This is a genomic window from Hydrogenophaga sp. T2, from assembly GCF_049843535.1.
Lineage (GTDB): Bacteria > Pseudomonadota > Gammaproteobacteria > Burkholderiales > Burkholderiaceae_C > Hydrogenophaga > Hydrogenophaga crocea.
The window spans coordinates 54,127-110,297 of record NZ_JBBHZJ010000010.1 but is presented as its reverse complement, the minus strand read 5'-3'; the positions used below and the strand labels follow the sequence as shown (position 1 = coordinate 110,297).

Genomic DNA, 56,171 nt, shown 5'->3' with positions numbered 1-56,171 from the left:
CCGAGGCCTTTCTCGCCTGCCGCTCGCAGAGCATCGACTACGCCGTGATGGAGCCGCACGACGACGTCGCCGTGGTGCCCTTCCAGGGCCAGTGGAGCGACGTGGGCAGCTGGAACGCGGTGGCCGACCTCGCGCCCGCCGACAACAGCGGCAACCGCGTGCAGGGCCACGGCCATGCGCTGCAGGCGCGCAACACCTTCATTCACGCGCCGCACCGCCCGGTGGTGGCGCTGGGCACGCAAGACCTGCTGATCATCGACACGCCCGACGCGCTGCTGGTGGCGCAGCGCGACCACGCCGAGCAGGTCAAGGACGTGGTGGCCCACCTCGCGAAACAGGACGTGCCGCAGGCCGCCACGCACCGCCGCGTCGCGCGGCCCTGGGGCTGGTACGACAGCATCGACATGGGCGAGCGATTCCAGGTCAAGCGCATTGGCGTGAAGCCCGGCGCCTCGCTGAGCCTGCAGAAGCACCACCACCGCGCCGAGCACTGGATCGTGGTGCGCGGCACGGCCGAGGTCACGCGTGGCCAGGACGTGTTCCTGATGTCCGAGAACCAGTCCACCTACATCCCCATCGGCGAGGTGCACCGCCTGCACAACCCCGGCAAGATGGAACTCGAAATGATCGAGGTGCAATCGGGCGCCTACCTGGGCGAGGACGACATCGTCCGGCTCGAAGACCGCTACGGCCGCGAACCGAAATCCGCATGAACCACAAGACCATCCTGCTCACGGGCGGCGCGGGCTACATCGGCAGCCACACCGCGGTCGCCCTGATCGAGGCCGGCTTCGAGCCCGTGATCCTCGACAACTTCGCCAACAGCCACCCCGTGGTGCTCGAACGCCTGAAGCAGATCACGGGCCGCACCATGGCCCTGGAGCGCGGCGACGTGCTCGACCAGGCCTGGGTGCTCGAGGTGCTGCAACGCCACCGCCCGGTCGGCGTGGTGCACTTCGCGGGCGACAAGGCCGTGGGCGAAAGCGTGGCCGACCCGCTCAAGTACTACCGCAACAACCTCGGCGGCGCCACCAGCCTGCTGCAGGCCATGGGCGACGCGGCCCAGGCCGGCGGGCCCGCGCCCACGCTGGTGTTCTCCAGCAGCGCCACGGTCTACGGCGATCCCGCGCGCGTGCCCATCACCGAAGACTTCCCGCGCAGCCACACCAACCCCTATGGCCACACCAAGCTGGTCATCGAGGACATGCTCACCGCGCTGCGCCACGCGCAGCCGCAGTGGCGCATCGGCACGCTGCGCTACTTCAACCCCGTGGGCGCACACCCCAGCGGCCTGATCGGCGAAGACCCCGCGGGCATTCCGAACAACCTCATGCCCTACGTGGCCCAGGTGGCCGTGGGCGTGCGCGAGCAGCTCGGCGTGTTCGGCGGCGACTACCCCACGCCCGACGGCACCGGCGTGCGCGACTTCATCCACGTGATGGACCTCGCGCGCGGCCACGTGGCCGCGCTGCAGGCGCTGCTGGGCCAGGGCGAGAGCTTCACCGTCAACCTGGGCACGGGCCGCGGCCACAGCGTGCTCGAAGTGGTGGCCGCGTTCGAACGCGCGAGCGGCCGGCCGGTGCCTTACCGCATCGGACCGCGCCGCGCAGGCGACGTGGCCCAGTGCTGGGCCGACGCCTCGCTGGCGCAGCGCCTGCTGGGCTGGCAGGCGCGCCACACGCTCGACGAAATGTGCGCCGACGCCTGGCGCTGGCAGCACCAGAACCCGCGCGGTTACCGCAGCTGAAGGCCGGCGCTCTGCGCCGCGCGGAACGCGCCTTCGCCGATGCTCGCACCGAAGCGGCGCGCCAGGCGCAGGCCCAGGTTTTCGCGCTGCGTGTAGTCGACGATCTCTTCGGCCTTGACCACCTCGCGCGCCACGTGGTCGAGGTTGCCCAGGCCGTCGGCGAGGCCGATGTTCACGGCCTGCTGGCCGCTCCAGACCAGGCCGCTGAAGGTGTCGGGGCTTTCCTTGAGGCGGTCGCCGCGGCCCTTCTTCACCACCGCGATGAACTGCTGGTGGATCTCCTCGAGCATGCTTTGCAGGTAGGCCTTCTGCGCCGGGTCCTGCGGGCTGAAGGGGTCGAGCATGGCCTTGTTCTGGCCCGCGGTCATGAGCCGGCGCTCGATGCCGAGCTTGTCCATCAGGCCGGTGAATCCGAAGCCGTCCATGAGCACGCCGATGCTGCCCACGAGGCTGGCCTTGTCGACGTAGATGTCGTCGGCCGCGGCCGCGATGTAGTACGCCGCCGACGCGCAGGTTTCCTCAACCACCGCGTACACCTTCTTGTTGTGCAGCGCCTTCAGGCGGTGGATCTCGTCGTTGATGATGCCGGCCTGCACCGGACTGCCCCCGGGCGAGTTGATGAGCAGCACCACGGCCTGCGCGCCCTGGTCCTCGAACGCCGACTTCAGCGCGGGCAGCACGTTCTCGGCGCTGGCCTCGGCGCCGGCGGCGATGGTGCCCGAGACGGCGATCACCGCGGTGTGCGGCGTGGACACCTGGTTCGTGGCCATGCCCTCGGCCTTGATCGCCAGCCACACGAAAGCGCCGATCACCAGCAGCCAGGCGAAGCGGAAGAACAGCCGCCAGCGGCGCGCGGCGCGCTGCTCCTTCAATTGCGCGAACAGCAGTTTCTCGATCGCTTCGCGCTCCCAGGGAACGCCCGCGGGACGCGGGGTGCCGGTGGCGTTGAAATCCTCGTTCATGGCGCTCTCGTTTCTCAGAATTCGACGGGTTTGAGGTGGTATTGTGACCGCCAGTGCACCACGCCATCGCGCTCCTCGGTCTCGATCTTGAAGAGCCCGCCGCGGCACGGCCCGCCGCGGCATTCGCCGGTGTCGGGCGCGTATGCGGCGCCGTGCGTGGCGCACAGCAGCCACTGGCCGCTGTCGTCGAAGAAGCGGTCGGGTTGCCAGTCCATCTCCATGGCCACGTGGGTGCAGCGGTTCAGGTAGGCGTGGGTGCGGCCGCGGTAGCGCACCACGAAGGCGCGGCAGGTCTGGCCCGCGTAGTTCACATCGAAAGACACCGCCTGGCCGCCATCGACCAGATCGCGGCTGTTGCACAGCGGAATGAGGTCGTCGGTGGGCATGCGGCAGCCTTCAGGTGTTGGCGATCAGCCAGTCGTGCAGCTCGCGCACCGAGTGCGCCACATGGCGCGGTGCGAGCGCGTGGAAGGCGTCGGGCTCGTGCGCGCCGTAGCTCACGCCCACGCTCGCGCAGCCGGCGTTGAGCGCCATCTGCAGGTCGTGCGTGGTGTCGCCGATCATCAGCGTGCGCTCGGGCGGCACGCCGAACTCGGACATCAACTCGCGCAGCATCAGCGGGTCGGGCTTGCCCGCGGTCTCGTCGGCGGTGCGTGAGCCGTCGAACACACCCACGAGTTCCACGCTGCGCAGCACCTCGTCGAGCCCGCGCCGGCTCTTGCCGGTCGCCACGGTGAGCAGCTGCTGGCGCGCCTTGAGGGCATCCAGCATGGGCAGCACGCCCTCGAACAGGCTCAGGTCGTTCTGGTGCGCGATGTAGTGGTGGCGGTAGCGCTCGCCCAGGCGCGGGTACAGCTCGGGGGGCACGTCGGGCGCGGCGTGGGCCAGGGCCTGCATCAGGCCCATGCCGATCACGTAGCTGGCCTGTTCGCGCGTGGGCACGGTGCCGCCCACGTCGGCCACCGCGCGCTGGATGCAGCGCGCGATGATGGCCGTGGAGTCGTAGAGCGTGCCGTCCCAGTCGAAGGCAATGAGGTCGAATTGGCGTGGCATGCGGCGATGGTGCCACGCCCGGCGCTCAATCGACCTTGGCCCCCGCCAGAAACCACTGGCCGATGAGCGCGCGCTCGGCGTCGGTGATGCCGGTGGCGTTGTTCATGGGCATCTGCTTCGTGACCACGGCCTGCTGGTACACGGCCTGCGCGTGGCGCTGCAGTTCGGCCGGCGAATCGAGCCGCACGCCCTTGGACTGCAAGGCCTCGCCGTGGCACATCACACAGCGCTGCGCCAGCACCGCCTGCACCGCGGCCGCGCTCACCGGCGCCGCGGCCGTCGCGCTGGGCGCGGGCGCCACCGGCGCCGGGCGCAGCCACACGATCAGCGCGAGCAGCAGCACCACGCCCGCGGCCGCGTAGGGCCAGGGGTGCGGGTTGCGGCCGAGCTTGAAGCCGTGGCGCAGCACGAAGAACTGCCGGATCGCCGCGCCCGCGGCCATCATGCCGATCAGCACCCAGCCGTTGTGCGGGTGCGCGTAGGTGAAGCTGTAGTGGTTGCTCAGCATCGCAAACAGCACGGGCAGCGTGAAGTAGGTGTTGTGCACGCTGCGCTGCTTGCCGCGCTGGCCGTGGATCGGGTCGACCGGCTGGCCCGCCTTGAGCGCGGCCACCACCTTGCGCTGGCCCGGGATGATCCAGAAGAACACATTGGCGCTCATGGCCGTCGCGATCATGGCGCCCACCAGCAGGAAGGCCGCGCGGCCCGCGAACAGCGAGGTGGCGAGCAGCGCCGCCGCGGCCACCAGCAGGGCCACCGCCGCGCCCACCTTGGCGTCGCCGTTCTTCGTGCGGCCCAGGGTCCGGCAGATGGCGTCGTAGGCGAGCCAGAACACCACCAGGAAGGCCAGCGCCGTGGCGATCGCCGCGGGCGGCGACCACGCGTGCACCTGCGGGTCGATCAGATAGACCTTGGGGCTCCAGAGATAAGAGACCAGGAACAGCGCAAAACCCGACAACCAGGTGGAATAACTTTCCCAGTAGAACCAGTGCAGGTGCCCGGGCAGCTTCGGCGGCGACACCGCGTACTTCACCGGGTGGTAGAAACCGCCGCCGTGCACCGCCCAGAGTTCGCCGGTCGCCCCATCGCGCCGCAGGCCTTCGTCTTCGGGCGGCGTGAGGCTGCTGTCGAGGAAGACGAAATAAAAGGACGAGCCGATCCAGGCGATGGCAACGATCACGTGCAGCCAGCGCAACAGCAGGTTGGCCCAATCGAGCAGGTAGGTTTCCATGGCACCCCGTTGTGGACGGACCGACGCCGTCGCGTTGTTCGACTCACCACCGCGGGCGCTCTGAGCCGACCGAGGGCCGCGATACACGGTGCGCGCCCCTTGCGGGTGGGCACCGGCTCCGCTGCGACCACAGACGGCCCGGAGTGTATCGGCTCAACGCGCCAGCGACGACCCCGGTGTCGCTGCGTTCTGCACGAGCAACAGTTGTGCCGCCACCGCGGCCGCGATCACCGCGGGCTCCTTGCCCGCGATGCCGGGCAGGCCGATCGGGCAGGTGATGCGCTCGAGCAGCGCGTCATCGAACCCGCGTTCGCCCAGGCGGCGGCGGAAGCTGGCCCATTTGGTGCGGCTGCCGATCAGGCCGACGAAGCCCAGGTCGTCGGTGCGGCGCAGCCGTTCGAGGCAGGCCGCGACGATGTCCAGGTCTTCGGCGTGCGAGAAGCTCATGATCAGCACGTGCGAGCCCGCGGCCAGGCCTGGCACCGCGCCCTGCACCGGCGCCGAATGCTCGGCCCGCACGCCAAAGGGCAGCGGCTCGGGAAACACCTCGTCGCGGCTGTCGATCCAGGTCAGCTCGAAGGGCAGCGGCGCGAGCGCCTGCACGATGGCCCGCCCGACGTGGCCGCCGCCGAACAGCGCCACCGGCTGGCCGCCCGCGCCCAGGCGCTGCGCAAGCGCATCGGCCTGCGTGGCGTCGACCGGCTCGTAGGCCAGGCTCAGCGCGCCGCCGCAGCACTGGCCCAGCGAGGGCCCGAGCGTGACCGATTGCACAACCGTACCCACCGCACGTCGCGCGAGCGCTTCGCGCGCCTGGCGGATCGCGTTCCATTCGAGCTGTCCGCCGCCGATGGTGCCCACGACCGTGTGGTCGAACACCGCCATCCAGGCGCCGACGCCCCGGGGCACGGAGCCCCGGGTCTCGCGCACCGACACCAGCACCGCCGGCGCACCGCTCAGCTGGCATAAAAAAGTATGCAGGTCGGCCGTGGGGTGTGGCGTCAAAGACATGGAAGCTGTATGGATCTGTAAGAGGGCTTCAGCGCCGACAAGTATGGGCCGAGGTTTCAGGGGCTTTGTGCGGTATCGCACATACACTCCATCGGCCCGGCGGTATGCGCAGAGCCATCACGGGGCAACGCTCGAGACATGAACATGAACATCCGAGACATTTCGCCCGCACCGCGTCCCGACGGCGCGCGGACCGCGGCATCGGCCTGGCGATGGGCCGGCCTCACCGTCGCGGCCCTGCTCGCGGCCTGCGCCGCACCGCTGCCGCCGCCACCCCCGCCGCCGCCCCCACCGCCGCCCCGTCCCGCGCCGCCGCCGCCCGCTCCCGTGAGCCGGGCCCCGCTGCCCACGCTGGTGTCGCAGGCCGCCACACCGCAGGACTACCGCAAGGACGGTGCGCGCCACCTGTACCAGCACAACAGCCACCGCATCTACAAGGGCCAGATGCCGCCGCTGCTGCACGCCGTGGGCGTGCTGCAGGTCGAGGTCGATCACATGGGCGCGGTGCAGCAGGTGAGCTGGATGCGCGCCCCCAGCCACGCACCCGACGTGATGCGCGAGATCGAGCGCACCGTGCGCGCCGCTGCGCCGTTTCCCGCGCCGGTCCGCATGGGCCGCGTCACCTACACCGAAGTCTGGCTCTGGGACAAGAGCGGCCAGTTCCAGCTCGACACGCTGACCGAAGGCCAGCGCAACCGATGATCTCCATGGGGTTGTGAAAGCTTGGGCCCGCTTCGGCGGGCCTTTTTCTTTTCAGCTACCGCGGTAGGTCGAATGGCTCCACGGGCTGACCAGCAGCGGCACGTGGTAGTGCTGGTCGGTGTGCGCGATGCCGAAGTCCAGCGTCACGCGGTCGAGGAAACGCGGCTCGGGCAGCGCCACGCCACGCGCGTCGAAGTACGCCTTCACGTCGAACACCAGGCGGTAGGTGCCCACGCGGATGCTGTCGTTGTCCAGCAGCGGGCCCTCGGGGTTGCGGCCGTCGGCGTTGAGCGTGAAGCGCTTGATCAGCGTGGCCTGTTCGCCTTCGGTGCGGTACAGCGCCACCGCCATGCCCGCCGCGGGGCAACCGTGCATCGTGTCCAGAACGTGGGTGCTCAATCCCATGGCGGGCTCCTTGTGCGTTTTTGGTCGACCGAAAGTGTATACAGTTTGGCGCGATTCTGGCTATCATGCCGCGCATGGACACCTCCAGCACGGCCCAGATCGTCGAAGCGCTCACCCGGGCCATCGTCGAACACCGCTTGCGCCCGGGCACCAAGCTCGCCGAACAGAAGCTCGCCGACCACTTCGGCGTCTCGCGCACGCTGGTGCGCCAGGCGCTGTTCCAGCTCTCGCAGAACCGGCTGATCCGCCTCGAACCCGCGCGCGGTGCCTTCGTGGCCACGCCCTCGGCCGACGAGGCGCGCCAGGTGTTCGCGGTGCGCCGCATGCTCGAGGTGGAGATGACGCGCGCCTTCGTGCGCCAGGTCACGCCCGCCATGCTGCGCGCGCTGCGCGAGCACGTGGCGCAGGAGCGCGCCGCGGTCGATCAGCAGGACGTGCCCGGCCGCACCGAACTGCTGGGCGATTTCCACGTGCGCATGGCCCAGCTCATGGGCAACCAGGTGCTCGCCGAACTGCTGCGCGACCTGATCTCGCGCTGTGCGCTCATCACGCTCATGTACCAGAGCAGCGAGGCCGCCGCCGATTCGAGCGACGAGCACGCCGCCATCGTCAAGGCCCTGGCCGCGCGCGACGAAGCGCTGGCCGTGCGCCTCATGGAACAGCACTTGCAGCACGTCGAGGCCGGCCTGGCCTTCGACCGCAAGACCCCCACCAACGACCTCGCCCTCGCGCTCGCCTCATGACCTACGACGCCACCGCCCCCTATCCGCGCGACCTGCGCGGCCATGGCCGCAACCCGCCCCATGCGCGCTGGCCCGGCGGCGCGCGCATCGCCGTGCAGTTCGTGCTCAACCACGAAGAAGGCGGCGAGAACAGCGTGCTGCACGGCGACGAGGCCTCCGAGCAGTTCCTCTCCGAGATGTTCAACCCCGCGGCCTACCCGGCGCGGCACATGAGCATGGAAGGCGTGTACGAATACGGCTCGCGCGCGGGGGTGTGGCGCATCCTGCGCGAGTTCGAGCGCCGCGGCCTGCCGCTCACGGTGTTCGGCGTGGCCACCGCGCTGCAGCGCTGCCCCGAGATCACCGCGGCCTTCGTCGAGCTCGGCCACGAGATCGCCTGCCACGGCTGGAAATGGATCCACTACCAGAACGTGGACGAAGCCACCGAGCGCGCCCACATGGAGCGCGCCATGGGGCTCATCACCGAACTCACGGGCCAGCGCCCGCTGGGCTGGTACACCGGCCGCGACAGCCCCAACACCCACCGACTGGTGGCCGACTTCGGCGGCTTCGAGTACGACAGCGACTACTACGGCGACGACCTGCCCTTCTGGATGAAGCTGCACAAGAGCGACGGCAGCACCGCGCACCAGCTCATCGTGCCCTACACGCTCGACTGCAACGACATGCGCTTCGCCCTGCCGCAGGGCTACTCGCACGCCGACCCCTTCTTCCAGTACATGAAGGACAGCTTCGACGCGCTCTACGCCGAGGGCGATCCGGCCGGCCTCGACCGGCCCAAGATGATGAGCATCGGCATGCACAGCCGCCTGCTCGGCCGCCCGGGCCGCATCACCGCGCTGCAGCGCTTCCTCGACCACATCCAGTCGCACGAAGGGGTGTGGGTCGCGCGCCGGCTCGACATCGCGCGCCACTGGAAGACCCTGTTCCCCCAGCCCGCCTGACCGCCATGGCCCTCACGCTCGACCAACTCAACGCCGCCGCGCCCGACGAAGCCCTGCGCCTGCTCGACGGCCTCTATGAACACTCGCCCTGGGTGGTGCAGCGCGCGCTCGCGCAGCGGCCCTTTGCCACGCTGGCCGCGCTGCAATGGGCGCTGGTGCAGTCGCTGGCCGCGGCCACACGCGACGAACAGCTCGGCCTGATCCGCGCCCACCCCGAGCTCGCGGGCAAGGCCATGGTGGCCAACACGCTCACCGCCGAAAGCACCGGCGAACAAAGCCGCGCCGGCCTCACGCACTGCACGCCCGACGAGTTCGCGCAGTTGCAGCGCCTCAACGCCGACTACAACGCGCGCTTCGGCTTCCCCTTCATCCTCGCGGTGCGCGGCCCGCGCGGCAGCGGCCTCACGCGCCAGCAGATCATCGCGGCCTTCGAGCGCCGGCTCGGCAACCCGGTGGACTTCGAGCGCGAGGAAGCGCTGCGCAACATCCACCGCATCGCCGAGATCCGCCTGGGCGACAAGTTCGGCGTCGAGCCCGAGCTCGGCCACCGCGTGTGGGACTGGCACGAAGCGCTGGCGCAACACAGCGACCCGGGCTTCAAGGAACAGGGCCAGCTTACCGTCACCTACCTCACCGACGCCCACCAGGCCTGCCAGCGCGAACTCATGGCGCGCATGCGCGAGAGCGGCTTCGACGAGGTCGGCATCGACGCGGTGGGCAACGTGGTCGGCGTGTACCACGGCCAATCGCCCGACGCGAAACGGCTGCTCACCGGCAGCCACTTCGACACCGTGCGCAACGGCGGCAAGTACGACGGCCGCCTGGGCATCTTCGTGCCCATCGCCTGCGTCGAGCGCCTGCACCGCGCGGGTCGCCGCCTGCCCTTCGGCATCGAGGTGGTGGGCTTCGCCGAAGAAGAAGGCCAGCGCTACAAGGCCACCTTCCTGGGCTCGGGCGCGCTCACCGGCCACTTCAACCCGGCCTGGCTCGATCAGACCGACGCCGACGGCATCCGCATGCAGGACGCCATGCGCGCCGCCGGCCTGCCCGGCACGCTCGACGCCATCGCCGCGCTGCGCCGCGACCCCGCGCGTTACCTCGGCTTCGTCGAGGTGCACATCGAACAAGGCCCTGTGCTCAACGAGATGGGCCTGCCCCTGGGCGTGGTCACGTCCATCAACGCCAGCGTGCGCCACGTGGGCGAGGTGATCGGCATGGCCAGCCACGCGGGCACCACGCCCATGGACCGCCGCCGCGACGCCGCCTGCGCCGTGGCCGAGCTGGCGCTCTACCTCGAACAGCGAGCCGCGCAGGACGGCGACTCGGTCGCCACCATGGGCCTGCTGCAGGTGCCGGGCGGCTCGATCAACGTGGTCCCCGGCCGCTGCGCCTTCTCGCTCGACCTGCGCGCGCCCACCGACGCGCAGCGCGACGCCCTCGAACGCGACGTGCTCGCGCAACTCAGCGCCATCTGCGAGCGCCGCGGCCTGGGCCACCGCCTCGAACGCACCATGATCGCCGCGGCCGCGCCCAGCGCGCCCGACTGGCAGGCGCGCTGGGAGCGCGCCGTGGCCGCGCTCGGCCTGCCGGTGCACCGCATGCCCAGCGGCGCCGGCCACGACGCCATGAAGCTGCACGAGGTGATGCCCCAGGCCATGCTCTTCGTGCGCGGCGAAAACAGCGGCATCAGCCACAACCCGCTCGAAAGCACCACCAGCCACGACATCGAGCTGTGCGTGCTGGCCTTCGAACACCTGCTCAACGGACTCTGACCGCCCCATGAACCCCCACCAGCAACTCGACGCCTGGATCGACGCCCACTTCGACGAACAGGTCGGCTTCCTGCAGCAGCTCGTGCGCGTGCCCACCGACACGCCGCCCGGCAACAACGCGCCGCACGCCGAGCGCACCGCCGAACTGCTCCAGGCCTTCGGCTACGAAGCCGAGCGCCACCCCGTGCCCGAGGCCGAGGTGAAGGCCGCGGGCCTGCAGAGCATCACCAACCTCATCGTGCGCCGCCGCTTCGCCGACGGCGGCCCGGTGATCGCGCTCAACGCCCACGGCGACGTGGTGCCCCCGGGCGAAGGCTGGACGCACGACCCCTACGGCGGCGAGGTGGCCGACGGCGCGATCTACGGCCGCGCCACCGCCGTGAGCAAGAGCGATTTCGCGAGCTTCACCTTCGCGCTGCGCGCACTCGAAGCGCTGGGTGCGCCGCTCAAGGGCGCCGTGGAACTGCACTTCACCTACGACGAGGAGTTCGGCGGCGAGCTCGGCCCCGGCTGGCTGCTCGAACGCGGTCTCACGAAGCCCGACCTGATGGTGGCCGCGGGCTTCAGCTACCAGGTGGTGGTGGCGCACAACGGCTGCCTGCAGCTCGAGGTGACGGTGCAGGGCGAGATGGCGCACGCCGCCATTCCCGACAGCGGCACCGACGCGCTGCAGGGCGCCACGCACATCCTCAACGCGCTCTACGCGCTCAACCGCAACTACCTGCAGGTGCGCTCGAACGTCGAAGGCATCACCCACCCCTACCTCAACGTGGGCCTGATCCAGGGCGGCACCAACACCAACGTGATCCCGGGCAAGGTGGTGCTCAAGCTCGACCGCCGCATGATCCCCGAGGAAGACCCGGCGCAGGTCGAGGCCGCGCTGCGCGAGACCATCGCCCAGGCCGCCGCCAGCTTCGACCCGCCGCGCGGCGGCAAGGCCCTGCAGGTGGGCGTGCGCCGCATGCTGCTCGCGCGCGCCATGCAGCCGCTGCCTGGCAACGCCGCGCTCGTGAAGGCGCTGCAGACCCATGGCGAGCAGGTCTTCGGCGAGCCCATTCCCGCGGTCGGCACGCCGCTCTACACCGATGTGCGCCTGTACGTGGAGCGCGGCATTCCGGGCGTGATCTACGGCGCCGGCCCGCGCACCGTGCGCGAATCGAACGCCAAGCGCGCCGACGAGCACGTGCGGCTCGACGACCTGCGCCGCGCCACGAAGGTGGTGGCGCGCACCCTGCTGGACCTGCTCTCGCGCTGACCCGCGGCTCCCCGGGCGCAGGGCACAATGCGGCCCCGACCCGTGCGACCCGAGGAGACCGCCATGACCCCCGCCGAACAGGCGCTGCGCGACGCCGCGCTCGACTACCACCGCCACCCCCGCCAGGGCAAGATCGCCGTCACGCCGACCAAGCCGCTGTCGAACCAGCGCGACCTCTCGCTCGCCTACTCGCCGGGTGTGGCCTACCCCTGCCTCGAAATCCAGGCCGACCCGAACAAGGCGGCCGACTACACCAGCCGCGGCAACCTCGTGGGCGTGGTCACCAACGGCACCGCGGTGCTGGGCCTGGGCGACATCGGCCCGCTCGCGGGCAAGCCCGTGATGGAAGGCAAGGGCTGCCTGTTCAAGAAGTTCGCGGGCATCGACGTGTTCGACATCGAGCTCGCCGAGAAGGACCCGGACAAACTCGTCGAGATCATCGCCGCGCTCGAACCCACGCTGGGCGGCATCAACCTCGAAGACATCAAGGCCCCCGAGTGCTTCTATATCGAGAAGCAGCTGCGCGAGCGCCTGAACATCCCGGTGTTCCACGACGACCAGCACGGCACCGCCATCATCAGCGCGGCCGCGCTGCTCAACGGCCTGGAGCTGGTGGGCAAGGCCATCGGCGAGGTCACGGTGGCGGTGTCGGGCGCGGGCGCGGCGGCCATCGCCTGCCTCGACGTGATGGTGGGCCTGGGCGTGGCGCGCGAGCGCATCTTCGTCTGCGACTCCAAGGGCGTGATCTACCAGGGCCGCCCCGGCGGCATGGACGAATCCAAGCAGCGCTACGCGCAGGCCACCGACAAACGCACGCTGGCCGACGCGGTGAACGGCGCCGACGTGTTCCTGGGCTGCTCGGCCCCGGGCGTGCTCACGGCCGAGATGGTCAAGACCATGGCGCGCCAGCCCATCATCCTCGCGCTCGCCAACCCCGAGCCCGAGATCCGGCCCGAGCTCGCCAAGGCCGTGCGGCCCGACTGCATCATCGCCACCGGCCGCAGCGACTACCCGAACCAGGTCAACAACGTCCTGTGCTTCCCCTACATCTTCCGCGGCGCGCTCGACTGCGGCGCCACGCGCATCACCGAGGCCATGAAGCTCGCGTGCGTGCGCCAGATCGCCGACCTCGTGAAGAGCGAAACCAGCGAAGAGGTGGCCAACGCCTACGCGGGCCAGGACCTGAGCTTCGGGCCCGATTACCTGATTCCCAAGCCCTTCGACTCGCGCCTGATCCTGCGCATCGCGCCCGCGGTCGCACAGGCCGCGGCCGAATCGGGCGTGGCCACGCGGCCCATCAGCGACATGGACGCGTACCGCCAGCAGCTCGGCCGCTTCGTGTACCAGACCGGCATCCTCATGCAGCCGGTGTTCAACGCCGCCCGCGCGCTCGCCAGGAAAAGCCGGGTGGCCTATGCCGACGGTGAAGACGAGCGCGCGCTGCGCGCCGCGCAGATGGCGATCGACGACGGCATCGCCCACCCCATCCTGATCGGCCGCCCCGCGGTGATCGAGGCGCGCATTGCCAAGGCCGGCCTGCGCATGCGGCTCGGCGTGGACGTGGAGAACGTCAACCCCGAAGACGACCCGCGCTTTCGCCAGTACTGGGAGCATTACCACAAGCGCCTGGGCCGCCAGGGCGCCACGCCCGAGGTGGCCAAGGCCGCGGTGCGCCGCTCCAACACCATCATCGGCTCGCTGATGATCGCGCTCGGCGACGCCGACGCGCTGATCTGCGGCCTGGTGGGCAGCTACATGACCCACCTCGAGCGCATCGACAGCATCCTGGGCCGCGCCGCCGGCGCGAACCTCTACGCCGCGGTGAACGCGCTCATGACCGACCGCGGCCCGGTCTTCATTGCCGACACCTACGTCAACGAAGATCCGAGTGCCGAAGAACTGGCCGAGATCGCGGGCATGGCCGCACAGGCGGTGCAGCGCTTCGGCCACCCGCCCAAGGTGGCCTTCCTCTCGCACTCCAGCTACGGCTCGAGCAAGCGCGCCTCGGCGCGCAAGATGGCCCGCGCGCGCGACCTGTTCGTGGCCGCGCACCCCGACATCGAGTGCGATGGCGAGCTGCATGGCGACGCCGCGCTGCAGCCCGAGATCCGTGAGGCCTACCTTGGCGAGGGCACGCTCACGGGCTCGGCCAACCTGCTGATCTGCCCCAACCTCGACGCCGCCAACATCCTCTACAACGTCATGAAGACCACCACCAGCGGTGGCGTCACCGTGGGCCCGGTGCTCATGGGCGCGGCCGGTGCGGTGCACATCCTCACGCCCGCGGCCACGGTGCGCCGCGTGCTCAACATGACGGCACTGGCCGCCGCGCAGCAGCGCTGAGGCCGCAGCGGGGCCCCAGGGCGGGGCCCCGCACCGTACCGGGGCGATACTCCACCCCGGTACGGTGCATCCACGCCCCGTTTCAGGGTATGTCAGGATGCCCGCATCCGCCCCCACACCGAAAATGTGTATACAAAACCGGTGTGCAAAACATCGGCGCGCTCTGGCACCGATGTTGCTATTTGCCATGCAGGCCGCGCAGACGGCAGACCCCTTCCCCAGTACCGCCAGCCTTGGAGAAACCATGATCAAACGCCGTTTCCTGCAGACCACCGCCGCCCTGGCCGCGGCCCTCGCCTTCGCGGGCGCCGCCCAGGCGCAGACCGCCATCAAGTTCCAGCTCGACTGGCGCTTCGAAGGCCCCGCCGCCCTGTTCCTGCAGTCCGCCGCCAAGGGCTACTACAAGCAGGCCGGGCTCGACGTGACCATCGACGCCGGCAACGGCTCGGGTGGCACCGTCACGCGCGTGGCCTCGGGCACCTACGACATGGGCTTTGCCGACCTGGCCGCCCTGATGGAATTCCACGCCAACAACCCCGACGCACCGAACAAGCCGGTGGCGGTGATGATGGTCTACAACAACACGCCGGCCGCGGTGCTCGCGCTCAAGAAGAGCGGCATCACCAAGCCCAAGGACCTCGAAGGCAAGAAGCTCGGCGCGCCGGTGTTCGACGCCGGCCGCAAGGGCTTCCCGATCTTCCAGAAGGCCAACGGCATCAACAACGTGGCCTGGACCTCGATGGACCCGCCGCTGCGCGAGACCATGCTGGTGCGCGGCGACATCGAGGCCATCACCGGCTTCTCGTTCACCTCGCTGCTCAACCTCGAAGCGCGCGGCGTGAAGCCCGAAGACGTGGTGATCCTGCCCTACGCCGAGCACGGCGTGAAGCTCTACGGCAACGTCATCATCGCCTCGCCCAAGCTCATCGCCGAGAACCCGGCCGCGGTGAAGGCCTTCCTGGCCTCGTTCGCCAAGGGCGCCAAAGAGGTGATGGCCAACCCGGCCGCCACCATCGAGACCGTGAAGGCCCGCGACGGCATCATCAACGTGCCGCTGGAGACGCGCCGCCTGCAGCTCGCCATCGACGCCGTGGTCGCCAGCCCCGACGCGCGCAAGGAAGGCTTCGGCCAGGTCGTGCCCGGCCGCCTCGCGCTCATGGCTTCGCAGGTGTCCGACGCCTACGGCACCAAGACCCGCGTCGATCCGAACAAGGTCTGGAACGGCGCCATGCTGCCCAGCAAGGCCGAGCTCGACATCCTGCCGCCGGTCAAGAAGTAAGGCCCTGAACCCAGGCAACAAGGGCCGGCCGTCCCGCAAGGGGGCTGGCCCTTTTCACGAAAGACGCCCATGCCCCACACCGCCCCGCCGAGCGACGCCGCCTTCGTCGACTTCGATCAGGTCTGGCTCGCCTACAACGACGACCTGCTCGCCAAGAACATCTTTGCGGTCGAAGACATCAACCTCAAGGTGCAACGCGGCGAGTTCATCGCCATCGTCGGCCCCTCGGGTTGTGGCAAGTCCACCTTCATGAAGCTCACCACGGGCCTGAAGATGCCCAGCATGGGCAAGATCCGCATCGACGGCCAGCCCGTGACCGGCCCGCTCAAGATCTCGGGCATGGCCTTCCAGGCGCCCTCGCTGCTGCCCTGGCGCACCACGCTCGACAACGTGCTGCTGCCGCTGGAGATTGTCGAGCCCTACCGCAGCCAGTTCAAGGACCGCCGCCGCGAGTACGAGGAGCGCGCCAAGAAGCTGCTCGCCAGCGTGGGCCTGGGCGGCATGGAGAACAAGTTTCCCTGGGAGCTCTCGGGCGGCATGCAGCAGCGCGCGAGCATCTGCCGCGCGCTGATCCACGAGCCCAAGATGCTGCTGCTCGACGAGCCCTTCGGCGCGCTCGACGCCTTCACGCGCGAAGAGCTCTGGTGCACGCTGCGCGACCTGTGGGAGGCGCAGAAATTCAACGTCATCCTGGTCACGCACGACCTGCGCGAATCGGTGTTCCTGGCCGACACGGTGTATTGCATGAGCAAGAGCCCGGGCCGCTTCGTGGTCAAGCGCGAGATCGAGATCCCGCGCACGCGCGAGCTCGAGGTCACCTACACCAAGGAATTCACCGACATCGTGCACGAGCTGCGTGGCCACATCGGCGCCATGCGCAAGGCCGGTGCCGTCATCAACCAGTGAGCGCCCCATGAACAGCAAACAACGCAAGAACATCGAGCGCTTCTCCCCGCTGCTGCTGCTGATCGCGATCATCGTGATCTGGGAGGTGATCACCGCCGGCTTCGGCGTGTCCGAGTTCATCTTCCCCAGCCCCTCGCGCATCTGGGAGCAGACCCTCGAGCACAAGGTGACCATCCTGGGCCACGCCTGGCGCACCTTCTGGGTGACCATGGCCGGCTTCGGCATCGCGATCGTGGTGGGCGTGCTGCTGGGCTTCCTGATCGGCAGTTCGCGCCTGGCCTATGCCGCGGTCTACCCGCTGATGACGGCCTTCAACGCACTGCCCAAGGCGGCCTTCGTGCCCATTCTGGTGGTGTGGTTCGGCATCGGCGTGGGCCCGGCCATCCTCACGGCCTTCCTCATCAGCTTCTTCCCGATCATGGTCAACATCGCCACCGGCCTGGCCACGCTCGAGCCCGAGCTCGAAGACGTGCTGCGCGTGCTCGGCGCCAAGCGCTGGGACGTGCTCACCAAGGTCGGCCTGCCGCGCTCCATGCCCTACTTCTTCGGCTCGCTCAAGGTCGCGATCACGCTCGCCTTCGTGGGCACCACGGTGTCGGAGATGACGGCATCGAACGAAGGCATCGGCTACCTGCTGATCTCGGCCGGTTCGTCCATGCAGATGGGCCTGGCCTTCAGCGGTCTGCTGGTGGTGGGCGCGATGGCCATGGCCATGTACGAGCTGTTCAGCTTCGTGGAAAAGCACACCACGGCCTGGGCCCACCGCGGCACGCAAGCGTGAGCCCCGACCAGGTCGAGCGCCAGCTGCGGCGCGCCAACCAGGTGGCGCGCCGCGCCGCGGCCATGGGCCGCCACCCGTTCGGTGCCCTGCTGGTCGCCCCCGACGGCGAGACCGTGCTCGCCGAGCAGGGCAACATCGACACGGTCAACCACGCCGAGTCCACGCTCGCGCGGCACGCGGCCGGCACCTACCCGGGCGCCTACCTGCGCGACTGTACGCTGGTGACCACCTTCGAGCCCTGCGCCATGTGCGCGGGCACCATCTACTGGGCCGGCATCGGGCGCGTGGTGTACGGCGCGAGCGAAGAAGCGCTGCTCGCGCTCACGGGCTCGCACGAAGAGAACCCCACGCTCTCGCTGCCCTGCCGCGAGGTGTTCGCGCGCGGGCAACGTGCGGTCGAGGTGGTGGGGCCGGTCGATGCGCTGGTCGGCGAGATGGTGGCGCCTCACGAAGGCTTCTGGTCCTCGCGCCAGACCTTCTCCGGCTGATACGGGCATTCGGGGCGCCCTTCGAACGCCCGCCCCGATGCCGTTCGGACGGCCTCTCGCCACCGTTGCATCGCTTCGGCTCGCGGGTGGCTACTTCGCCAGGCGCGCAAACGTCTTGCGGAATTTCGCCACCTTGGGCGCGGCCACCGCCATGCAATAGCCCTGGTGCGGGTTGCGCTCGAAGAAGTCCTGGTGGTAGGCCTCGGCCGGCCAGTAGTTGTCCAGCGGTTTCACCTCGGTCACGATGGGCCGGCCGAAGGCATTGGCTTGCGTGAGCTCGGCGATGATGGCCTGTGCCTCGGCGGCCTGCTCGGGCGTGGTGAAGTAGATGCCGCTGCGGTACTGCGTGCCCACGTCGTTGCCCTGGCGGTTCAGCGTGGTGGGGTCGTGCACCACGAAGAAGATCTCCAGCAGCTCGCGCGTGCTCACCTCGGCGGGGTCGTACTCGAGGCGCACCACCTCGTTGTGGCCGGTGCTGCCGGTGCACACCTGCTCGTAGCTCGGTTGTTTCGCGTGGCCGTTGCTGTAGCCCGACTCCACGTCGGTCACGCCGCGCACTTCCTTGTAGACCGACTCGGTGCACCAGAAGCAGCCACCGCCCAGCACCAGCACCTGTTTGTCGCTCATCGCGTTCTCCTTCGATCAAAGCCTCATTCTGTCGGCAGCGCGAAGCCCCGCACGGCGTCCAGGAATGCCGCGAGCGCGGCGCTCTCGGCGCCGCTGCGCCACAGGCAGCGCGTTTCGTAGGGCGGCGTGTCGCCCTGCAGCGGCACGAAGGCCGCGCCCGGCAGGCCCGCCTGCTGCAAGGCCGCCGGCACCATGGACACGCCCAGGCCCTGCGCCACCAGCGACACCACGCTGAGCCAGTGGCGCAGCTCGAAGCGCACCTCGGGCTCGAAGCCGTGGTCGGCGCACAGCGCGAGCAGGCGGTCGTGGTAGTCGGGCGAAACAGCGCGTGAAATCGCCACGAACGGCTGGCCCGCGAGCGCGTGCGGTGCCACGCGCCGCTTGTGCGCCAGCGGATGCGCCTGCGGCACGCAGGCCACAAAGGCCTGGCGCGACACCAGCACCTGCGAACAACCGGGCGGCACGCGCGTGGTGTGCACGAAGCCGGCGTCGAGCCGGCCATGCTGCAGGTCGATGAGCTGGTCGCTCGAACTCATCTCGCGCAGCACCAGCGTGAGCCGCGGGTGGCGCTGGCCGAACGTACGCAGGATCTGCGGCAGCCCGCGGTACAGCACGGTGCCGGCGAAGCCCACGCGCAGCTGCCCGCTCACGCCCTGCGCCACCTCGCGCGCCTCGCGCGCGGCGGCGCCCGCCGCGTCGAGCAGTGCGCGGGCGCGCGGCACGAAGGCCTGGCCCGCGGGCGTGAGCGCCACACCGCGGCTGTTGCGCACGAACAGCGGCGCGCCCACCGAGGCTTCGAGCTGCTGGATGTTGAGCGACAGCGGCGGCTGCGTCATGGCCAGGCGCTGGGCCGCGCGGCCGAAGTGCAGTTCTTCCGCAAGGACCAGGAAGCAGCGCAGGTGGCGAAACTCCATCGATATGCCGATCGAATCGTTGAATACAGGATCGATATTAGACAGCTATGGTCTGCGGGCAGACAATCCGCCGGTTCCCACCCCCACACCGGAGACAAGCCATGCTCTCGCCCGTCAAGTCCAAAGCCAGCTTCAGCTGGGAAGACCCGTTCCAGCTCGACAGCCAACTCAGCGAAGACGAGCGCGCCGTGCGCGACGCCGCGCACGCCTACTGCCAGGAGCGCCTGGCCCCGCGCGTGACCGAGGCCTTCCGCCACGAAAAGACCGATGCAGCAATCTTCCGCGAGATGGGCAGCCTGGGCCTGCTGGGCGTGACCATTCCCGAGCAGTACGGCGGCGCCGGCCTCAACTACGTGTGCTACGGCCTGGTGGCGCGCGAGGTCGAGCGCATCGACTCGGGCTACCGCTCGATGATGTCGGTGCAGTCCTCGCTGGTGATGGTGCCCATCAACGAATTCGGCACCGAGGCGCAGAAGCAGAAGTACCTGCCCAAGCTCGCCAGCGGCGAGTGGATCGGCTGCTTCGGCCTGACCGAGCCCAACCACGGATCGGACCCCGGCAGCATGGTCACGCGCGCCAAGAAGGTCCAGGGCGGCTACAGCCTGTCGGGCGCCAAGATGTGGATCACCAACAGCCCGATCGCCGACGTGTTCGTGGTCTGGGCCAAGGACGACGAAGGCGCGATCCGCGGCTTCATCCTCGAGAAAGGCTGGAAGGGCCTGAGCGCGCCCGCCATCCACAGCAAGGTGGGCCTGCGCGCTTCGATCACCGGCGAGATCGTGATGGACGGCGTGTTCTGCCCCGAAGAGAACGCCTTCCCCGAGGTGCGCGGCCTCAAGGGCCCGTTCACCTGCCTCAACAGCGCGCGCTACGGCATCGCCTGGGGCGCGCTGGGCGCGGCCGAAGACTGCTACTTCCGCGCCCGGCAGTACGTCATGGACCGGCAGCAGTTCGGCCGCCCGCTCGCGGCCAACCAGCTGATCCAGAAGAAGCTCGCCGACATGCTGAGCGAGATTGGCCTGGGCCTGCAGGGCTGCCTGCGCCTGGGCCGCATGAAGGACGAGGGCATCGCGCCCGTGGAGCTCACCTCCGTCCTCAAGCGCAACAGCTGCGGCAAGGCACTGGACATCGCCCGCCTGGCGCGCGACATGATGGGCGGCAACGGCATCAGCGACGAGTTCGGCGTGGCGCGCCACCTGGTCAACCTCGAGGTGGTCAACACCTACGAGGGCACGCACGACATCCACGCCCTCATCCTCGGGCGAGCGATCACGGGCATCGCCGCTTTCAACTGAGCGCCGGGGGCGCCGGGTGGCGTAAGGGGGGTGGGGTATATTAATAACCCACCGGTCATTAAATCCCCATGCCCGCCGCCCGCCGCCCGCCCCCAACCTGCCGCCACCCCCGCCGCGCGCGCCGCAAGGAAGCGCGCCCGGGCGAGCTGATCGAGGCCGCGCTGGCCCTGTTCGTCGAGAAGGGTTTTGCCGCCACACGCGTCGAAGAGGTGGCGGCGCGCGCCGGCGTGTCCAAGGGCACCCTGTTCCTGTATTTCCCGAGCAAGGAAGACCTGTTCAAGGCCGTGGTGCGCGAGAACATCGCGGGCCGCTTCCCCGAATGGGACAACGAGCTTGCGCAGTTCACCGGCGACAGCCTGGAACTGGTGCGTTACGCCATGCACACCTGGTGGGAGCGCATCGGCATGACGCCCGCCTCGGGGATCACCAAGCTGGTCATGAGCGAGTCGGGCACCTTCCCCGAGATCGCCAACTTCTACCAGCAGGAGGTGATCGGCCCGGGCCACGCGCTGCTGCGCCGCATCCTGCAGCGCGGCATCGACCGCGGCGAGTTCCGCGAGCTGCCGCTCGACTACGCGGTCTACAGCCTGATCGCGCCCATGATCTTCCTGCTGATGTGGAAGCACTCGATGACGCCGTGCTGCCCCCCGTCCGAGCGGCTCGATCCCATCACCTTCATCGACACGCAGGTCGACCTGATCCTGCGCGGCATGCTGCGGCCGCGCGGAGCGGTCTGACGAACCCCCCATGACGCTCTCCCGCACCCGAAAAATCCTCTACTGGACCGTGCCCGTGCTGCTCGTGGCGGGCCTGGCGCTCGGCGTGCTGCGCGCGCTCGACAAGCGCGCCACCAAGGCCGAACAGGCCCGCAGCGCCGCGCAGGCCCTGCAGACCGCCCCGGTGTACGAGATCGGTGCGGCCGATGTGGTGCGCGTGCGCACGCTCGCGCTGCAGCAGACGGCCAGCGTCTCGGGCTCGATCAAGGCGCTGCAGACGGTGGCGATCAAGGCGCGCGTGGCCGGCGAGGTGCAGGGCCTGAACAAGCGCGAGGGCGACAGCGTGGCCGCGGGCGAGGTGGTGGCGCGCATCGACCCCACCGAATCGCAGGCGCGCGTGCGCCAGGCCGAGCAGCAGGCCGAATCGGCGCTGGCGCAGGTGCGCATCGCCCAACGCACGCAGAGCAACAACCAGGCGCTGGTGCAGCAGGGCTTCATCTCGGGCACCGCGCTCGAGACTTCGCAGGCCAACCTGGCCGCGGCCGAGGCCAACCACCGCGCCGCCATGGCCGCGCTCGACATCGCGCGCAAGGGCCTGGGCGACACCGTGCTGCGCTCGCCCATCGCGGGCCAGATCGCGGCGCGCGCGGTGCAGAACGGCGAGCGCGTGGGCCTGGACGCGCGCGTGGTCGACGTGGTCGACCTCTCGGCCTTCGAGATGGAGGCCGCGCTCAGCCCGGCCGACGCCGCCGCCGTGCGGGTGGGCCAGAAGGCCCGCCTGCAGGTGGAAGGCCTGAGCCAGCCGGTGGACGCGGGCGTCGTGCGCATCAACCCCAGCGTGCAGCCCGGCAGCCGCAGCGTGCTGGTCTACCTGCGCCTGCCCGCGGTGGCCGGCATGCGCCAGGGCCTGTTCGCGCGCGGCGAGATCGTGGCCGGCAGCCAGCAGGCGCTGGCGGTGCCGGCGTCGGCGGTGCGCAACGACCGCCCCGCGCCCTACGTGCAGGTGGTGCGCGAAGGCGTGGTGCGCCACGTGCCCCTGCCCGAGGGCGGTGCGCCGCGCGGTCTGCTCGACGGCGTGCCGCAGCAGGCCGTGCCCATGCTGACCGAAGGCGAGGTGGTGCTGGGCGCCACCGCGGGCGCGATCCGCGACGGCACGCGCGTGAAGCTCGCCGCCGCGGCGAACTGACGGCCAGGGCCCGCACACCATGTGGTTCACCCAGGTCTCGCTGCGCAACCCGGTCTTCGCGACCATGGTGATGCTGGCCTTCGTGGTGCTCGGTGCCTTCTCGTACCAGCGGCTGCAGGTCGACCAGTTCCCCAACATCGATTTCCCGGTGGTGGTCGTCACCACCACCTACCCCGGCGCCTCGCCCGAGATCGTCGAGAGCGAGGTCACCAAGAAGGTCGAAGAGGCCGTCAATGCCATCGCGGGCGTGAACACGCTCAGCTCGCGCAGCTACGAAGGCACCTCGGTGGTGATCATCGAGTTCCAGCTCACGGTCGACGGCCGCAAGGCCGCCGACGACGTGCGCGAGCGCATCGGCATCCTGCGGCCCACGCTGCGCGACGAGGTCGACGAGCCGCGCGTGCTGCGCTTCGACCCCGCGAGCCGCGCGATCTGGTCGGTGGCCGTGGTGCCCGCGGCCACCGAGGGCCGCAAGCTCTCGCCCGTGGAGCTCACCACCTGGTCCGAGCAGGTGCTCAAGAAGCGGCTCGAGAACGTGCGCGGCGTGGGCGCGGTGAACCTGGTGGGCGCCACGCGGCGCGCCATCAACATCGAGCTCGACCCGGTGGCCATGCAGGCCCTGGGCGTGACGCCCGAGCAGGTGAACGCCGCGCTGCGCAGCGAGAACCAGGACCTGCCCGTGGGCACGCTCAAGACCGGCGAGGCCGAGCGCGTGGTGCAGGTGCTCTCGCGCGCGCAGAACCCGCGCGATTTCGAGAACATCATCGTGGGCCGCCGCGGCGGCTCGCCGGTGAAGCTGGGCCAGGTCGCGCGCGTGGGCGACGGCACGCAGGAGGTGGAAAGCCTCGCGCTCTACAACGGCGAGCGCACCCTGCTGCTGCAGGTGCAGAAATCGCAGGACGAAAACACCATCGCGGTGGTCGACGGCCTGAACGCCGCGCTCAAGGCCGTGCAGGCCGAGCTGCCGCCGGGCGTGAAACTCGAACCCATCGCCGACGGCTCGCGGCCGATCCGCGTGTCGGTGCAGAACGTGCGGCAGACGCTGATCGAGGGCGCGCTGCTCACGGTGCTCATCGTGTTCCTGTTCCTCAACTCCTGGCGCTCCACCGTCATCACCGGGCTCACGCTGCCCATCGCGGTGATCGGCACCTTCTTCTTCATGAACCTGCTCGGGTTCACCATCAACATGATCACGCTGATGGCGCTCACGCTGTCGGTGGGCCTGCTGATCGACGACGCCATCGTGGTGCGCGAGAACATCGTGCGCCACGTGCAGATGGGCAAGGGCCCCTACCAGGCGGCCATGGACGGCACGAAGGAGATCGGCCTCGCGGTGCTCGCCACCACGCTGTCCATCGTGGCGGTGTTCCTGCCCATCGGCTTCATGGGCGGCATCATCGGCAAGTTCTTCCACGAATTCGGCATCACCATGGTCGCGGCCGTGCTGATCTCGATGTTCGTGAGCTTCACGCTCGACCCCATGCTCTCGTCGGTGTGGCACGACCCGGCCATCGACGCCCACGGCAAGCCCCCGGGCAACAGCCTGTACGACCGCACCCTGGGCCGTGTCACCCACTGGTTCGACCGCTTCCAGGACGACCTCGCCGAGGGCTACCAGGCCACGCTGCGCTGGTCGCTCAAGCACAAGCTCGCCACGCTGCTGCTGGCGATCGCCACCTTCATCGCCAGCGTGTTCATGCTGCCGCTGCTGGGCACCGAATTCGTGCCCAAGGCCGATTTCTCCGAAACCTCGATCAGCTTCAACACGCCCGTGGGCTCCTCGCTGCAGGCCACCGAGGCCAAGGCGCGCGAGGTCGAGGCCATCCTGCGCGAGTTCCCCGAGGTGCGCTACACGCTCACCACCATCAACACGGGCAACGCGCAGGGGCCCATGTACGCGAGCATCTACGTGCGCCTGGTGGACCGCAAGGAACGCTCGCGCAACGCCGACGCCATGTCGGCCCTGCTGCGCGAGCGGCTGCGCCGCGTGGCGGGCATCACCGTCACCCACGTGGGCCTGCTCGATTCGGTGGGCGGCAACAAGCAGATCGAGTTTTCGCTGCAGGGCGACGACCTCGGCGAGCTCGAGCGCTTGAGCCGTGTGGTGCGCGAGAAGCTCGAGCCCATCGTGGGCCTGGTCGACCTCGACGCCAGCGTCAAGCCCAACAAGCCCACGGTGGACGTGGTGCTCAACCGCGAGCTCGCGTCCGACGCGGGCCTGACCACGGGCGCCGTGGGCAGTGCGCTGCGCACCCTGGTGGCCGGCACCACGGTGGGCAACTGGCGCGCGCAGAACGGCGAGACCTACGACGTGATCGTGCGCCTGGCGCCCGAGGCGCGCCAGCGCACGCAAGACCTGGCGCAGTTGCCGCTCAACCTGGCCGCGGCGGCGGACGGCAGCGCGCGCACCGTGCCGCTGTCGCAGGTGGCGCGCATCGTCGACACCACCGGCCCGAACCAGATCAACCGCAAGAACCTCAACCGCGAGGTGGCCTTCAACGCCAACGTGTACGGCCGCTCGGCCGGCGAGGTCACGGCCGACATGCGCGCCGCGCTCGACGGCATCGCCCTGCCCCCGGGCTACCGCTACGAGTTCGGCGGCTCCACCAAGAACATGCAGGAGTCGTTCGGTTATGCGCTGTCGGCGCTGGCGCTGGCCATCATCTTCATCTACATGATCCTGGCCAGCCAGTTCCAGAGCTTCCTGCAGCCGCTCTCGCTCATGACCTCGCTGCCGCTCACGCTGATCGGCGTGGTGCTGGCGCTGCTCATGTTCGGCTCCACCATGAGCATGTTCTCCATCATCGGCATCGTGCTGCTCATGGGCCTGGTGACCAAGAACGCCATCCTGCTGGTCGACTTCGCGATCCGCGCGCGCGAGGGCCGCGCGGGCGGTCCGCCGCTGCCGCGCGACGAGGCCCTGCTGCTGGCGGCCAAGGTGCGGCTGCGCCCCATCCTCATGACCACGCTGGCCATGGTCTTCGGCATGGTGCCGCTGGCCTTCGCGCTCACCGAGGGCTCGGAGCAGCGCGCGCCCATGGGCCAGGCGGTGATCGGCGGCGTCATCACCTCCTCGCTGCTCACGCTGGTGGTGGTGCCCGTGGTCTACAGCTACATCGACGATTTCACCGCCTGGCTGCGCCGCAAGGCCGGCCTGCCCCCCGCGCAGCCCGCCGCCCCGGCGCCGGCCGACGCGGCCTCCTAGAATTTGAAGGTTTTGCCGAACCCCCACTGGAGAACCCCATGACCACCGCGTTGAGCCTGGAACAGGCCCGTTTCAACATGATCGAGCAGCAGGTCCGCCCCTGGGAGGTGCTCGACGCCCGCGTGCTCGAACTGCTGGGCAGCGTGCGCCGCGAAGACTTCGTGCCCGCCGCACAGCGCGCCCTGGCCTTCGCCGACCTGGAGCTGCCGCTGGACCATCCCGCCGTGGAAGGCCGCTGCATGCTGGCCCCGCGCGTGCAGGCCCGCCTGGTGCAGGACCTGGGCCTGCAACCCACCGACAAGGTGCTCGAGATCGGCACCGGCAGCGGCTACACCGCCGCCCTCATGGCCAGCCTGGCGCAGCAGGTGCTTTCGCTCGAGATCGACCCGGCCACCGCCGAACGCGCGCGCGCCAACCTGCAGCGCGCGGGCCTGCGCAACGTGGATGTGCGCGCCGCCGACGCCACCGCCAACGGCTTCGCGGCCTGCCGCAGCGGCGCCCCCTTCGACGCCATCCTGCTGGGCGGCTCGGTGGCCGAAGTGCCGGCGGACCTGCTCGAACTGCTGGCCCCGGGCGGCCGCCTGATCGCCATCACCGGCGGCGAGCCCGTGATGCGCGCCACCCTCATCACGCGCACCGGCCCGTCCTCGTTCCGCACCGAGCAGCCCTGGGACACCGTGGCCGCGCGCCTGCAGAACTTCCCCGAGCCCTCGCGCTTCCGTTTCTGAGCCCCACCCCATGCAGGCCATCACCCCCGCCCAGATCGACGACTGGGTTCGCCAGCACAGCGCCGACGGCGCCGCCCTTCCGGTGGTGCTCGACGTGCGCGAAGCCTGGGAACTGCAGACCGCCAGCGTCACGCCGCAGGGCTTCGAGCTCGTGCACATGCCCATGCAGACCATCCCCGCGCGCCTGGCCGAACTCGACCCCGAGCGCCCGATCGCCTGCCTGTGCCACCACGGCGGGCGCAGCGCCCAGGTCACGCACTTCCTGATGAACCAGGGCTTCAGCCGGGTCGTCAACGTGCACGGCGGCATCGAGCGCTGGTCGCACGAGCGCGATCCCTCGGTGCCGCGGTATTAATCGAAACGCGCCCTGCGCCAAGGACCTGCCCATGACCCGAATCGCCCCCCGTGCGCGCCCGCTGGCCGTGGCCCTGCTGCTGGCCCTCGCGTCGGCCGCCCAGGCCCAGAGCCTGGCCGAACTGTTCGAAGCCGCGCGCGGCTACGACGCCACCTACCTCGCGGCACGCTCGCAGTACGAAGCCAACCTCGCGCAGGCCGCGCAGGCCCGCGCCGGGCTGCTGCCGCAGGTGGGGCTGGGCGCCGGGGCGAACTGGGCCAACCGCGACAGCAGCGCCAACGCGCTCGACGGCACCAGCAACAACCAGAACGTCACGCTCTCGGCCAGCCAGCCGCTCTACCGCCCGGCCAACCGGCTCGCGAACGAGCAGGCCCAGCGCTCGATCGACATCTCGCAGGCCCAGCTCACCCAGGCCGAACAAAGCCTGATCCTGCGCACCTCGCAGGCCTACTTCGACGTGCTCGCCGCGCAGGACACGCTGACCTTCGTGCGTGCGCAGAAAACCGCCGTGGCCGAGCAGCTCGCCGCGGCGCGCCGCAACTTCGAGGTCGGCACCGCCACCGTGACCGACGCGCGTGAGGCCCAGGCCCGCGCCGACCTGGTGAACGCGCAGGAGATCGCGGCCGAGAACGACCTGCGCGTCAAGCGCCTGGCGCTCGACCAGCTCGTGGGCCGCGGTGGCGTGGTGCCGCGCCCGCTGGCCGCGCCCGTGGTGCTGCCGCCGCTGCAGCCAGCCGACCCGCAGGCCTGGATCGAACGCCTGGGCGAGAACCACCCCAGCGTGCTGCAGGCGCGCCGCAACCTCGAGATCGCGCAGCTCGAAACCCAGCGCGCCGAGGCCGGCCACAAGCCCACGGTGGATCTCGTGGGCCAGTACCAGGTGGCGCGCGCGCCCTCGGGCGTGCAGGGCATTCCGGGCTACGTGCGCAACAACACCGCCAGCGTGGGCGTGCAGCTCAACCTGCCGCTGTTCGCGGGCTTCTCGGTGCAGAACCGCGTGAAGCAGACCCTCGCCCTCGAAGAAAAAGCCCGCGCCGACCTCGAAGCCGCGCGCCGCGGCGTCGACCTGAACACGCGCAGCGCGTTTTTCGGCGTGGTCTCGGGCCAGGGGCAGGTGAAGGCGCTCGAAGCGGCCGAGGCCTCGAGCCAGAGCGCGCTCGAAGCCAACCAGCTCGGCTACCAGGTGGGCGTGCGCATCAACATCGACGTGCTGAATGCGCAGAGCCAGCTGTTCCAGACCAAGCGCGACCTGGCCCAGGCGCGCTACAACGTGCTGCTGGGCTCGCTGCGCCTGCGCCAGGCCAGCGGCGACCTCACGCCGGCCGACCTGCAGGCCATCGACGCGCTGCTGGCGCGCTGAGCCCGATACACTCCCCCCCTGTTCCGCGGGCCCTCACAGGCGCCCTGACCCCGTATTTCACCTGCAGGAGATGACGTGCAAGCCGTCAACGTGCTGTGCATCAAATGGGGCCGCAAGTACGGCCCCGAATACGTCAACAAGCTCCACAGCATGGTGTCGCGGCACCTGCACCGGCCCTTCCGCTTCGTCTGCCTCACCGACGACGGCACCGGCATAGCCCCGGGCATCGAGGTCAAGCCGATCCCCGCCGTGGGCTTCGACGAATTCGACCAGCGCAAGCCCTGGACCTTCGGCCACGGCTGGCTCAAGCTCACGAGCTTTGCCGACCCGCTCTACGACCTCACCGGCCCCACCCTCTTCCTCGACCTCGACATCGTCATCGTCGACAGCCTCGACCCCTTCTTCGACCTGCCGGGCGAGTTCGTGGTCATCAAGGAATGGGACAAGCAGGACGGCACGGGCAACACCTCGTGCTACCGCTACACCATCGGCGCCCACACCGACGCGCTCGAGCACCTCAAGCAGGGCTACCCGCAGTCCATCGCCGACGTGCGCAACGAGCAGGAATACATCACCGGCTTCCTGGGCCGCCAGGGCAAGGTGAGCTACTGGCCCGAAGGCTGGTGCGTGAGCTTCAAGCGCCACTGCATGCACCGCGGCCTCATGGGCTGGTTCAAGGCGCCCGAGATCCCGCCCGGCGCACGCATCATCGCTTTCCATGGCAAACCCAACCCGCCCGATGCCATCGCCGGCGTGAGCGGCAAGTGGTACCGGCGCGTGCTGCCCACGGCGTGGGTGGCCGAACACTGGCGTTGAACACGAGCCCGCGCGCCACCGCGCCGTTGCGGGCCTACCGCGGCCTGATGCGCGCGCTCACGCTGCCGCTGCTGGGCTGGTTGTGGTGGCGCGGCCGGCGCGAACCGGCCTACCGGGAGCGCCTGCGCGAGCGCCTGGGCTTCATCCCCGTCGATCCCACGCCCATGGGCGGTCTGTGGCTGCATGCGGCCTCGGTCGGCGAGGTCCAGGCCGCGCGTCCGCTCATCGAAGCCCTGCTGCGCGACTGGCCCGCGCACAGCCTCGTCGTCAGCACCCAGACGCCCACCGGCGCGGCCGCATTGCGCGCCGCCTGGGGCGATCGCATCACCCACCGCTACGCGCCGCTGGACACGCCGGGCGCGGTGTGCCGCTTCCTCGACCGGCTGCGGCCGCAGGCGCTGATCCTGATCGAGCGCGAACTCTGGCCGCAGTGGCTGTTCGCCTGCGCCGAACGCGCCCTGCCCGTCGTGCTCGTGAATGCCCGCCTCACCGAAGCCTCGGCCGCGCGCTACCAGCGCTGGCAGGCGCTCATGGCGCACGCCTGGTCCGGCCTGCGCGTGGCCGCCGCCGACGAGGCCACGGCCGCCCGCTTCGTCGCGCTCGGTGTGGCGGCCGAGCGCGTGGCCGTGGCCGGCAACCTCAAGTTCGACCTCGCGGCCGGCGGCGACGAACGCCCGCTGCCCCCCGACCTGCAAGGCCGCCGCCTGGTGGTGGCCGGCAGCACGCACGAGGGCGACGAGACCGCCTGGCTCGCGGCCTGGCCCGCCATCCACGCGCGCCACCCCGACGCGGTGCTGGTGCTGGTGCCGCGCCACCCGCAGCGCTTCGACGCCGTGTCGCAGGCGCTGGCGCGCGCGAGCTGGCCGCACGCGCGCCGCAGCCGTGGCGAGGCGCTGCAGCCCGGCCAGCACGTGCTGCTCGCCGACACCATGGGCGAGCTCATGTTCTGGTACCGCCACGCGGCGCTGTGCTTCGTGGGCGGCACGCTCGCACCCGTGGGCGGCCACAACCCGCTCGAGCCGCTCTCGCTCGGCCAGCCCGTGCTGTTCGGCCCCCACACCCACAACGCGCCCGCGCTGTTCGACGAAGCCGCGCAGCGCGGCGCCGCACTGCGCGTGGCCGACGCGTCCGCGCTCGAAGCCGCAGTGGCGCAGGCGCTCTCGTTCCCCGAGACCTGGGCCCGCCGCGGCCAGGCCGCGCTCGCGCTCATGGCCGACCACCGCGGCGCCACCCAGCGCTGCCTGCAGGCGCTGCACGCCGCCACCGGGCCGGTGAAGCCGCAGCGGCTGGTCCCCATCGAACACCGCACCGATGCCGACGGCCGCACCGTGTGGTTCGACCCGGCGCGCAGCGCCGCGCTCGCGCCCGCCGACTTCCTGCCCGCGCCCGCCGCCGAGCGCCTGGCCACCGGCAGCGGCCGCGGCCAGGCCGCGCTGGTGCCCGCGGCCGCGGGCCCCTACGTGTTGCGCCACTACCGGCGCGGCGGCCTGGTGGCGCGCCTGAGCGATGACCGCTTCGTGCGCGAACCCCTGGCCAGGGGCCGCGCGCTGCGCGAGTTCGCGCTGCTGCGCCTGATGCGCAGCTGGGACCTGCCCGTGCCCGCGCCCGTGGCCGCGCTGCACCGCCCGCACGGCCTGGTCTACAGCGCCGACATCGCCGTGGCCTGGCTGCCGGACACGCGCAACCTGGTGCAATGCCTGCGCGAGGCCCGGCCCACGCCCGCACAGTGGGCCGCGCTGGGCCAGGCCATCCGCCGCCTGCACGAGCGCCAGGTGTTCCACGCCGACCTCAATGCCCACAACCTGCTGCTCGGTGCGCAGGACAGCGCCTGGGTGGTCGACTTCGACAAATGCGCCGTGCGTGCCGGCAGTGGCTGGAAGGCCGCCAACCTCGCGCGGCTTCAACGCTCGCTGCGCAAGGAGGCGCAGCGGCAAACCCCTTTCCACTGGCACGAGGCCGACTGGGCCTTGCTGCTGGCGGCCTACGAACCAGCCCCCGCGAGCGAGCGCCCATGAGCCTGGCCCACACGCTGAACACCGGCGCCTTCAAAGGCGCTCAGGCCGGCCTCGTGCTGGTTTTCTTCGCGTTCCCGATGTCGGTCGCACTGGCCAACGTGGCGCTGCTGCTCACGCTGCTGCTGTGGGCGCTGTCGCTCGGGGGCGCCGACTCGCGCGCGGCGCTGCGAGAGGCCTTTCGCAACCCGCTGGTGGGGCCCGCGCTCGCGCTGTTCGCCTGGATCGTGATCGCCGTGGCCTGGTCGCCCGCCGACCGCGAGGGCGTGACAGGCTTCGTGCAGAAGTACCTCAAGTTCGCGATGATCCCGGTCTTCATCGCGCTGCTGCAAGACGCGCGCGTGCGCCGGCGCTGCTGGCAGGCCTTTGCGGTCGCGCTGTTGTTCACGCTGGCCGTGACCTGGCTCAACGTGTGGTTCGACTTCTCGTGGACACGCACGCACAACCAGGGTTTCGGCGGCGACCACACGGTGTTCAAGGACTACATCTCGCAGGGGCTGATGATGAGCGTGTTCGCCTCCCTGTGCGCGTTCTGGGCCACGGACAGGCAGGCGGGCTGGCGCCGTGCCGGCCTGATCCTGCTGTGGGCCGCCGCGTCGGCCAGCATCCTCGTGCTCTTGGCGGGCCGCACGGGTTACCTCGCCTGGGCCGCCTCCACCGCGGTGTTCGCCCTGGTGCTGGCGGCCGCGCGCTCACGCTGGGTGGTGATCGCCACCCTGGTGGGCGTGGGCGCGCTGTTCGCTGCCGCGGTCACGTCGCCGGTGCTGCTGGACCGCTGGCAGGGCGCGGTCAACGAGGCCGCCAATGCCGGCAACGGGCCCGTCACCTCGATCGGGGCACGCGTGCAGATGATCCGCTTCGTGCTGGAGCGTGCGGCGGATGCCCCGCTGCTCGGCCACGGCACGGCCTCTTACCCCGTGGGCGCGAAGCAGCACTTCACCGCGCCCGGCTATTGCGAGGTGGTCTGCCCGCACCCGCACAACCAGTTCCTGTTCTTCCTCTACGAGCAGGGCGCGATCGGCCTGCTGCTTTTCCTGGCCTTCATCGCGGTGATCGTGCGCGAGGCCTGGCGGCACGAGCCGCGGCGGCGCGCCCTGGCGCTGGCCTTCGTGGCCACGTTGTGCGCCGCCTGCGTGAGCCACAGCTCGTTCTGGCTCTCCACCGAGAACCACTGCCTGATCCTCATGAGCGCGCTGGTCATGGCCAGCCTGATCGCGCGCCGGGCGCGCGCACCGGAGCCCGGCCCGTGAAGCGCCTCACCATCGCCTTCCACTCGAACCAGCTCTCGCTGCGCGGCACCGAGGTGGCGCTGTACGACTACGCCGAAGGCGCCGAGGCGCAGCTCGGCCACCGCAGCGTGGTGCTGTACCCGGCGAACGCCGCACACAACGACCCGCAGGCGATCGCCAAGTTCGCGCGCCGCTTCGAGCTGATCGCCTACCCGGACCGCGACGCGCTCGACGGCCTGCTGCAGCGCTGCGGCGCCGACCTGCTGTACGCGATCAAGGCCGGCCGGCCCGACGGCCTGCTCTCGCTCGCGGTGCCGACCATGGTGCACGCGGTCTTCCCGAGCGCGCCGCGGCAGGCGCACGGCGCGTCCTATGCCTTCATTTCCGACTGGCTCAGCGAGCGCTGCTCGCGCGGCCACATCCCCGCGGTGCCGCACATCGTCGCCCTGCCCGCCGAAGACGGTGACCTGCGCGCCGAGCTCGGCATTCCCGCCGAGGCCACGGTGCTGGGTTGCCACGGCGGCGCGCAGAGCTTCGACGTGCCCTGTGCGATCGAGGCCGTGCGCCGCGCGCTGCAGGAACAGCCCGGCACCTGGTTCGTGTTCCTCAACATCGCGCGCTTCGTGGACCACCCGCGCGCGGTGTTCCTGCCCGGCACCGGCGACCTGCAACGCAAGACGCGCTTCATCAACACCTGCGACGCCATGCTGCACGCGCGGCTGCAGGGCGAATCGTTCGGGCTCGCGTGCGGCGAGTTCTCGGTGCGCAACAAGCCCGTGCTGACCTATGCGCGCAGCAAGCACCGCCACCACATCGCCGTGCTCGGCGACGCGGGCTGGCCCTACGCGAGCGCCGACGAGCTGCTGCGGCGCATCGCCACGTTTGACCGCGCGGCGGTGCGCGCCGGCCAATGGGACCGCTACACCCCGCTCTACAACCCGCAGCGCGTGATGGCGCTGTTCGACCAGCACCTGATCCAGCCCGCGCTGCGCAACCCCGACCGCCGACGGCCACAGCTGCCCACCGGCTGGCGCGACACCCTGGCCTACTGGGGGCTCAAGCTCGAGATGAAGTTCGCGGGCTGACGCGCCCGCGCGGCGCATCAGCGCTGGGCCAGCGGGCGTTCGCCGTCGTGCGGGTCGTAGCGCAGCGCCGCGTAACGGAAGAAGGTCTCGAGCGCGATGAACAGCGCATAGAGAAAGCCCGGCCCGCCGCACAGGAAGGCGCGCTGGAACAGGTACACGCGCAGGAACACGAGCTGGCCCATCACGAGGCCGCGCCACACGCCACCCTTCTTGCCCTGTTGCGCGCGCTTGGCCGCGCCCAGCTGCACGTACTGCGCGAGCTTGCGCAGGCTGCCGTACACCGTGGGCCGCGAGTGGTGCCGCAGCCGCGCGCGAAAGCCGCGCACCGGCACCGCATGCCGCAGCACCGGCGCTTCGTGCACCACGCCCTCGAAGCGCTCGAGCGTGGCGCGGCGGAACAGGCGCTGGATGCCGCCGCGCGGCTTCATGCGCGTGAGCGCGCGGCCGAAGGCGACCTCGTCCCACCAGACGCGCCAGGCCGCGTCCTCGCCTGAAGCCACGGCGGCCTCGATCTCCGCCTGCAACGCGGGCGTGATCTCTTCGTCGGCGTCGAGGAAGAACACGAAGTCGGTGTCGAGGTGCATCAGGGCGCGCGTGCGCTGCACCGCGAAGCCCTGCCACTCGGTGTAGAGCTCCACGCGCGCGCCCAGGCGGCGCGCGATCTCGCGCGTGCCGTCGTCGCTGCCGCTGTCGATCACCACCACGCGGTCGGCGAAGGCCGCGCTGCGCAGGCAGGCCTCGATGCGCTGCGCCTCGTTGAGCGTGAGCACCGCGATGCCCAGCGTGGGCCGTTTGCCCGCGTCAGCCATGCGGCCTCCAGCGCACCAGCCCCATCCAGCGCCCCGCCATGCGCGCGAGCAGCCGCGGCGACCACGCAATGGCGCGGAACGGCAATGCCACCGTGGTGCCCAGCAGCACGCGCCAGCGCTGGCGCCGCGCCTGCGCGGGCGAGCGGTGCTTGGTGGTGTAGATCAGCTTCGATTGCGCGTGGTGGTAGCCACGCAGGTACTCGCTCTTCCAGGGCGTCTTGCCCTTGACCGAGCCGCGCGCGCGGTGCACCGCGGCCACCGCGGGCCAGACCACGATGGGCCGGTGCGCCTGGAACAGGCGCAGGCAGAGGTCGTCGTCTTCGTAGTAGAGGAAAAAGTCTTCGTCGAAGAAGCCCACGCCCTCGAAGCGCTCGAGCCGGAACAGCATGGCCGCACCCACCACGAAGCCCACGCAGGCGGGCGCCTCGGCGCCCGGACCGCGCGAGCCCCAGAGCGTGCTGGGCCAGCGGTAGTTCACGTCGGGGCGGCCCGGCGCGCCTTCGAGCTGCGGCGCCACGATGGCCGCCTCGGGCCAGGCATCGGCCGCGCGCACGAGCTCGCGCAGGCCGTCGGGCGTGACCTCGCAGTCGGGGTTGAGCAGGAAGGCAAAGGGCGTCTTGGCCTGCGCAATCGCGCGGTTGTTCGCGGTGCCGAAGCCCAGGTTGCGGCCGTGCTCGAGCACCACCGCCTGCGGCCAGCGCGCGCGCACCTGCGCGGGCGTGCCGTCGCTGCTGCCGTTGTCCGACACCACGATGTGCGGGCAGTGCGCGAGCAGGCCGTGCAGCGCGTCCAGGCAGTGCGCGCTGTGGTAGGTGACCAGCACCACGGTCACCCGCTGCAGCGGATCGTCGAGTGCCACGGTGTTCAATGCGCGCTCGCGCCGATCACCGCGTCGGGCTTGGCCTGCTTGAGCAGGGCCAGCATGGCGGCCTCGATGCGGTGCAGCGCCTCGGGCGTGTGGCCTTCGAAGCGCAGCACCAGCACCGGCGTGGTGTTGGAGGCGCGGATCAGGCCGAAACCATCGGGCCAGTCCACGCGCACGCCGTCGATGGTGGACACCTTGGCCGGCGCGTCGAAACGCGCGAGCGCCACGAGCTTTTGCACCACCGCGTGCGGCTCGCCCTCGGCGCAGGCCACGTTGAGCTCGGGCGTGCTGTGGCTGGTGGGCAGGGCGTTGAGCACGGCGCTGGCGTCGGGGTGGCGGCTCAGGATCTCGAGCAGGCGCGCACCCGCGTAGGTGCCGTCGTCGAAGCCGAACCAGCGTTCCTTGAAAAAGATGTGGCCGCTCATCTCGCCGCCGAGCGGGCTGTCGAGTTCCTTCATGCGCGCCTTGATCAGCGAGTGGCCGGTCTTGTAGATGTGGGGCACGCCGCCCGCGGCCTCGATCGCGGGGCCCAGGCGCTGCGAGCACTTCACGTCGTAAATGATGTTGCCGCCCGGCACGCGCGAGAGCACGTCCTGCGCGAACAGCACCATCTGGCGGTCGGGGAAGATGTTGTTGCCTTCCTTGGTGACGATGCCCAGCCGGTCGCCGTCGCCGTCGAAGGCCAGGCCGAGCTCGGCGTCGGTCTCGGCCAGGGTGCGGATCACGTCGCGCAGGTTCTCGGGCTTGCTCGGATCGGGGTGGTGGTTGGGGAAGTGGCCATCGACCTCGCTGAACAGTTCGATGACCTCGCAGCCCAGCGCGCGGAACAGCGCGGGGGCCGAGGCGCCGGCCACGCCGTTGCCGCTGTCGACCACGATCTTCATGGGCCGCGCGAGCTTCACGTCGCCCACGATGCGCGCGCGGTACGGCGCTTCCACGTTGACGTTGCGCACCCGGCCGCCCTCGGCGCGCACGCCGCCGTCGGTCTCGATGAGGCGGCGCAGCGCCTGGATGTCCTCACCGTAGATGGCGCGGCCGCCCAGGACCATCTTGAAGCCGTTGTAGTCCTTGGGGTTGTGGCTGCCCGTGACCTGGATGCCGCTGTGGCACAGCGTGGCGGCCGCGAAGTACAGCATGGGCGTGGTCACCACGCCGACGTCGATCACATCGATGCCGGCCGCCACCAGGCCGCGGATCAGCGCCGCCGACAGCGCCGGCCCGCTCAGGCGGCCGTCGCGGCCCACGGCCACGGTGCGCTCGCCCTGGCGCTGCGCGACCGTGCCGAACGCCAGACCCAGGGCCTCGGCCACGCACTCGTCGAGCGTGCTCGGCACGACACCGCGGACGTCGTAGGCCTTGAAGATGGAGGCGGACACTTGCATGCAGGGGCTCCCGAGGACGGTTGGTCAAAGCCGGCATTGTAGGAAGCCGCCACGGCGCATCCGTCACAGGATCATGTCCGGAAACGGCGAGTCGGCCCCTGCCGTCTGGCCTACCATGGCCCCATGGACGCCCCCCAAGCCCTCGACGACGACGCCCGCTACCTCGCGCTGTGCACGCGCGACGCGCGCTTCGACGGCCGGTTCTTCACGGGCGTCACGTCCACCGGCATCTATTGCCGGCCGGTGTGTTCGGTTCGCACACCGCGGCGCGGCAACTGCCGCTTCTTCGAGTTCGCGGCCCAGGCCGAGCGCGCGGGCTTCCGGCCCTGCCTGCGTTGCCGGCCCGAGCTCGCGCCGCAGTCGCGCACCTGGAGCACGCAGGACGCGGCCGAGCTGCTGGTGCAGCACGCGAGCCGCCTGCTCGACGACCCCGCGCAATGGGCCGGCGAAGACGGCCCGGCCATGCAGCGCCTGGCCGAACGCCTGGGCGTGAGCGACCGCCACCTGCGCCGCGTGTTCGAGGCCCGGCTGGGCGTGTCGCCGCTGCAGGTGCTGCACACGCGCCGCCTGCTCGCGGCCAAACAGTTGCTCACCGACACCGCCTTGCCCATCACGGCCGTGGCCCAGGCCAGCGGGTTCTCGAGCCTGCGCCGCTTCAACGCCGCGCTGCAGGAGCGTTACGGCCTGAGCCCCACGGCCATGCGCCGCAGCGGCACGCCCGATGCGGGCAGCCGCGCCGTGGCCCTGGGCTGGCGGCCACCGCTCGATGTGGACGCGCTGCTGGCCTTCCTGGGCGCGCGCCTGCTGCCTGGCGTGGATGCGATCGACCCCGCGGGCCGGCGCTACTGGCGCACGCTGCGCCTGCACACCGCCACCGGCGCGCACAGCGGCTGGTTCGGCCTGCGCTTCGAGCCCGAGCGCCACCGCGTGTGGCTGCACGCGAGCGACGGCCTGCTGCCCGCGCTGCCCACGCTGCTGTGGCGCGTGCGCGCGCTGTGCGATCTCGACGCCGACCCGCACGCCATCGACGCCGTGCTGGGCCACCACTTTCCCGGCGGCAGCGGCCTGCGCGTGCCGGGTGCCATCGACGGCTTCGAGCTCGCGGTGCGCGCGGTGCTGGGCCAGCAGGTCACGGTGGCCGCGGCGCGCACGCTCGCGGGCCGGCTGGTGGCGGCGTTCGGCGAGCCCATCGCCACACCCGACGCGGCACTCAACCGCCTGTTCCCCACACCCCAGGCCCTGGTCGAGGCCACGCCCGATGCGCTGGGCGCGCTGGGCATCGTGCGCCAGCGGCAGGCGGCCATCCAGGCGCTGGCGCGCGCGGTCGCCCACGGCACGCTCGACCTCGGCCCGCACGCCAACGTGACGGCCACCACGCAGGCGCTCACCGCGCTGCCCGGCATCGGCCCCTGGACCGCGCAGTACATCGCCATGCGCGCGCTGCGCTGGCCCGACGCCTGGCCCGCGGCCGACGTGGCCCTGCACCACACGCTGGGCCTGAGCGGCACGCCGCGCGAGCGCGAACGCGCCTGCGACACCCTGGCCCAGGCCTGGAAACCCTGGCGCAGCTATGCCGTGCTGCGCGCCTGGGCCGGCCTGTACGCAGCCGTTCCCCCATCGGCACCGGACACCCCCATATGAAACTGCCCACCACCCTGCACCGCTCCGACCTGGCCACGCCGCTGGGGCCCTTGCGCCTGGCCGCCACCGGGCACGCCCTGGTCGGCGTGTGGTTCCACGACCAGCGCCACGCGCCCGACCCCGCGCTGGTGGCGCAGTGGCGGCCCGATGCGCAGCACCCCGTGCTGCGCGAGGCCGCGGCCCAGCTGCGCGACTACTTCGCCGCGCGGCGCGACAGCTTCGAGCTGCCGCTCGACCTGTCCTTCGGCACGCCGTTCCAGCGCTCGGTGTGGCGCGCGCTGCTCGACATCCCCGCTGGCCAGACCCTGAGCTACGGCGCGCTCGCGCAGCGCCTGAACGCGCCGGCCGCGGTGCGCGCCGTGGGCGCGGCCGTGGGCCGCAACCCGCTGAGCATCGTGGTGCCCTGCCACCGCGTGCTGGGCGCGGGCGGCGCGCTCACCGGCTATGCTGGCGGGCTGCCCCGCAAGCAGGCGCTGCTGCAGCGCGAAGCCGGGGCCCAAGCCATCGCCCTGCTCGCATGACCCCTTTGCTGCTGCTCGAATTCGCCGTGCTGGGCGCGCTCTGGGGCGCGTCCTTCCTGTTCATGCGCCTGGGCGCGGCCGAGTTCGGGCCGGTGGCCACCGCGGGCCTGCGCGTGGGCATCGCCGCGCTGTGCCTGTTGCCGGTGTTCCTGCGTGCCGCGGTGTGGGCCGATTTCCGCGCGCGCTGGCGGCCCATCCTGCTCGTGGGCGTGCTCAATTCGGGCCTGCCCTTTCTGCTGTTCTCGTTCGCGGTGCTGCACATCCCCACGGGCGTGTCGGCCATCCTCAACGCCACCGTGCCGCTCACGGGCGCGCTGGTGGCCTGGCTGTGGCTGAAAGACCGGCCGGGCGGCTCGCGCGTGCTGGGCCTGGCGATCGGCTTCGTGGGCGTGACGCTGCTGGTGCTGGGCAAGTCGGGCGTGGACGCGCGCGGCATGGCCACGGCGGGCGGCCACGCGCTGTCGCTCGCGGCCATGGGCGCCTGCCTGCTGGCCACCACGTGCTACGGCATCGCGGCGAGTTTCACCAAGCGCTACCTCACGGGTGTGCAGCCGCTGGCCTCGGCCACGGGCAGCCAGATCGGCGCCTCGCTGGCGCTGGCCGGGCCGGCCGCTTGGTGGTGGCCGGCCACCGCGCCGAGTGCGGGCGCGTGGGGGGCCATCGTGGCGCTGGCGGTGCTGTGCACCTCGATCGCCTACATCCTCTACTTCCGCATCATCGAGCGCGCCGGGCCGGCCAAGGCCCTGACCGTGACCTTCCTGATCCCGGTGTTCGCGCTGCTCTACGGCGCCCTGTTCCTGGGCGAGCAGGTGAGCGCGTGGATGGTGGTGTGCGGCGCGGTGATCCTGTGCGGCACGGCGCTGTCCACGGGGCTGGTAAAGGTGGGGGCGCTCGAGCGGCGGCGCTGAGGCCGATGGAGCGGGTGCCTGTGCGCAGGCGCCATTCGCGGTTGCCTCAGAGCCAGCGCACCAACCAAGGCGTTGACACAAAGGTGCATGCACCCCAGCTGCCGCCGCCCGCGAGCACGCCGGAGCACGGGCACCCGCTCCAGCGGCCCTGAGGAAACCCACCGTCAGAAATGCAGAAAGGCCCTCCGAAGAGGGCCCCGAACTCACGCCACCGCCACTTCCGGTGACTGCGTTCGCATCTGCAGGTGGGCCAGCGCGGCCTCCACCTGGTCGACCAGCACCAGGCACAGATCGCCCGGCTGCAGCCGCTCCAGCGCGGTGTCGATGGCCTTGAACTCGCCCTGGATCTCCAGCACGTCGTGCGCCCGCTTCGCGCCCTTGAGGCCGTCGCGCAGCAGCGCGATCACCTCGCCGTCGGCGCGGCCGCGCTGGCACGCGTCCTGGTACAGGATGACCTCGTCGAAGGCCGCGCCCAGGATCTGCGTCTGCTCGCGGATGTCCTGGTCGCGGCGGTCGCCCGCGCCGCTGATCACCACGGAACGGCGCTGCGCCGGCAGCGCCTCCACGGCCTGCACCAGCGCGCGCATCGCGTCGGGGTTGTGGCCGTAGTCGGCGATCACGGTGGCGCCGCGGTAGTCCATGACGTTGAAGCGGCCCGGCGCGTTGTGCGCGTCGTTGTGGAAGGTGGCCAGGCCGCGGCGGATCGCGTCCCACGACAGGCCGGCGCCCCAGGCCGCAGCGATCGCGGCCATCACGTTCTCGACCTGGAAGCCGATCTGGCCGTTGCGCGTGATGGGGATGGCGCTGAGCGCGAAGCGCTCGGCCATCTCGCCCTGCTCCACCACCACGTCGCCCTGGTCCACGTAGACCACGCGGCGGCCCTGGGCGCGGTGCGTGGCCATCACGGGCTGCGCGCGGTCCTGGGCGAAGTAGATCACCTGGCCCGGGCAGTTGTGGATCATCTCGGCCACGATCGGGTCGGCCGCGTTGAGCACCGCGAAACCGTTCTCGGCCACGTTCTGCACGATCACGCGCTTGAGCACCGCGAGGTCTTCGACCGTGGTGATGTAGTTCAGGCCCAGGTGGTCGCCCGCGCCCACGTTGGTCACCACGGCCACCTGGCAGCGGTCGAAGCCCAGGCCCTCGCGCAGCACGCCGCCGCGCGCGGTCTCGAACACGGCGGCATCGACGTCGGGGTGCATGAGCACGTTGCGCGCGCTGCGCGGGCCGCTGCAGTCGCCGCTGTCGGTCTGGCGGCCGTTCACGTACACGCCGTCGGTGTTGGTCATGCCCACGCGCAGGCCGCTGGCCGCGATCAGGTGGGCGATGAGGCGCACCGTGGTGGTCTTGCCGTTGGTGCCGGTGACCGCCACCACGGGAATGCGGCCGTCGCCGCCGTTGGGGAACATGTCGTCGATCACGGCCTTGCCGACGTCGCGCGCATGGCCGAACGAGGGCGAGAGGTGCATGCGCAGGCCCGGGGCCGCGTTCACCTCGACCACGCCACCGGCCTGGTCTTCGAGCGGGCGCAGCAGGGTCTCGCACACCACGTCCACGCCGCAGATGTCGAGGCCGATCATCTGCGCGGCCGCGATCGCGCGCGCGGCCACGTCGGGGTGCACGTCGTCGGTCACGTCGGTGGCGGTGCCGCCGGTGCTCAGGTTGGCGTTGCTGCGCAACACCACGCGGCGGCCCTTGTCGGGCACGCTGTCGGGCTGCAGGCCCTGCGCGGTGAGCGTGGCGCGCGCGATGTCGTCGAAGCGGATTTTGGTGAGCGAGGTGGCGTGGCCGTCGCCGCGGCGCGGGTCGGCGTTGACGATGTCGACCAGCTGCTGCACGGTGTGCTGGCCATCGCCGATGACCTGCGGCGGGTCGCGGCGCGAGGCCGCGACCAGGCGGTTGCCCACCACCAGCAGGCGGTAGTCGCGGCCCGGCAGGAAGCGCTCGACCAGCACGTCGCCGATGGCGGCGGCCGTGTGGTACGCGGCCTCGAGCTGCTTGCGCGTGGTCACGTTCACCGTGACGCCCTTGCCCTGGTTACCGTCGCGCGGTTTGAGCACCACGGGCAGGCCGACCTCGATCGCCGCGGCCCAGGCGTCGTCCACATCGGTCACGGGGCGGCCCAGGGGCACGGGCACGCCCGCGGCCAGCAGCAGCCGCTTGGTGAGTTCCTTGTCCTGCGCGATGGATTCGGCCACGGCGCTGGTGCGGTCGACCTCGGCGGCCTGGATGCGGCGCGCCTTGCTGCCCCAGCCGAACTGCACCAGGCTGCCGGTGGTGAGGCGGCGAAACGGAATGCCGCGCGCCACGGCGGCGTTGACGATGGAGCCGGTGCTCGGGCCCAGGCGCTCGTCTTCGTCGAGTTCGCGCAGCTCGGCGAGCGCAGCGGTGACGTCGAAGGCGCGGCGTTCGAGCACGGCCTGGATCAGCTCGCTCGCGAGCGCGAGCGCGCGGCGGCCCACGGCCTCTTCGCTGTACTGCACCACCACCTGGTACACGCCGCGCTCCACCGTGGCCGCGGTGCGGCTGAAGGTGACGGGGCAGCCGGCCTGCGCCTGCAGCGTCAGCGTGACGGCCTCGAGCACGTGGGCCAGCGACAGCGGCCCGCCTGTGCTGCGCAGCGCGCCGAGGTGCGGAAACTGGTCGCGCAGCCGCGGCTCGAAGCCGGCAAGACCCGAGATGGCACGTTCGTTGTCCTCGCAGCGCACCACGGTTTCGATCGCGGTGTGGCGGGACCAGAGATTGGGGCCGCGCAGGGCCCGGGTGCGGGTGAGTTCCATGTCAGGCGCTCTTGATGGCAACAGGAAGGGAGGAAGCCGTGTCGTCGACACCCGGCAGGGGCACACGCGGCGGAAAGACCAGCGGCACTTCGCGCGCAAAGGTCTGCAGGCCGGCCGCCATGAGCTCGGGCGAAATGCCCAGCGCCCACGCGGTGGCGAACGAGGCGAGCAGCACGTGCGTCTGCTCTTCGGAAGCAATGCCGGCCGCGGCCAGCGACACGCCGTCGAGCGCGACCACGACCTGCTCGCGCTGGCCGTCGCCGAGCACGATGTGGCCGTTGCGCACGAACACCGCACGGCGGCACTGCGAGAGGTGCTCGCTCATCACGGGCAATTCGGGGTCTTCGGCGTAGAAGATCACGTCACCGTCGCACAGCGGGGCCATTTCGGCCACCACGGTGTCGGCCGCGTTGAGCACGGCGACACCGTCGGACAGCACCACGTCGACCTGGGTGCGCAGCACCTTGAAGATCTGATCGGCCTCGCGGATGTGGAAGGCTTCGAGCGCGGCGCTGCCGTGCGCGTCGGTCACCACGCCCACCTGGCAGCGGTCGTAGGCCAGGCCTTCGGACACGATGGTGAGCGGGCCGTTTTCGAACACCGCGGCCTGCACGCCGCGGTTCATCAGCAGGCGGCGCGCGGCCTTGGCCTGCGAAAAGTCGCCCTGCTGCAGCGGCCGGCGGCCCACGAACAGGCCGGCGCGGCAGGCCAGGCCCACCTGCGGGCCGCCCAGGTGCGCGAGCCAGGCCACCAGGCGCGCGATGCCGGTGGTGCCGCGGCTGCCGGCCACGCCCACCACGGGGATGCGGCCCGAATCGTCGGCCGCGAACAGGTGGTCGACGATGGCCTTGCCCACGGGGCGCGGACTGCCCACCGCGGGCTTGAGGTGCATGAGCAGGCCGGGGCCGGCGTTGACCTCGACGATGGCGCCGCCCTGCTCGGCCAGCGGGCGCGAAATGTCTTGCGCCACGAGGTCCACGCCCGCGATGTCCAGCCCGATCACCTTCGCGGCCAGCGCGGCCGCGTGCGCGACCTCGGGGTGCACGTCGTCGGTGCAGTCGATCGCGTGGTTGCCGTTGCGCATGATCAGCACGCGCTCGCCCGCGGCGGGCACGCTCTCGGGCGTCTTGCCCTGGCGCTGCAGCTCCACCGCCACGGCCGGGTATTCCTCGAGGCGGATGGCGTTGAGCGGGAAGTCTTCGTTGAGACCGCGGCGCGGGTCGCTGTTGATCTGGCTCGCGATCAGGTCGAGCACGTTGCTCTTGCCGTCGCCGGTCACCCAGGCTTCGTCGCCGCGCGTGGCGGCCACGAGCTTGCCGCCCACGATCAGCAGGCGGTGCTCGAAGCCGCGAATGAAGCGCTCGACCATCACGCCGCTGCCTTCGGCGTCGGCCACGGCGTAGGCGGCCTCGACGTCTTCCTGGCGCGTGAGCTCGAGCGAGACGCCGCGGCCGTGGTTGGCGTCGGTGGGCTTGACCACCACCGGCAGGCCCAGGTCCTGTGCGGCTTCCCAGGCGGCCTGCGCGCTGTCGACCACCTGGCCTTCGGGCACGGGCACGCCGCAGGCGGCGAGCAGGTCCTTGGACAGGTCCTTGTCGCTCGCGATGCTTTCGGCGATGGCGCTGGTGCGGTCGGTCTCGGCGGTCCAGATGCGGCGCTGGCGCTCGCCATAGCCCAGCTGCACCAGGTTGCCGTCGTTGAGGCGGATGTGCGGGATGCGGCGGCCGGTGGCGGCGTCGACGATGGCCGCGGTGCTCGGGCCCAGGCAGAGGTCGTCGACCAGTTCGCGCAGTTCCTCGACCGCGGCCTTCACGTCGAAGGGCTGGTCGTTGATGGCGGCCATGAGCAGTTCGTGGCCCATGGCCAGGGCGCGGCGCGCCACCTGCTCGTCGCGGGCGCGGAACACCATCTTGTAGACGCCGCGCACCGGCGTGCTGCGGGTCTGGCCGAAGCCGGTCTGCATGCCGGCCATGTTCTGCAGCTCGATCACCACGTGCTCGAGGATGTGGCCGGCCCAGGTGCCTTCGCGCAGGCGCAGCAGGAAGCCGCCGCGCTCACCCACGCCGCAGTGGTGCTCGATGAGGCCGGGCAGCCAGGCCATGAGGCGCTCGGTCAGGCCGGGCAGCAGGTTCGAGGGGAAATCTTCGAGCTCGCCGATGTCGAGCCAGCTCTCCAGGACCGGGCGGTAGGTCCAGATGTTGGGGCCGCCGAGGTAGCTGACGCGCAGCAAGCGTATGGGACTTTTCATGGTGTCGATTCAACAGCCGGCAATGGATTCATCACCCGTGCGATGTCAGTTCAAGGACAATGCCGGTCGACCCGCGCCACCGCGCCTGGCGCAACCGGACCGAATCGCAATCAATGAATTCATCATCACCCGCATCCGCCTCTCAGATCAGCGCCGCGCAGCCGCCTTGGTGGGACGATCTGCAAACCCGGCTATTGGCCAATGAAAAACCGCTGGCCTGGCTGACGATTGATCTCGATTGGCAACTCAAGTTTTCGGCCGGGGTTCTGGTGCTGACCAATCAACGGCTGTTGAGTTGGACATCCACGGGGACCGACGCCGGCTGGTCCGCTAGGCCCCTGGGGGACATATTGTGCTTGAAGCACGGCGATCATGCAGGGGTTGGAACCCTGAGCGCGCACGACAATGTGCAACGTGTTGCAATCTGGCGCTTCACCGTGGCGCAGAACCCACGCGCCCTGCGTTTGCTTAATGAATTCGAACGGCTTAAATCGCCGGCGCCGCTGGAGGAAAACCCAGGGGCGCCACGCATTTGCGAAACCTGTGGCGCCGATTTGTCGCCAAACAGCGACGCTTTAATGCAATCCGATTTGTCGCCGATTGGCGACGAATGCGCCCAATGCGCGCGCGAATTGCATACCCCACCGTCGACCTGGGTTTTGTTGCGGCTGTGGCGCTTCGCCCGGCCCTACCGCGGCCAGCTGCTGCTGGGCTTTTTGCTCACGCTGGCCTCGACCGCGGCGACCCTGGTGCCGCCCTACCTGACCATGCCGCTGATGGACGAGGTGCTGATCCCGTTCCAGAACGGCCAGCGCATCGACCCGGCGCAGGTGGGCTGGCTGCTCAGCGGCCTGCTGGGCGCCGCGCTGCTGGCCTGGGGCCTGGGCTGGGCCCGCACTTACGTGCTCTCGCTGGTGTCCGAGCGCATCGGCGCCGACCTGCGCACCGCCACCTTCGAGCACCTGCTCGAACTCTCGCTCGAGTACTTCGGCGGCAAGCGCACCGGCGACCTCATGGCGCGCATCGGCTCCGAGACCGACCGCATCTGCGTCTTCCTGTCGCTGCACGCGCTCGACTTCGCCACCGACGTGCTGATGCTGGTGATGACCGCCACCATCCTGTTCAGCATCAACCCCTGGCTGGCACTGGCCACGCTGGTGCCGCTGCCCTTCATCGCCTGGATGATCCACCTGGTGCGCGACCGGCTGCGCACCGGCTTCGAGAAGATCGACCGCGTCTGGTCGGACGTGACCAACGTGCTCGCCGACACGATTCCGGGCATCCGCGTGGTCAAGGCCTTCGCCCAGGAAAAGCGCGAGGCCGCGCGCTTTCGCGACGCCAACCGCTACAACCTGCAGGTCAACGACAAGCTCAACAAGACCTGGTCGCTGTTCACGCCCACGGTCACACTGCTCACCGAACTGGGCCTGCTGGTGGTGTGGGCCTTCGGCATCTGGCAGGTGTCGCAGAACCACATCACCGTGGGCGTGCTCACCGCCTTCCTGGCCTACATCGGCCGCTTCTACGGCCGGCTCGACTCCATGAGCCGCATCGTCTCGGTGACGCAGAAGGCCGCGGCCGGCGCCAAGCGCATCTTCGACATCCTCGACCACGTCTCCAACGTGCCCGAGCCCGCCAACCCGGTGCACAAGCCGCGCGTCGAAGGCGGCATCGAGCTGCGCGACGTGAGCTTTCGCTACGGCAACCGCTCGGTGATCCGCGGCATGAACCTGCAGATCCGCCCGGGCGAGATGATCGGCCTGGTGGGTCACAGCGGCTCGGGCAAGAGCACGCTGGTCAACCTGATCTGCCGCTTCTACGACGTCAGCAGCGGCAGCATCCGCGTGGACGGCAGCGACGTGCGCCAGTACGCGGTGGCCGACTACCGCCGCCACATCGGCCTGGTGCTGCAGGAACCCTTCCTGTTCTTCGGCACCATCGCCGAGAACATCGCCTACGGCAAGCCCGACGCCACGCGCGCAGAAATCGTGGCCGCGGCGCGCGCCGCGCACGCGCACGAATTCATCCTGCGGCTGCCGCAGGGCTACGACTCGCTGGTGGGCGAGCGCGGCCAGGGCCTGTCGGGCGGCGAGCGCCAGCGCATCAGCATCGCGCGCGCGCTGCTGATCGACCCGCGCATCCTGATCCTCGACGAAGCCACGTCCAGCGTGGACACCGAGACCGAGAAGGAAATCCAGAAGGCGCTCGACAACCTGGTGGCCGGCCGCACCACCATCGCCATCGCCCACCGCCTGTCCACGCTGCGCAAGGCCGACCGCCTGGTGGTGATGGACCGCGGCGAGGTGGTGGAGGTGGGCCCGCACGACGAACTGATGGCCCGGGAAGGCGCCTATTGGCGGCTCTACATGGCGCAGCTGCGCAACGTGGACACCGAGGACGCCCCGAGCCTCGCGGGCAGCCTGCCCAACCCCACCGCCCACGGCGCCACCGCCGGCACCGACTGACCCTGAAGCCCCAAGCCATGACCGACTGGACCCTGAGCCGCGACCCCCAAGGCCCGCTGATCCTGCGCACCGCCGATGGCCAGCAGCACGCCGGCGTCACGCCCGTGCGCGCCTTCCCGCTCGCCGCGCCCGACGAGGGCGTGTCGCTGGTGGGCAGCGACGGCCACGAGCGCGTGTGGATCGAACACCTGCGCGACATCCCCGCCGAAGCGCGCGCACTGATCGAAGAGGAGCTCGCGCCGCGCGAGTTCATGCCGCGCATCCAGCGCATCGACAGCGTGAGCACCTTCGCCACGCCCAGCACCTGGACCGTGCAGACCGAGCGCGGCCCCGCGCAACTCGTGCTCAAGGCCGAGGAAGACATCCGCCGCCTGGGCCAGGGCCGGCTGCTGATTCTCGACAGCAACGGCATACAGTTCATCATCGAAGACCAGGGCGCGTTGGACCGCGCCTCGCGCAAGATCCTCAACCGCTTCCTCTGACGCCCGGCCGCATGCAGATCCTCGACGCGCAGCAGACCCGCGAACGGCTCCCGTTCCCCGCGCTGATCGAGGCGCTGCGCGCGATGTTCCGCACCGGCTGCGAAGCGCCGCCGCGGCACGCGCACGAGATCGGCGGCGCTGAGGGCGGCGTGTCGCTGATCATGCCCGCGTGGCAGCCCGGCGGCCTGTACGGCGTGAAGACGGTCAACGTGTTCCCGGGCAACCGCGCGCGCGGCCTGCCCAGCCTGTTCGCCACCTACCAGCTGTTCGACGCCACCACCGGTCAGCCCCTGGCCCTGCTCGACGGCAATCAGATCACTGCGCGCCGCACCGCGGCCAGCTCGGCGCTCGCGGCCTCGTTCCTCGCGCCGGCCGATGCACACACCCTGCTCGTGGTCGGCTGCGGCCGCGTGGGCAGCCTGTTGCCCGAGGCCTACCGCGCGGTGCGGCCCATCGAGCGCGTGCTGGCCTGGAACCCCAGCCCCGATCCGGCGCAGCGGCTTGCCGCGCGCTGCCGCGCCCTGGGCCTGCAGGCCGAGGCCGTGACCGATCTCGCCGCCGCCGCCGCGCAGGCCGACGTGGTGGCCTGCGCCACGCTCGCCACCGAGCCGCTGATCCGCGGCACGTGGCTGCGGCCGCACGCGCACCTCGACCTCATCGGCAGCTTCACGCCCGCCATGCGCGAGGCCGACGACGACTGCTGGCGCGGTGCGGCCTTCTTCGTGGACACCCCCGAAGCCCTGAAGAAGAGCGGCGACCTGCTGGGCCCGCTCGCGCGCGGCGTGATCCAGGCCGAGGCGCTGGGCGCCGATCTCGCGCAACTGGTGCGCGGCGAGGCCGCGGGCCGCACGGCCGCCAGCGGTCGCACGGTGTTCAAGTCGGTCGGCTTCGCGCTCGAAGACCTCGCCGCCGCGGCGCTCGCTTACCGGGCCTGAGGGCAAACACCCGCCATGCCCGCCGCCCCTGTTTCCAACCACGGCCTCTGGGAGGCCACGGCCCCGCCGGCGCCCGACAGCGCGCCGCTGCAGGCGCAGGGCGTGGCCGTGGACATCGCCATCGTCGGCGCGGGCTACACCGGCCTGTCGGCCGCACTGCACGCGGCCGAAGCCGGCGCGCGCGTGGCGGTGCTCGAGGCGCAGCACGTGGGCTTTGGCGGCTCGGGGCGCAACGTGGGGCTGGTGAACGCGGGCATGTGGGTCATGCCCGACGCCCTGCCCCAGGCGCTCGGTGAGCCGCACGGCCAGCGCCTGCTCGACGCGCTGGGCGAGGGGCCGTCGCTGGTGTACGGGCTGGTCGAGCGCCATGGCCTGGCCTGCGAGGCCGTGCGCCGCGGCACCCTGCACTGCGCGGTGGGTGCGAGCGGGCTGCGCAACCTGCGGGAGCGCCACCGCCAGTGGCAGGCGCGCGGCGCGCCCGTGGCGCTGCTCGACGCCGACGCCATCGCCGAGGCAACGGGCTCGCGCGCCTACACCGGCGGCCTGCTCGACCGCCGCGCCGGCACCATCCAGCCGCTGGCCTATGCGCGCGGCCTCGCGCACGCCGCGGTGCGCGCGGGCGCCGCGCTGCACACGCACAGCCCCGTGACCGCGGTGGACGACCACCAAGGCCACTGGACCCTGCACACGCCCCAGGGCAGCGTGAACGCGGCCTGGGTCATCGTGGCCACCAACGCCTATACCGACCGCCTCTGGCCCGCGCTGCAGGAAGAGCTGGTGCGCTTTCCGTACTTCAACCTCGCCACCGCGCCCCTGCCCGCGGCCCTGCGCGCGCGCATCCTGCCCGGCCAGCAAGGCGCCTGGGACACGCCCGACGTGCTCAGTTCGTTCCGCCTCGACGCGCAAGGCCGCCTGGTGTTCGGCAGCGTGGGCGCGCTGCGCGGCCCGGGCAGCGTCGTGCACGGCGACTGGGGCCGCCGCGCGCTGGCGCGGCTGTTCCCCGCGCTGGGCCGCGTGGCCTTCGAACACGCCTGGTATGGCCAGATCGGCATGACCGCGAACGCCCTGCCGCGCCTGCACCTGCTCGCGCGCAACACGGTGTCCATCAGCGGCTACAACGGCCGCGGCATCGCGCCGGGCACGGTGTTCGGCCGCGCACTCGCCCAACTCGCGCTGGGGCGTTGCCGCATCGACGACCTGCCGCTGCCCCTGACCGAGCCCACACCCGCCGCCTTCAAGGCGCTGCGCGAGATGGGCTACGAAGCCGGCGCGCTGCTGGTGCACGCGGCCCAGGCCCGCTTCTGAGCTTTTCCAACGCCACCCGAGAGCCCACGCCATGCCCGCCATCGCCGACCAACTCCCGTCCCTGCTCGCCGAACTCGGCCTCACCCTGCCGGCCACGGGCAGCCTGGGCGTGCGCACGCCCATCGACGGCTCGCCGCTCGCGCAGCTCGCGCCGCTCTCGCCCGCCGAGGTGAACGCGCGCGTGGACGCGGCGCAGCTGGCCTTCCTGCAATGGCGCGAGGTGCCCGCGCCGCGCCGCGGCGAGCTCGTGCGCCTGCTCGCCGAAGAGCTGCGCGCGGCCAAGGCGCCGCTGGGCCGGCTGGTCTCGATCGAGGCCGGCAAGATCCTCACCGAAGGCCTGGGCGAGGTGCAGGAGATGATCGATATCTGCGACTTCGCGGTCGGCCTGTCGCGCCAGCTGCACGGGCTCACCATCGCGTCCGAACGACCGGGCCACCGCATGATGGAAACCTGGCACCCGCTGGGCGTGGTGGGCGTGATCACCGCCTTCAACTTTCCCGTGGCGGTGTGGTCGTGGAACGCCGCGCTCGCCCTGGTCTGCGGCAACGCCGTGGTGTGGAAGCCGTCGGAAAAAACGCCGCTGTGTGCACTGGCCTGCCAGGCCCTCTTCGAACGCGCGCTGCGCCGCTTCGGCGAGCAGGCGCCCGCGAACCTGAACCAGGTGGTGGTGGGCCTGCGCGACGCTGGCGAGGCGCTGGTGGACCACCCGCGCGTGGCGCTGGTCTCGGCCACGGGCAGCACGCGCATGGGCCGCGAGGTGGGCCCGCGCGTGGCGCAGCGCTTCGGCCGCTCGCTGCTCGAACTGGGCGGCAACAACTCGGTGATCGTCACGCCCAGCGCCGACCTCGACCTGGCCGTGCGCGGCATTGCCTTCGCGGCCGCGGGCACCGCGGGCCAGCGCTGCACCACCACGCGCCGGCTCATCGTGCACCGCAGCGTGCGCGACGCGCTGGTCGCGCGCCTGAAGAAGGCCTTTGCGGGCCTGCCCATCGGCAGCCCCCTCGACGAGAGCACGCTCGTGGGCCCGCTGATCGACCAGGCCGGCTTCCAGGCCATGCAGCGCGCGCTCGCGGCCGCGGCCAGCGAGGGCGGCGTGGTCACGGGCGGCGAGCGCGTGCTGCAGGAGCGTTTTCCCCAGGGCTTCTACGTGCGGCCCGCGATCGTCGAGATGCCCGCGCAGACCGACACCGTGTGCCACGAAACCTTCGCGCCCATCCTCTACGTGCTGACCTATGACGAACTGCACGAGGCGATCGCGCTGCAGAACGGCGTGCCGCAGGGCCTGTCCTCGGCCATCTTCAGCAACGACCTGCGCGAGACCGAGCTGTTCCTGTCGGCCAGCGGCTCGGATTGCGGCATCGCCAACGTGAACATCGGCACCTCGGGCGCCGAGATCGGCGGGGCCTTCGGCGGCGAGAAGGAAACGGGCGGCGGCCGCGAGTCGGGCTCGGACGCCTGGAAGGCCTACATGCGCCGCGCCACCAACACCATCAACTTCTCGCGCGCGCTGCCGCTGGCCCAGGGCGTGAAGTTCGAGGTGTGACGAGGCCGACCATGAAGCTGCAAGGTCTGCGCATCGTTCGCCAGGTGCACGCCCGGCCCCGCCTGTTCGGGGCGGCGGCCTTGGGCCTGGTGGTGGCGCTGGCCCTGCCCCACAGCATCGCCGACCACGCCGGCACCCGCGCGCTCATTGGCTGGAACGTGGGCACGCTGCTCTACGTGGCGCTCACCTCGCTCATGATGGCGCGTTCCAACGAGCTGCACATGCGCCACAGGGCGCTGCGGGAAGACGAAGGGCGCTTCACCATCCTGGGACTCGTGGTGGTGGCCGGTATCGCCAGCCTGGTGGCGGTTGCGGGGCAGCTCAGCCTCGCCAAGGACATGCACGGTGCCGCCAAGCTCGCGCACATCGCGCTCGCGGGCCTGACGGTGCTGTCGTCGTGGGCCTTCATCCAGGTGATGTTCGCGCTGCACTACGCGCACGACTACTACGCGGCCCTCACGCGCAAGCAGCCGCCGCCGCTGCAGTTTCCGACGGACGATCAGCCGGTCTACAGCGACTTCTTCTACTTCGCCGCCGTGATCGGCACCTCGGGGCAGACGGCCGATGTGGCGTTCGCGTCGAACGCACTGCGCAAGATCGGCACGGTGCACTGCATCCTGGCCTTTCTGTTCAACACCACCGTGCTCGCGCTGCTGATCAACATCGGCGCCAGCCTGACCTGAGCGAAGCCCCGAGCGCGGCGCGGTATCGGCGCCGCCAAAGAAAAACGGCACCATGATCGCTCATGGTGCCGTTCGAATCATCTGGCGGAGTGGACGGGGCTCGAACCCGCGACCCCCGGCGTGACAGGCCGGTATTCTAACCAACTGAACTACCACTCCTGGCAGGCGGCTTTCGTTCTTGCGAACCAAGTGCCACGACTTGTGCCTACTTGCCTTGCGGCTTGTTTGGCGACCCTACGGGGATTCGAACCCCGGTACTCACCGTGAAAGGGTGATGTCCTAGGCCTCTAGACGATAGGGTCATAACCTGGACGGAAGCCTCGCATTGTATCAGCAGCAGAAGCTGTTTTTTCCTGCTGTCGCCACCATGCGCGACTTCGAATCTGTGGTGGAGGTAAGCGGGATCGAACCGCTGACCTCTTGCATGCCATGCAAGCGCTCTCCCAGCTGAGCTATACCCCCACAGGGTTCACTGTTCGGCACTTGTCACTGTTGTTCAAAGTGCGTTGCAGCGAGCCTCGCATTATATGGCAGAAATTCAGACTTTTCCAAGTCGCTTGAGAATCTCTTCACGCGAATGCAGTTCGAGCACCGCATCGAGCGACGGCGTCTGCGCCGTGCCCATCACCAGCACGCGCACCGGCATCGCCAGTTGCGGCATCTTCAAGCCGTGTGCGGCCAGCACCTGCTTGAGCACGGCGGCGATCGAGGCTTTGTCCCAGGCCACCTCTTTCAGCGCCGCGGCGAGCGCGGCCACCGCGGGCTTCACGGCCTCGGTCACGTGCTGGGCAAACTCGTCGGCGTTGGGTGTCACGTCGGCATAGAAGGCCGCGGCCCAGTTCGCGAGCGCCACCGTGGTCTCGCAACGGTCTTTGAACAGCGCGCAGATGCGGGGCAGGCGCTCGTCGGCGGGCAGGCCGCGCTTGGCCAGTTGCTCGGCCACGAGCGGCGCGAGCGCGTCGTCGGCCATGGCCTTGAGGTGTTGCGCATTGACCCAGCGCAGCTTGGCCTCGTCGAACTGCGCGGCGCTGCGGCCCAGGTGGTCGAGATCGAACCACTCGAGGAATTGCGCGCGGCTGAAGATCTCGTCGTCGCCGTGGCTCCAGCCCAGGCGCGCCAGGTAGTTCACCATGGCGTCGGGCAGGTAGCCTTCGTCGCGGTACTGCGTGACGGGCTTGGCGCCGTTGCGCTTGCTCATCTTCTCGCCCTGCTCGTTGAGCACGGTGGGCAGGTGCGCGTACACCGGCGGCTCCTTGCCGAGCGCGCGGAAGATGTTGATCTGGCGCGGCGTGTTGTTCACGTGGTCGTCGCCGCGGATCACGTGCGTGATCGCCATGTCGATGTCGTCGACCACCACGCAGAAGTTGTAGGTCGGCGTGCCGTCGGGGCGCGCGATCACGAGGTCGTCGAGCTCGTCGTTGCGGATCTCGATGCGGCCCTTGACCTTGTCGTCCCAGGCCACCACGCCGCCCTGCGGGTTCTTGAAGCGCAGCACCGGCTTCACGCCTTCGGGCACCGGCGGCAGCACCTTGCCGGGCTCGGGCCGCCAGGTGCCGTCGTAGCGCGGCTTCTCCTTGTTGGCCATCTGGCGCTCGCGCAAGGCGTCGAGCGCTTCCACGCTCATGTAGCACGGGTAGACCAGGCCTTGCGCCTGCATCTCGGCCAGCACCGCCTTGTAGCGGTCCATGCGCTGCATTTGGTAGAACGGGCCTTCGTCGGGGTTCAGGCCCAGCCAGGCCATGCCTTCGAGGATCACGTCGACCGCGGCCTGCGACGAGCGCTCGAGGTCGGTGTCTTCGATGCGCAGGATGAAGTCGCCCTGCTGCGAGCGCGCGAAGGCCCAGGGGTAGAGGGCCGAGCGGATGTTGCCGAGGTGGATGAAGCCGGTCGGCGACGGCGCGAAACGGGTGCGGACTTTCATGGGAGCGTGTCGAGACCCCGGGCCAGGTCGGCCTGGATGTCGGTGATGTGTTCGAGGCCCACGGCAACGCGGACCAGGCCCTGGCCCACGCCCGCGGCCTGGCGTTGCGCTTCGGTGAGGCGGCCGTGCGAGGTGCTCGCGGGGTGCGCGCACAGGGTCTTGGTGTCGCCGAGGTTGGTGGACAAGGAGAGCACGCGCAGCGCGTCGAGCACGTGGAAGGCGCGCGCACGGGCCTGCTCGGGGGTCGACGCCTTGACCTCGAACGACAGCACCGCGCCGCCCACACCCGACTGCTGCCGCATGGCAAGCGCGTGCTGCGGGTGGCTGGGCAGGCCGGGGCTGAACACGCGCGCCACCGCGGGGTGGGCTTCGAGCCACTGCGCGAGCGCCAGCGCGTTCGCGCTCTGCGCGCGCATGCGGATGTCCAGCGTCTCCAGGCCCTTGAGCATGACCCAGGCGTTGAAGGGCGCGAGCGTCATGCCCGCGCTCTTGAGGATGGGCAGGAACTTGCCCGTGACGATCTCTTGCGAGGCGCACAGCGCACCAGCCATCACGCGCCCCTGGCCGTCGAGGTACTTGGTGCCCGAGTGCATGACGATGTCGGCGCCGAGCGCGATGGGGCGCTGCAGCGCGGGCGTGGCGAAGCAGTTGTCCACGCACAGCAGCGCACCGGCGTTGTGGGCCAGATCGGCCAGCGCGGCGATGTCGCAGACCTCGGTCAGCGGGTTGGTGGGCGTTTCGGCGAACAGCAGACGCGTGTTCGGTTTGAGCGCCGCCTTCCACGCAGCCACATCGGTCTGCGGCACGAAGCTCGATTCGACGCCGAACTTCGCGAGGTCGCTGCCGATGAGCTTGATGGTCGAGCCGAACATGGACTGCGAGCACACCACGTGGTCGCCGGCCTTGAGCAGGCCCAGGCACATGAGCAGGATGGCCGACATGCCCGAGGCCGTGGCCATGCAGGCCTCGGCGCCTTCGAGCGCAGCCAGGCGCTGCTCGAAGCTGGCGGTGGTGGGGTTGCCGTAGCGGCCGTAGGTGAAGCCCTCTTCGTCGCCGGCGAAGCGCAGCGCGGCCGACTCGGCCGAGGGCTGCACGTAGCCGCTCGTGAGGTACAGGGCTTCGGAGTTCTCGCCAAAGGGCGAGCGCTCCACGGCCTCGCGCACCGCGAGCGTGTCGCGGTGCAGGGTTTTTCTCAGCGCGTCGTCCACCGCTCAGGCCTCCTGCGCGTTGGGCAGGGCCAGGCGCGAGGTGTCTTCGTTGCCCTCTTCGACCTGCGGGCGGCCCGCATTGAGGCGCTCGATGTCCTGCGGCGTGATGTCGCCCGTGACGTAGACGCCGTCGAAGCACGAGGCGTCGAAACCGTCGAGCCTGGGGTTGAGCGAGCCCACGGCGTGCTTCATGCCGTCCACGTCCTGGTAGATCAGCGCGTCGCAGCCGATGATCTCGCGCACCTGCTCCACCGTGCGGTCGTGCGCCACGAGCTCGCCCGCGGTGGGCATGTCGATGCCGTAGACGTTGGGGTAGCGCACCGGCGGCGCGGCGCTGGCCAGGTAGACCTTGCGCGCGCCGGCGTCGCGCGCCATCTGCACGATCTCGCGGCTGGTGGTGCCGCGCACGATGGAGTCGTCGACCAGCAGCACGTTGCGGCCCTTGAACTCGCTCGCGATCACGTTGAGCTTCTGGCGCACGCTCTTCTTGCGCACGGCCTGGCCCGGCATGATGAAGGTGCGGCCCACGTAGCGGTTCTTCACGAAGCCTTCGCGATAGGGCAGGCCCAAGAGGCGCGCGAGCTCCATGGCGCTCGGGCGCGACGATTCGGGAATCGGAATGACCACGTCGATCTCGTTGGGCGGCACGGTGGAGATCACGCGCTTGGCCAGCGAGGCGCCGAGGTTCAGGCGCGCCTGGTACACCGACACGCCGTTGATGGTGGAGTCGGGCCGCGCGAGGTACACGTACTCGAAGATGCAGGGCTTGAGCACCGCGTGGTCCGCGCACTGCGCGGCGTGCACTTCACCGGCGAGGTCGACGAACACCGCTTCGCCGGGCGCGATGTCGCGCTCGAAGTGGTAGCCCGTGCCTTCGAGCGTGACCGACTCGCTGGCCACCATCACGCTGCCGTCGGCGCGGCCGATGCACAGCGGGCGGATGCCGAACGGGTCGCGGAAGGCAAGCAGGCCGTGGCCCGCGATGAGTGCCACCACGGCATAGGAGCCCTTGACCCGGGCGTGCACGCCGCGCACCGCGGCGAACACGTCGGCCGGCTTGAGCGGCTCACCGCGCGTGGACTTCTCGAGCTCGTGCGCGAGCACGTTGAGCAGCACCTCGGAATCGCTCTCGGTGTTGATGTGGCGGTGGTCGGTCTGGAACAGCTCCTGCTTGAGCGCGTGCGCGTTCGTGAGGTTGCCGTTGTGCACCAGCACCAGGCCGAAGGGCGCGTTCACGTAGAAGGGCTGCGCCTCTTCTTCGCTGTAGGCGTTGCCGGCGGTGGGGTAGCGGGCCTGGCCCAGGCCGCAGTTGCCGGGCAGCGCGCGCA

At 70.6% G+C, this 56,171-nt stretch carries 48 protein-coding genes and 3 tRNA genes (2 of these 51 only partly in view); 32 read left to right on the top strand and 19 right to left on the bottom strand.

All coding sequences use genetic code 11. The features are described from left to right. Positions 1-713, top strand: partial view of a mannose-1-phosphate guanylyltransferase/mannose-6-phosphate isomerase gene (locus WDZ95_RS20600; protein WP_425781266.1) — the 3' portion only. Its footprint begins 706 nt before the window's first position; only the last 713 of its 1,419 coding nucleotides appear in the window; the start codon falls outside the window, past its left edge; the stop codon is at positions 711-713. Next, the gene (gene galE / locus WDZ95_RS20595) at positions 710-1,747 is read left to right on the top strand and encodes a UDP-glucose 4-epimerase GalE (RefSeq protein ID WP_166223836.1); all 1,038 of its coding nucleotides are present in this window, start codon (positions 710-712) and stop codon (positions 1,745-1,747) included. The genes WDZ95_RS20600 and galE overlap by 4 nt, the downstream gene beginning before the upstream one ends. Here galE and WDZ95_RS20590 read toward each other — a convergent pair. From WDZ95_RS20590 to xdhC, 5 genes are all read right to left on the bottom strand, one after another. After that, positions 1,735-2,709 carry a S49 family peptidase gene (locus WDZ95_RS20590; protein WP_166223833.1) on the bottom strand — a complete coding sequence of 325 codons (975 nt, stop codon included), beginning with the start codon at positions 2,707-2,709 and terminating at the stop codon, positions 1,735-1,737. The two genes, galE and WDZ95_RS20590, sit on opposite strands and share 13 nt — an antisense overlap. Positions 2,710-2,723: 14 nt before the next feature. Continuing rightward, positions 2,724-3,095 carry a Rieske (2Fe-2S) protein gene (locus WDZ95_RS20585; RefSeq protein WP_425781263.1) on the bottom strand — a complete coding sequence of 124 codons (372 nt, stop codon included), beginning with the start codon at positions 3,093-3,095 and terminating at the stop codon, positions 2,724-2,726. Between the two features lie 10 nt (positions 3,096-3,105). Then, positions 3,106-3,762: an HAD family hydrolase gene (locus tag WDZ95_RS20580; protein ID WP_166223828.1), complete on the bottom strand. Its 657-nt coding sequence runs from the start codon at positions 3,760-3,762 to the stop codon at positions 3,106-3,108. A gap of 25 nt (positions 3,763-3,787) precedes the next feature. Continuing rightward, positions 3,788-4,993 (bottom strand): urate hydroxylase PuuD, encoded by a 1,206-nt coding sequence (locus tag WDZ95_RS20575; RefSeq protein ID WP_425781260.1) that lies wholly within the window; start codon positions 4,991-4,993, stop codon positions 3,788-3,790. 153 nt (positions 4,994-5,146) lie between these two features. Beyond that, positions 5,147-6,001, bottom strand: coding sequence for a xanthine dehydrogenase accessory protein XdhC (gene xdhC / locus WDZ95_RS20570; protein WP_425781258.1), 855 nt, complete (start codon positions 5,999-6,001; stop codon positions 5,147-5,149). Between the two features lie 144 nt (positions 6,002-6,145). On the opposite strand from xdhC, the gene WDZ95_RS20565 reads away from it, so the two are divergent. Further along, positions 6,146-6,703, top strand: a complete 558-nt coding sequence (locus WDZ95_RS20565) for a hypothetical protein (RefSeq protein WP_425781256.1) — start codon at positions 6,146-6,148, stop codon at positions 6,701-6,703. 51 nt (positions 6,704-6,754) lie between these two features. On the opposite strand, the gene uraH is transcribed toward WDZ95_RS20565, so the two are convergent. Then, entirely contained in the window at positions 6,755-7,108 is a 354-nt protein-coding gene (gene uraH, locus WDZ95_RS20560; protein ID WP_425781254.1) for a hydroxyisourate hydrolase, read from the bottom strand. 65 nt (positions 7,109-7,173) lie between these two features. On the opposite strand from uraH, the gene WDZ95_RS20555 reads away from it, so the two are divergent. The 9 genes from WDZ95_RS20555 to WDZ95_RS20515 all read left to right on the top strand — a co-directional run bounded on the left by WDZ95_RS20555 (position 7,174) and on the right by WDZ95_RS20515 (position 17,619). Continuing rightward, positions 7,174-7,851 (top strand): GntR family transcriptional regulator, encoded by a 678-nt coding sequence (locus tag WDZ95_RS20555; protein WP_166223816.1) that lies wholly within the window; start codon positions 7,174-7,176, stop codon positions 7,849-7,851. After that, positions 7,848-8,795, top strand: coding sequence for an allantoinase PuuE (gene puuE / locus WDZ95_RS20550; protein WP_425781251.1), 948 nt, complete (start codon positions 7,848-7,850; stop codon positions 8,793-8,795). Before WDZ95_RS20555 ends, puuE begins: the two co-directional genes overlap by 4 nt. A gap of 5 nt (positions 8,796-8,800) precedes the next feature. Then, positions 8,801-10,567, top strand: coding sequence for a 2-oxo-4-hydroxy-4-carboxy-5-ureidoimidazoline decarboxylase (gene uraD / locus WDZ95_RS20545; RefSeq protein WP_425781249.1), 1,767 nt, complete (start codon positions 8,801-8,803; stop codon positions 10,565-10,567). Between the two features lie 7 nt (positions 10,568-10,574). After that, positions 10,575-11,822 carry a M20 family metallopeptidase gene (locus WDZ95_RS20540; protein ID WP_425781247.1) on the top strand — a complete coding sequence of 416 codons (1,248 nt, stop codon included), beginning with the start codon at positions 10,575-10,577 and terminating at the stop codon, positions 11,820-11,822. A 63-nt stretch (positions 11,823-11,885) separates the two neighbouring features. Beyond that, positions 11,886-14,165: an NADP-dependent malic enzyme gene (locus tag WDZ95_RS20535; protein ID WP_425781245.1), complete on the top strand. Its 2,280-nt coding sequence runs from the start codon at positions 11,886-11,888 to the stop codon at positions 14,163-14,165. A gap of 244 nt (positions 14,166-14,409) precedes the next feature. After that, on the top strand, positions 14,410-15,444 hold the full coding sequence (locus WDZ95_RS20530; RefSeq protein WP_425781243.1) for an ABC transporter substrate-binding protein: 1,035 nt from the start codon (positions 14,410-14,412) through the stop codon (positions 15,442-15,444). 69 nt (positions 15,445-15,513) lie between these two features. After that, a complete protein-coding gene (locus WDZ95_RS20525) occupies positions 15,514-16,350 on the top strand; it encodes an ABC transporter ATP-binding protein (protein WP_166223798.1) in 837 nt (278 codons plus the stop codon). Between the two features lie 7 nt (positions 16,351-16,357). Then, positions 16,358-17,131: an ABC transporter permease gene (locus WDZ95_RS20520; protein ID WP_166223795.1), complete on the top strand. Its 774-nt coding sequence runs from the start codon at positions 16,358-16,360 to the stop codon at positions 17,129-17,131. After that, the gene (locus tag WDZ95_RS20515) at positions 17,128-17,619 is read left to right on the top strand and encodes a nucleoside deaminase (RefSeq protein ID WP_425781240.1); all 492 of its coding nucleotides are present in this window, start codon (positions 17,128-17,130) and stop codon (positions 17,617-17,619) included. Before WDZ95_RS20520 ends, WDZ95_RS20515 begins: the two co-directional genes overlap by 4 nt. 90 nt (positions 17,620-17,709) lie before the next feature. Here WDZ95_RS20515 and msrA read toward each other — a convergent pair whose 3' ends face one another. Together msrA and WDZ95_RS20505 are read right to left on the bottom strand one after the other, a co-directional pair. Next, the gene (gene msrA / locus WDZ95_RS20510) at positions 17,710-18,246 is read right to left on the bottom strand and encodes a peptide-methionine (S)-S-oxide reductase MsrA (RefSeq protein ID WP_425781238.1); all 537 of its coding nucleotides are present in this window, start codon (positions 18,244-18,246) and stop codon (positions 17,710-17,712) included. A 23-nt stretch (positions 18,247-18,269) separates the two neighbouring features. After that, a complete protein-coding gene (locus WDZ95_RS20505; RefSeq protein ID WP_425781236.1) occupies positions 18,270-19,160 on the bottom strand; it encodes a LysR family transcriptional regulator in 891 nt (296 codons plus the stop codon). 101 nt (positions 19,161-19,261) lie between these two features. Here WDZ95_RS20505 and WDZ95_RS20500 point away from each other — a divergent pair, with 101 nt between their 5' ends. The 11 genes from WDZ95_RS20500 (at position 19,262) to WDZ95_RS20450 (ending at position 33,147) form a co-directional block, all read left to right on the top strand. Then, a complete protein-coding gene (locus tag WDZ95_RS20500) occupies positions 19,262-20,455 on the top strand; it encodes an acyl-CoA dehydrogenase (protein WP_166223783.1) in 1,194 nt (397 codons plus the stop codon). Positions 20,456-20,523: 68 nt separating this feature from the next. Then, positions 20,524-21,192: a TetR family transcriptional regulator gene (locus WDZ95_RS20495; RefSeq protein ID WP_425781233.1), complete on the top strand. Its 669-nt coding sequence runs from the start codon at positions 20,524-20,526 to the stop codon at positions 21,190-21,192. 10 nt (positions 21,193-21,202) lie between these two features. Then, a complete protein-coding gene (locus WDZ95_RS20490; protein WP_425781231.1) occupies positions 21,203-22,357 on the top strand; it encodes an efflux RND transporter periplasmic adaptor subunit in 1,155 nt (384 codons plus the stop codon). A gap of 19 nt (positions 22,358-22,376) precedes the next feature. Then, complete coding sequence (locus tag WDZ95_RS20485; protein WP_425781229.1) at positions 22,377-25,562, top strand: efflux RND transporter permease subunit; 3,186 nt, start codon at positions 22,377-22,379, stop codon at positions 25,560-25,562. 38 nt (positions 25,563-25,600) lie between these two features. Further along, a complete protein-coding gene (locus WDZ95_RS20480) occupies positions 25,601-26,290 on the top strand; it encodes a protein-L-isoaspartate O-methyltransferase family protein (RefSeq protein ID WP_425781227.1) in 690 nt (229 codons plus the stop codon). Positions 26,291-26,300: 10 nt separating this feature from the next. Next, positions 26,301-26,645, top strand: a complete 345-nt coding sequence (locus WDZ95_RS20475; RefSeq protein ID WP_205710709.1) for a rhodanese-like domain-containing protein — start codon at positions 26,301-26,303, stop codon at positions 26,643-26,645. Positions 26,646-26,676: 31 nt separating this feature from the next. After that, the gene (locus WDZ95_RS20470) at positions 26,677-28,005 is read left to right on the top strand and encodes a TolC family outer membrane protein (RefSeq protein ID WP_425781224.1); all 1,329 of its coding nucleotides are present in this window, start codon (positions 26,677-26,679) and stop codon (positions 28,003-28,005) included. A 75-nt stretch (positions 28,006-28,080) separates the two neighbouring features. Further along, positions 28,081-28,821, top strand: a complete 741-nt coding sequence (locus tag WDZ95_RS20465; RefSeq protein ID WP_425781222.1) for a glycosyltransferase — start codon at positions 28,081-28,083, stop codon at positions 28,819-28,821. Next, on the top strand, positions 28,818-30,836 hold the full coding sequence (locus WDZ95_RS20460) for a 3-deoxy-D-manno-octulosonic acid kinase (RefSeq protein ID WP_425781221.1): 2,019 nt from the start codon (positions 28,818-28,820) through the stop codon (positions 30,834-30,836). The genes WDZ95_RS20465 and WDZ95_RS20460 overlap by 4 nt, the downstream gene beginning before the upstream one ends. Beyond that, a complete protein-coding gene (locus WDZ95_RS20455) occupies positions 30,833-32,083 on the top strand; it encodes an O-antigen ligase family protein (RefSeq protein WP_425781219.1) in 1,251 nt (416 codons plus the stop codon). The genes WDZ95_RS20460 and WDZ95_RS20455 overlap by 4 nt, the downstream gene beginning before the upstream one ends. Further along, the gene (locus WDZ95_RS20450) at positions 32,080-33,147 is read left to right on the top strand and encodes a hypothetical protein (protein ID WP_425781217.1); all 1,068 of its coding nucleotides are present in this window, start codon (positions 32,080-32,082) and stop codon (positions 33,145-33,147) included. The genes WDZ95_RS20455 and WDZ95_RS20450 overlap by 4 nt, the downstream gene beginning before the upstream one ends. 17 nt (positions 33,148-33,164) lie before the next feature. On the opposite strand, the gene WDZ95_RS20445 is transcribed toward WDZ95_RS20450, so the two are convergent. From WDZ95_RS20445 to WDZ95_RS20435, 3 genes are read right to left on the bottom strand one after another with little or no spacing between them, the layout of a single operon-like run. Further along, complete coding sequence (locus WDZ95_RS20445) at positions 33,165-33,956, bottom strand: glycosyltransferase family 2 protein (protein WP_425781215.1); 792 nt, start codon at positions 33,954-33,956, stop codon at positions 33,165-33,167. Then, positions 33,949-34,815: a glycosyltransferase family 2 protein gene (locus tag WDZ95_RS20440; protein ID WP_425781414.1), complete on the bottom strand. Its 867-nt coding sequence runs from the start codon at positions 34,813-34,815 to the stop codon at positions 33,949-33,951. The genes WDZ95_RS20445 and WDZ95_RS20440 overlap by 8 nt, the downstream gene beginning before the upstream one ends. Before the next feature lie 5 nt (positions 34,816-34,820). Then, positions 34,821-36,203: a phosphomannomutase/phosphoglucomutase gene (locus WDZ95_RS20435; RefSeq protein ID WP_425781213.1), complete on the bottom strand. Its 1,383-nt coding sequence runs from the start codon at positions 36,201-36,203 to the stop codon at positions 34,821-34,823. Between the two features lie 123 nt (positions 36,204-36,326). Between WDZ95_RS20435 and WDZ95_RS20430 the strand changes: the two genes are divergently transcribed. Genes WDZ95_RS20430 through WDZ95_RS20420 form a run of 3 tightly spaced genes read left to right on the top strand, consistent with a single transcriptional unit; the run spans position 36,327 to position 39,273 of the window. Further along, on the top strand, positions 36,327-37,844 hold the full coding sequence (locus tag WDZ95_RS20430) for a DNA-3-methyladenine glycosylase 2 family protein (RefSeq protein ID WP_425781211.1): 1,518 nt from the start codon (positions 36,327-36,329) through the stop codon (positions 37,842-37,844). Further along, on the top strand, positions 37,841-38,365 hold the full coding sequence (locus tag WDZ95_RS20425; protein ID WP_425781209.1) for a methylated-DNA--[protein]-cysteine S-methyltransferase: 525 nt from the start codon (positions 37,841-37,843) through the stop codon (positions 38,363-38,365). Before WDZ95_RS20430 ends, WDZ95_RS20425 begins: the two co-directional genes overlap by 4 nt. Then, entirely contained in the window at positions 38,362-39,273 is a 912-nt protein-coding gene (locus WDZ95_RS20420; protein ID WP_425781207.1) for a DMT family transporter, read from the top strand. The genes WDZ95_RS20425 and WDZ95_RS20420 overlap by 4 nt, the downstream gene beginning before the upstream one ends. Positions 39,274-39,476: 203 nt before the next feature. Here WDZ95_RS20420 and cphA (WDZ95_RS20415) read toward each other — a convergent pair whose 3' ends face one another. Beyond that, a complete protein-coding gene (cphA, locus tag WDZ95_RS20415; RefSeq protein WP_425781205.1) occupies positions 39,477-42,053 on the bottom strand; it encodes a cyanophycin synthetase in 2,577 nt (858 codons plus the stop codon). 1 nt (position 42,054) lies between these two features. After that, entirely contained in the window at positions 42,055-44,301 is a 2,247-nt protein-coding gene (gene cphA / locus WDZ95_RS20410; protein ID WP_425781203.1) for a cyanophycin synthetase, read from the bottom strand. Between the two features lie 113 nt (positions 44,302-44,414). Between cphA (WDZ95_RS20410) and WDZ95_RS20405 the strand changes: the two genes are divergently transcribed. The 6 genes from WDZ95_RS20405 to WDZ95_RS20380 are packed head-to-tail and all read left to right on the top strand — an operon-like array spanning position 44,415 to position 51,714. Continuing rightward, positions 44,415-46,766 carry an ABC transporter ATP-binding protein gene (locus tag WDZ95_RS20405; RefSeq protein WP_425781201.1) on the top strand — a complete coding sequence of 784 codons (2,352 nt, stop codon included), beginning with the start codon at positions 44,415-44,417 and terminating at the stop codon, positions 46,764-46,766. A gap of 17 nt (positions 46,767-46,783) precedes the next feature. After that, positions 46,784-47,248, top strand: a complete 465-nt coding sequence (locus tag WDZ95_RS20400) for a DUF1854 domain-containing protein (RefSeq protein WP_425781199.1) — start codon at positions 46,784-46,786, stop codon at positions 47,246-47,248. 11 nt (positions 47,249-47,259) lie between these two features. Then, positions 47,260-48,183: an ornithine cyclodeaminase family protein gene (locus WDZ95_RS20395; RefSeq protein ID WP_425781197.1), complete on the top strand. Its 924-nt coding sequence runs from the start codon at positions 47,260-47,262 to the stop codon at positions 48,181-48,183. A 15-nt stretch (positions 48,184-48,198) separates the two neighbouring features. Then, the gene (locus WDZ95_RS20390; protein ID WP_425781195.1) at positions 48,199-49,488 is read left to right on the top strand and encodes an NAD(P)/FAD-dependent oxidoreductase; all 1,290 of its coding nucleotides are present in this window, start codon (positions 48,199-48,201) and stop codon (positions 49,486-49,488) included. A gap of 31 nt (positions 49,489-49,519) precedes the next feature. Next, positions 49,520-51,031 (top strand): aldehyde dehydrogenase family protein, encoded by a 1,512-nt coding sequence (locus WDZ95_RS20385; protein ID WP_425781193.1) that lies wholly within the window; start codon positions 49,520-49,522, stop codon positions 51,029-51,031. 11 nt (positions 51,032-51,042) lie between these two features. Then, the gene (locus WDZ95_RS20380) at positions 51,043-51,714 is read left to right on the top strand and encodes a DUF1345 domain-containing protein (RefSeq protein ID WP_425781191.1); all 672 of its coding nucleotides are present in this window, start codon (positions 51,043-51,045) and stop codon (positions 51,712-51,714) included. A gap of 82 nt (positions 51,715-51,796) precedes the next feature. Here WDZ95_RS20380 and WDZ95_RS20375 read toward each other — a convergent pair. From WDZ95_RS20375 to purF, 6 genes are all read right to left on the bottom strand, one after another. After that, positions 51,797-51,873: transfer RNA gene (locus WDZ95_RS20375), tRNA-Asp, on the bottom strand. Between the two features lie 67 nt (positions 51,874-51,940). Further along, positions 51,941-52,016: transfer RNA gene (locus WDZ95_RS20370), tRNA-Glu, on the bottom strand. 84 nt (positions 52,017-52,100) lie between these two features. Then, positions 52,101-52,176: transfer RNA gene (locus WDZ95_RS20365), tRNA-Ala, on the bottom strand. A 76-nt stretch (positions 52,177-52,252) separates the two neighbouring features. Beyond that, positions 52,253-53,635: a glutamate--tRNA ligase gene (gene gltX, locus WDZ95_RS20360; protein ID WP_425781189.1), complete on the bottom strand. Its 1,383-nt coding sequence runs from the start codon at positions 53,633-53,635 to the stop codon at positions 52,253-52,255. Then, positions 53,632-54,843: an O-succinylhomoserine sulfhydrylase gene (locus WDZ95_RS20355; RefSeq protein WP_425781187.1), complete on the bottom strand. Its 1,212-nt coding sequence runs from the start codon at positions 54,841-54,843 to the stop codon at positions 53,632-53,634. Before WDZ95_RS20355 ends, gltX begins: the two co-directional genes overlap by 4 nt. Positions 54,844-54,846: 3 nt before the next feature. Further along, positions 54,847-56,171: the 3' portion of an amidophosphoribosyltransferase gene (gene purF / locus WDZ95_RS20350; protein WP_425781185.1), read on the bottom strand. The gene runs 178 nt beyond the window's last position; the window shows 1,325 of its 1,503 coding nt (coding positions 179-1,503); the start codon falls outside the window, past its right edge; its stop codon occupies positions 54,847-54,849.

What these genes read in the sequence shown, in the direction of transcription:
- galE (WP_166223836.1), top strand. Translation starts at nt 710, where the DNA reads ATGAACCACAAGACCATCCTGCTCACGGGCGGCGCGGGCTACATCGGC.
- WDZ95_RS20590 (WP_166223833.1), bottom strand. Translation starts at nt 2,709, where the DNA reads ATGAACGAGGATTTCAACGCCACCGGCACCCCGCGTCCCGCGGGCGTT.
- WDZ95_RS20585 (WP_425781263.1), bottom strand. Translation starts at nt 3,095, where the DNA reads ATGCCCACCGACGACCTCATTCCGCTGTGCAACAGCCGCGATCTGGTC.
- WDZ95_RS20580 (WP_166223828.1), bottom strand. Translation starts at nt 3,762, where the DNA reads ATGCCACGCCAATTCGACCTCATTGCCTTCGACTGGGACGGCACGCTC.
- WDZ95_RS20575 (WP_425781260.1), bottom strand. Translation starts at nt 4,993, where the DNA reads ATGGAAACCTACCTGCTCGATTGGGCCAACCTGCTGTTGCGCTGGCTG.
- xdhC (WP_425781258.1), bottom strand. Translation starts at nt 6,001, where the DNA reads ATGTCTTTGACGCCACACCCCACGGCCGACCTGCATACTTTTTTATGC.
- WDZ95_RS20565 (WP_425781256.1), top strand. Translation starts at nt 6,146, where the DNA reads ATGAACATCCGAGACATTTCGCCCGCACCGCGTCCCGACGGCGCGCGG.
- uraH (WP_425781254.1), bottom strand. Translation starts at nt 7,108, where the DNA reads ATGGGATTGAGCACCCACGTTCTGGACACGATGCACGGTTGCCCCGCG.
- WDZ95_RS20555 (WP_166223816.1), top strand. Translation starts at nt 7,174, where the DNA reads ATGCCGCGCATGGACACCTCCAGCACGGCCCAGATCGTCGAAGCGCTC.
- puuE (WP_425781251.1), top strand. Translation starts at nt 7,848, where the DNA reads ATGACCTACGACGCCACCGCCCCCTATCCGCGCGACCTGCGCGGCCAT.
- uraD (WP_425781249.1), top strand. Translation starts at nt 8,801, where the DNA reads ATGGCCCTCACGCTCGACCAACTCAACGCCGCCGCGCCCGACGAAGCC.
- WDZ95_RS20540 (WP_425781247.1), top strand. Translation starts at nt 10,575, where the DNA reads ATGAACCCCCACCAGCAACTCGACGCCTGGATCGACGCCCACTTCGAC.
- WDZ95_RS20535 (WP_425781245.1), top strand. Translation starts at nt 11,886, where the DNA reads ATGACCCCCGCCGAACAGGCGCTGCGCGACGCCGCGCTCGACTACCAC.
- WDZ95_RS20530 (WP_425781243.1), top strand. Translation starts at nt 14,410, where the DNA reads ATGATCAAACGCCGTTTCCTGCAGACCACCGCCGCCCTGGCCGCGGCC.
- WDZ95_RS20525 (WP_166223798.1), top strand. Translation starts at nt 15,514, where the DNA reads ATGCCCCACACCGCCCCGCCGAGCGACGCCGCCTTCGTCGACTTCGAT.
- WDZ95_RS20520 (WP_166223795.1), top strand. Translation starts at nt 16,358, where the DNA reads ATGAACAGCAAACAACGCAAGAACATCGAGCGCTTCTCCCCGCTGCTG.
- msrA (WP_425781238.1), bottom strand. Translation starts at nt 18,246, where the DNA reads ATGAGCGACAAACAGGTGCTGGTGCTGGGCGGTGGCTGCTTCTGGTGC.
- WDZ95_RS20505 (WP_425781236.1), bottom strand. Translation starts at nt 19,160, where the DNA reads ATGGAGTTTCGCCACCTGCGCTGCTTCCTGGTCCTTGCGGAAGAACTG.
- WDZ95_RS20500 (WP_166223783.1), top strand. Translation starts at nt 19,262, where the DNA reads ATGCTCTCGCCCGTCAAGTCCAAAGCCAGCTTCAGCTGGGAAGACCCG.
- WDZ95_RS20495 (WP_425781233.1), top strand. Translation starts at nt 20,524, where the DNA reads ATGCCCGCCGCCCGCCGCCCGCCCCCAACCTGCCGCCACCCCCGCCGC.
- WDZ95_RS20490 (WP_425781231.1), top strand. Translation starts at nt 21,203, where the DNA reads ATGACGCTCTCCCGCACCCGAAAAATCCTCTACTGGACCGTGCCCGTG.
- WDZ95_RS20485 (WP_425781229.1), top strand. Translation starts at nt 22,377, where the DNA reads ATGTGGTTCACCCAGGTCTCGCTGCGCAACCCGGTCTTCGCGACCATG.
- WDZ95_RS20480 (WP_425781227.1), top strand. Translation starts at nt 25,601, where the DNA reads ATGACCACCGCGTTGAGCCTGGAACAGGCCCGTTTCAACATGATCGAG.
- WDZ95_RS20475 (WP_205710709.1), top strand. Translation starts at nt 26,301, where the DNA reads ATGCAGGCCATCACCCCCGCCCAGATCGACGACTGGGTTCGCCAGCAC.
- WDZ95_RS20470 (WP_425781224.1), top strand. Translation starts at nt 26,677, where the DNA reads ATGACCCGAATCGCCCCCCGTGCGCGCCCGCTGGCCGTGGCCCTGCTG.
- WDZ95_RS20455 (WP_425781219.1), top strand. Translation starts at nt 30,833, where the DNA reads ATGAGCCTGGCCCACACGCTGAACACCGGCGCCTTCAAAGGCGCTCAG.
- WDZ95_RS20445 (WP_425781215.1), bottom strand. Translation starts at nt 33,956, where the DNA reads ATGGCTGACGCGGGCAAACGGCCCACGCTGGGCATCGCGGTGCTCACG.
- WDZ95_RS20435 (WP_425781213.1), bottom strand. Translation starts at nt 36,203, where the DNA reads ATGCAAGTGTCCGCCTCCATCTTCAAGGCCTACGACGTCCGCGGTGTC.
- WDZ95_RS20430 (WP_425781211.1), top strand. Translation starts at nt 36,327, where the DNA reads ATGGACGCCCCCCAAGCCCTCGACGACGACGCCCGCTACCTCGCGCTG.
- WDZ95_RS20425 (WP_425781209.1), top strand. Translation starts at nt 37,841, where the DNA reads ATGAAACTGCCCACCACCCTGCACCGCTCCGACCTGGCCACGCCGCTG.
- WDZ95_RS20420 (WP_425781207.1), top strand. Translation starts at nt 38,362, where the DNA reads ATGACCCCTTTGCTGCTGCTCGAATTCGCCGTGCTGGGCGCGCTCTGG.
- cphA (WP_425781205.1), bottom strand. Translation starts at nt 42,053, where the DNA reads ATGGAACTCACCCGCACCCGGGCCCTGCGCGGCCCCAATCTCTGGTCC.
- cphA (WP_425781203.1), bottom strand. Translation starts at nt 44,301, where the DNA reads ATGAAAAGTCCCATACGCTTGCTGCGCGTCAGCTACCTCGGCGGCCCC.
- WDZ95_RS20405 (WP_425781201.1), top strand. Translation starts at nt 44,415, where the DNA reads ATGAATTCATCATCACCCGCATCCGCCTCTCAGATCAGCGCCGCGCAG.
- WDZ95_RS20400 (WP_425781199.1), top strand. Translation starts at nt 46,784, where the DNA reads ATGACCGACTGGACCCTGAGCCGCGACCCCCAAGGCCCGCTGATCCTG.
- WDZ95_RS20395 (WP_425781197.1), top strand. Translation starts at nt 47,260, where the DNA reads ATGCAGATCCTCGACGCGCAGCAGACCCGCGAACGGCTCCCGTTCCCC.
- WDZ95_RS20390 (WP_425781195.1), top strand. Translation starts at nt 48,199, where the DNA reads ATGCCCGCCGCCCCTGTTTCCAACCACGGCCTCTGGGAGGCCACGGCC.
- WDZ95_RS20385 (WP_425781193.1), top strand. Translation starts at nt 49,520, where the DNA reads ATGCCCGCCATCGCCGACCAACTCCCGTCCCTGCTCGCCGAACTCGGC.
- WDZ95_RS20380 (WP_425781191.1), top strand. Translation starts at nt 51,043, where the DNA reads ATGAAGCTGCAAGGTCTGCGCATCGTTCGCCAGGTGCACGCCCGGCCC.
- gltX (WP_425781189.1), bottom strand. Translation starts at nt 53,635, where the DNA reads ATGAAAGTCCGCACCCGTTTCGCGCCGTCGCCGACCGGCTTCATCCAC.